Annotated in this window: 41 protein-coding genes, 1 tRNA gene and 1 pseudogene (1 of these 43 cut by a window edge); 15 read left to right on the forward strand and 28 right to left on the reverse strand. The window is 59.4% G+C overall.

What is annotated here, in order from left to right; genetic code table 11:
• The 9 genes from ACL0K2_RS22545 to ACL0K2_RS22585 all read right to left on the reverse strand — a co-directional run.
• Nucleotides 1-286: the start of a secretin N-terminal domain-containing protein gene (locus ACL0K2_RS22545; protein ID WP_413043441.1), read on the reverse strand. Its footprint begins 521 nt before the window's first position; only the first 286 of its 807 coding nucleotides appear in the window; it begins with the start codon at nucleotides 284-286; the stop codon falls past the left edge of the window.
• The gene (locus ACL0K2_RS22550) at nucleotides 283-912 is read right to left on the reverse strand and encodes a histone acetyltransferase HPA2 (protein ID WP_413043442.1); all 630 of its coding nucleotides are present in this window, start codon (nucleotides 910-912) and stop codon (nucleotides 283-285) included. Before ACL0K2_RS22550 ends, ACL0K2_RS22545 begins: the two co-directional genes overlap by 4 nt.
• 7 nt (nucleotides 913-919) lie before the next feature.
• A complete protein-coding gene (locus ACL0K2_RS22555; RefSeq protein WP_045161604.1) occupies nucleotides 920-1,345 on the reverse strand; it encodes a GNAT family N-acetyltransferase in 426 nt (141 codons plus the stop codon).
• Complete coding sequence (locus ACL0K2_RS22560) at nucleotides 1,338-2,504, reverse strand: JmjC domain-containing protein (protein ID WP_413043443.1); 1,167 nt, start codon at nucleotides 2,502-2,504, stop codon at nucleotides 1,338-1,340. The genes ACL0K2_RS22555 and ACL0K2_RS22560 overlap by 8 nt, the downstream gene beginning before the upstream one ends.
• Before the next feature lie 76 nt (nucleotides 2,505-2,580).
• Nucleotides 2,581-3,951, reverse strand: coding sequence for an adenylosuccinate lyase (gene purB / locus ACL0K2_RS22565; RefSeq protein WP_413043444.1), 1,371 nt, complete (start codon nucleotides 3,949-3,951; stop codon nucleotides 2,581-2,583).
• Nucleotides 3,952-4,063: 112 nt separating this feature from the next.
• Nucleotides 4,064-4,687, reverse strand: coding sequence for a high frequency lysogenization protein HflD (hflD, locus tag ACL0K2_RS22570; RefSeq protein WP_045161608.1), 624 nt, complete (start codon nucleotides 4,685-4,687; stop codon nucleotides 4,064-4,066).
• Complete coding sequence (mnmA, locus tag ACL0K2_RS22575) at nucleotides 4,684-5,814, reverse strand: tRNA 2-thiouridine(34) synthase MnmA (RefSeq protein ID WP_196298643.1); 1,131 nt, start codon at nucleotides 5,812-5,814, stop codon at nucleotides 4,684-4,686. The genes hflD and mnmA overlap by 4 nt, the downstream gene beginning before the upstream one ends.
• A gap of 66 nt (nucleotides 5,815-5,880) precedes the next feature.
• Nucleotides 5,881-6,321, reverse strand: coding sequence for an NUDIX hydrolase (locus ACL0K2_RS22580; RefSeq protein ID WP_239612092.1), 441 nt, complete (start codon nucleotides 6,319-6,321; stop codon nucleotides 5,881-5,883).
• A 120-nt stretch (nucleotides 6,322-6,441) separates the two neighbouring features.
• The gene (locus ACL0K2_RS22585) at nucleotides 6,442-8,667 is read right to left on the reverse strand and encodes an NADP-dependent isocitrate dehydrogenase (RefSeq protein ID WP_045161610.1); all 2,226 of its coding nucleotides are present in this window, start codon (nucleotides 8,665-8,667) and stop codon (nucleotides 6,442-6,444) included.
• Nucleotides 8,668-9,035: 368 nt separating this feature from the next.
• Here ACL0K2_RS22585 and icd point away from each other — a divergent pair, with 368 nt between their 5' ends.
• Nucleotides 9,036-10,292, forward strand: a complete 1,257-nt coding sequence (icd, locus tag ACL0K2_RS22590; protein ID WP_045161611.1) for an NADP-dependent isocitrate dehydrogenase — start codon at nucleotides 9,036-9,038, stop codon at nucleotides 10,290-10,292.
• 56 nt (nucleotides 10,293-10,348) lie between these two features.
• On the opposite strand, the gene cspD is transcribed toward icd, so the two are convergent.
• Nucleotides 10,349-10,606 carry a cold shock domain-containing protein CspD gene (gene cspD, locus ACL0K2_RS22595; protein WP_045161613.1) on the reverse strand — a complete coding sequence of 86 codons (258 nt, stop codon included), beginning with the start codon at nucleotides 10,604-10,606 and terminating at the stop codon, nucleotides 10,349-10,351.
• A gap of 213 nt (nucleotides 10,607-10,819) precedes the next feature.
• Here cspD and clpS point away from each other — a divergent pair, with 213 nt between their 5' ends.
• The gene (clpS, locus tag ACL0K2_RS22600) at nucleotides 10,820-11,182 is read left to right on the forward strand and encodes an ATP-dependent Clp protease adapter ClpS (RefSeq protein ID WP_045161614.1); all 363 of its coding nucleotides are present in this window, start codon (nucleotides 10,820-10,822) and stop codon (nucleotides 11,180-11,182) included.
• Between the two features lie 29 nt (nucleotides 11,183-11,211).
• The gene (clpA, locus tag ACL0K2_RS22605) at nucleotides 11,212-13,482 is read left to right on the forward strand and encodes an ATP-dependent Clp protease ATP-binding subunit ClpA (RefSeq protein ID WP_045161617.1); all 2,271 of its coding nucleotides are present in this window, start codon (nucleotides 11,212-11,214) and stop codon (nucleotides 13,480-13,482) included.
• Nucleotides 13,483-13,668: 186 nt separating this feature from the next.
• On the opposite strand, the gene infA is transcribed toward clpA, so the two are convergent.
• From infA to trxB, 4 genes are all read right to left on the reverse strand, one after another.
• Nucleotides 13,669-13,887, reverse strand: coding sequence for a translation initiation factor IF-1 (infA, locus tag ACL0K2_RS22610; RefSeq protein ID WP_002553999.1), 219 nt, complete (start codon nucleotides 13,885-13,887; stop codon nucleotides 13,669-13,671).
• A gap of 99 nt (nucleotides 13,888-13,986) precedes the next feature.
• Nucleotides 13,987-14,694: an arginyltransferase gene (locus ACL0K2_RS22615; protein WP_045161618.1), complete on the reverse strand. Its 708-nt coding sequence runs from the start codon at nucleotides 14,692-14,694 to the stop codon at nucleotides 13,987-13,989.
• 52 nt (nucleotides 14,695-14,746) lie between these two features.
• A complete protein-coding gene (aat, locus tag ACL0K2_RS22620) occupies nucleotides 14,747-15,427 on the reverse strand; it encodes a leucyl/phenylalanyl-tRNA--protein transferase (protein WP_239612094.1) in 681 nt (226 codons plus the stop codon).
• A 48-nt stretch (nucleotides 15,428-15,475) separates the two neighbouring features.
• Complete coding sequence (gene trxB / locus ACL0K2_RS22625; RefSeq protein ID WP_045161620.1) at nucleotides 15,476-16,423, reverse strand: thioredoxin-disulfide reductase; 948 nt, start codon at nucleotides 16,421-16,423, stop codon at nucleotides 15,476-15,478.
• A 214-nt stretch (nucleotides 16,424-16,637) separates the two neighbouring features.
• On the opposite strand from trxB, the gene ftsK reads away from it, so the two are divergent.
• From ftsK to cysG, 6 genes are all read left to right on the forward strand, one after another.
• On the forward strand, nucleotides 16,638-19,043 hold the full coding sequence (gene ftsK, locus ACL0K2_RS22630; protein WP_196298644.1) for a DNA translocase FtsK: 2,406 nt from the start codon (nucleotides 16,638-16,640) through the stop codon (nucleotides 19,041-19,043).
• 16 nt (nucleotides 19,044-19,059) lie between these two features.
• Nucleotides 19,060-19,686 (forward strand): outer membrane lipoprotein chaperone LolA, encoded by a 627-nt coding sequence (gene lolA, locus ACL0K2_RS22635; RefSeq protein ID WP_045161622.1) that lies wholly within the window; start codon nucleotides 19,060-19,062, stop codon nucleotides 19,684-19,686.
• Between the two features lie 76 nt (nucleotides 19,687-19,762).
• On the forward strand, nucleotides 19,763-21,088 hold the full coding sequence (locus ACL0K2_RS22640) for a replication-associated recombination protein A (protein WP_045161623.1): 1,326 nt from the start codon (nucleotides 19,763-19,765) through the stop codon (nucleotides 21,086-21,088).
• A complete protein-coding gene (gene crcB / locus ACL0K2_RS22645; protein ID WP_045161625.1) occupies nucleotides 21,085-21,459 on the forward strand; it encodes a fluoride efflux transporter CrcB in 375 nt (124 codons plus the stop codon). The genes ACL0K2_RS22640 and crcB overlap by 4 nt, the downstream gene beginning before the upstream one ends.
• 72 nt (nucleotides 21,460-21,531) lie before the next feature.
• Entirely contained in the window at nucleotides 21,532-22,812 is a 1,281-nt protein-coding gene (gene serS / locus ACL0K2_RS22650) for a serine--tRNA ligase (RefSeq protein ID WP_239612096.1), read from the forward strand.
• A gap of 157 nt (nucleotides 22,813-22,969) precedes the next feature.
• Nucleotides 22,970-24,367 (forward strand): siroheme synthase CysG, encoded by a 1,398-nt coding sequence (gene cysG, locus ACL0K2_RS22655; protein WP_045161628.1) that lies wholly within the window; start codon nucleotides 22,970-22,972, stop codon nucleotides 24,365-24,367.
• A 55-nt stretch (nucleotides 24,368-24,422) separates the two neighbouring features.
• On the opposite strand, the gene ACL0K2_RS22660 is transcribed toward cysG, so the two are convergent.
• From ACL0K2_RS22660 to ACL0K2_RS22690, 7 genes are all read right to left on the reverse strand, one after another.
• On the reverse strand, nucleotides 24,423-25,421 hold the full coding sequence (locus ACL0K2_RS22660) for a glutathione S-transferase family protein (protein ID WP_045161629.1): 999 nt from the start codon (nucleotides 25,419-25,421) through the stop codon (nucleotides 24,423-24,425).
• An 88-nt stretch (nucleotides 25,422-25,509) separates the two neighbouring features.
• Nucleotides 25,510-26,493: a glycosyl transferase family protein gene (locus ACL0K2_RS22665; RefSeq protein WP_413043445.1), complete on the reverse strand. Its 984-nt coding sequence runs from the start codon at nucleotides 26,491-26,493 to the stop codon at nucleotides 25,510-25,512.
• Nucleotides 26,490-26,825 (reverse strand): TusE/DsrC/DsvC family sulfur relay protein, encoded by a 336-nt coding sequence (locus tag ACL0K2_RS22670; protein ID WP_239612099.1) that lies wholly within the window; start codon nucleotides 26,823-26,825, stop codon nucleotides 26,490-26,492. Before ACL0K2_RS22670 ends, ACL0K2_RS22665 begins: the two co-directional genes overlap by 4 nt.
• Nucleotides 26,822-27,124 (reverse strand): sulfurtransferase complex subunit TusB, encoded by a 303-nt coding sequence (gene tusB, locus ACL0K2_RS22675; protein ID WP_413043446.1) that lies wholly within the window; start codon nucleotides 27,122-27,124, stop codon nucleotides 26,822-26,824. The genes ACL0K2_RS22670 and tusB overlap by 4 nt, the downstream gene beginning before the upstream one ends.
• Nucleotides 27,124-27,483, reverse strand: a complete 360-nt coding sequence (gene tusC, locus ACL0K2_RS22680) for a sulfurtransferase complex subunit TusC (protein ID WP_045161633.1) — start codon at nucleotides 27,481-27,483, stop codon at nucleotides 27,124-27,126. The genes tusB and tusC overlap by 1 nt, the downstream gene beginning before the upstream one ends.
• Nucleotides 27,483-27,875 carry a sulfurtransferase complex subunit TusD gene (tusD, locus tag ACL0K2_RS22685; protein ID WP_045161634.1) on the reverse strand — a complete coding sequence of 131 codons (393 nt, stop codon included), beginning with the start codon at nucleotides 27,873-27,875 and terminating at the stop codon, nucleotides 27,483-27,485. The genes tusC and tusD overlap by 1 nt, the downstream gene beginning before the upstream one ends.
• A gap of 88 nt (nucleotides 27,876-27,963) precedes the next feature.
• Nucleotides 27,964-28,632, reverse strand: coding sequence for a Bax inhibitor-1/YccA family protein (locus tag ACL0K2_RS22690; protein ID WP_045161636.1), 669 nt, complete (start codon nucleotides 28,630-28,632; stop codon nucleotides 27,964-27,966).
• A gap of 128 nt (nucleotides 28,633-28,760) precedes the next feature.
• Between ACL0K2_RS22690 and ACL0K2_RS22695 the strand changes: the two genes are divergently transcribed.
• Nucleotides 28,761-28,850 (forward strand) — tRNA-Ser (locus ACL0K2_RS22695).
• Nucleotides 28,851-29,196: 346 nt separating this feature from the next.
• Nucleotides 29,197-29,469 (forward strand): DUF1652 domain-containing protein, encoded by a 273-nt coding sequence (locus ACL0K2_RS22700; protein WP_045161684.1) that lies wholly within the window; start codon nucleotides 29,197-29,199, stop codon nucleotides 29,467-29,469.
• Between the two features lie 143 nt (nucleotides 29,470-29,612).
• Here ACL0K2_RS22700 and ACL0K2_RS22705 read toward each other — a convergent pair whose 3' ends face one another.
• The 6 genes and pseudogenes from ACL0K2_RS22705 to ACL0K2_RS22730 all read right to left on the reverse strand — a co-directional run bounded on the left by ACL0K2_RS22705 (nucleotide 29,613) and on the right by ACL0K2_RS22730 (nucleotide 36,216).
• Nucleotides 29,613-30,620, reverse strand: coding sequence for a peptide ABC transporter ATP-binding protein (locus ACL0K2_RS22705; protein ID WP_045161685.1), 1,008 nt, complete (start codon nucleotides 30,618-30,620; stop codon nucleotides 29,613-29,615).
• Nucleotides 30,613-31,638, reverse strand: coding sequence for an ABC transporter ATP-binding protein (locus ACL0K2_RS22710; protein ID WP_413043447.1), 1,026 nt, complete (start codon nucleotides 31,636-31,638; stop codon nucleotides 30,613-30,615). Before ACL0K2_RS22710 ends, ACL0K2_RS22705 begins: the two co-directional genes overlap by 8 nt.
• 52 nt (nucleotides 31,639-31,690) lie before the next feature.
• A complete protein-coding gene (locus tag ACL0K2_RS22715; protein ID WP_045161687.1) occupies nucleotides 31,691-32,602 on the reverse strand; it encodes an ABC transporter permease subunit in 912 nt (303 codons plus the stop codon).
• An 11-nt stretch (nucleotides 32,603-32,613) separates the two neighbouring features.
• Entirely contained in the window at nucleotides 32,614-33,624 is a 1,011-nt protein-coding gene (locus ACL0K2_RS22720) for an ABC transporter permease subunit (RefSeq protein WP_045161688.1), read from the reverse strand.
• A gap of 176 nt (nucleotides 33,625-33,800) precedes the next feature.
• Nucleotides 33,801-35,402 carry an ABC transporter substrate-binding protein gene (locus ACL0K2_RS22725; protein ID WP_413043448.1) on the reverse strand — a complete coding sequence of 534 codons (1,602 nt, stop codon included), beginning with the start codon at nucleotides 35,400-35,402 and terminating at the stop codon, nucleotides 33,801-33,803.
• 250 nt (nucleotides 35,403-35,652) lie between these two features.
• Nucleotides 35,653-36,216: pseudogene (locus ACL0K2_RS22730) on the reverse strand (cupin domain-containing protein).
• A 162-nt stretch (nucleotides 36,217-36,378) separates the two neighbouring features.
• Between ACL0K2_RS22730 and ACL0K2_RS22735 the strand changes: the two are divergent.
• The 3 genes from ACL0K2_RS22735 (at nucleotide 36,379) to ACL0K2_RS22745 (ending at nucleotide 39,994) form a co-directional block, all read left to right on the forward strand.
• Nucleotides 36,379-37,608 (forward strand): M24 family metallopeptidase, encoded by a 1,230-nt coding sequence (locus ACL0K2_RS22735; protein WP_413043449.1) that lies wholly within the window; start codon nucleotides 36,379-36,381, stop codon nucleotides 37,606-37,608.
• Between the two features lie 113 nt (nucleotides 37,609-37,721).
• The gene (gene yedA / locus ACL0K2_RS22740; protein ID WP_413043450.1) at nucleotides 37,722-38,621 is read left to right on the forward strand and encodes a drug/metabolite exporter YedA; all 900 of its coding nucleotides are present in this window, start codon (nucleotides 37,722-37,724) and stop codon (nucleotides 38,619-38,621) included.
• 185 nt (nucleotides 38,622-38,806) lie between these two features.
• Nucleotides 38,807-39,994 carry an MFS transporter gene (locus tag ACL0K2_RS22745; RefSeq protein ID WP_045161693.1) on the forward strand — a complete coding sequence of 396 codons (1,188 nt, stop codon included), beginning with the start codon at nucleotides 38,807-38,809 and terminating at the stop codon, nucleotides 39,992-39,994.
• 238 nt (nucleotides 39,995-40,232) lie between these two features.
• Here the strand turns inward: ACL0K2_RS22745 and ACL0K2_RS22750 are convergent, their stop codons facing one another.
• Entirely contained in the window at nucleotides 40,233-40,403 is a 171-nt protein-coding gene (locus ACL0K2_RS22750; RefSeq protein ID WP_155397612.1) for a hypothetical protein, read from the reverse strand.
• Nucleotides 40,404-40,853: 450 nt separating this feature from the next.
• Between ACL0K2_RS22750 and ACL0K2_RS22755 the strand changes: the two genes are divergently transcribed.
• Nucleotides 40,854-41,165 (forward strand): general stress protein, encoded by a 312-nt coding sequence (locus tag ACL0K2_RS22755; RefSeq protein ID WP_019339525.1) that lies wholly within the window; start codon nucleotides 40,854-40,856, stop codon nucleotides 41,163-41,165.
• Nucleotides 41,166-41,250 lie beyond the last annotated feature (85 nt).

Below are 41,250 nucleotides of genomic sequence, written 5' to 3' on the forward strand. Positions count from 1 at the left end.
TGTCATCCCCCGTCGCCGAGTTTTGCGTATCGATGCTGATGAGCAATCTTCGTGGCTCGCTGTCCAGCTTAGACAGCACATCACGCAGTTCGCTGATCACCGAGGCGGGCGCGTTGACGATCAGTTGATTGCCATAGGCGTTCACCTTGCCCTGATCGCCGACAACGGACTGAGCGATCGGCAATACATCCTCGGCCATGCGATAGCTCAGCGGGATCACTTCGGTCGCAGCCTGGAGTGTCATGCTGGCCAGTAGCAAGAGCGCGACGAGAAGGCGGCGAGTCATAGCAGAAAGCTCCGTAGGTCGGGATCGGACAGACTATGGTCCCAGGCGGTGTCGAACTCTCGCTGTAGCTGGCGAGTGCGGCCGGGATCGTTATAAAGCGCATAGCCGATCATCTGATCCGGCTCAGGGCGAACCATTGCTCCGCAATCATCCGCGACGAGGAAGGCGCATGTGTGCGCAGGATACTCGGGGTGGCGCTTGCGGATCTGCATGTTACTGCTCAATCGACGTGACAAACCGAGCAGGCGGTGCCCCTGTTTGACGGCGCGCGAGGTGTCCTCGAGCAGCACACGCAGACGATTGCGCGGATGCGCCAGGAGAAAACGTACGCAAGCCTGTTGAATACTGCTGTGGTTGTACAGCGGCGGCTCTAGATCGGGGCTGTAAAGACTCAGGCTGCGGTGTGCCTGCCCGAGCAGTGCGAGCGCGTGCCGGCGGGCATCGTCGAGACATTCGAAGCGCTGAATCGCCATCGTCTCTCTTAGAACGAAAGGCGCGGGCTGCCATTGGTCGGGCGGGTTCTGCGTGGTTGGTGGATTGTCAACCAAGAAGCGACCCGGAGATAGGAACTCGATAGCTGGCAATTCAGGTGCAGCGTCCGAGTGATCCGGGTCATCCGCGCTCATGGCAAGCTCAGCTGCTCTTTCGAAGCATGTCGACGTGGGGTAGTCCCGCTTCAAGGAACTCGTCACTGATGACCTTGAATCCGAGTCGTTCGTAGAACGCTGTGGCATGCACCTGGGCGGTGAGTCGCTGTTCACTGAGTCCGCGGCGCTCGGCTTCTTCGATGACCGCTTTCATCAGCGCGCCTCCGACGTTCATTCCGCGCCAGTCGCGAAGGACTGAGACGCGCCCGATGTGCCCGTCGTTGAGCAATCGTGCGGTACCGATGGGGTAGCCGCTTTCCAGCGCGAGAAAGTGCACCGCCTCGGAATCGTCCGCGTCCCATTCCAGCTCGGGTGGTACCGACTGCTCAGCAATGAATACAGTTTCACGAATCCGCCGCAGATCGGCATTGTCCTGCTGCCAGTCGGCGATGCGAACTTCTATATCACTCATCAGCAAACTCCAGACTTCCCTGTTTGACCAATTGCCATACCAGATTACGCCCGTCCTCGTCGTTCAGCCATTCAGAGAGGTTTTCCGTATGCAGAGCATCCGCTGAGCAGATCAGCTTCAGCAGGTCCTTCAGATGACCGGGCAGCAGGCGGCTTTGGCCGCTGGCGAATAATAGCAAGCCGATGTCGACTTCGCTCCAGGCCAGGCGCGCGCTTAGGTTTCGCACCAGCAGGGCGCCGTCCTCCAGCGCCGAAAATAGCGCCTGCTCTTCGATCTCAGGACCCTGCACGCGTTCCGGATAGCGGGGCTCGGTCATGAACTGACCGAACCAGGTGAGCAGCAGCCGCTCATCACCCATATGCTCGGCAAGCATGGCCCGCAGACGGTCCAGCGCATCGCTCTGGATCTGGTGCGGATCTTCTATCGGGGCCAGATCGGCGTCACTGTAACGCTCTTCATCAGGTAGGAACTGCACAAGAAAGTCGGTGAAATGGGTCAGAACTTCCGCCGCGCTAGGCGCTCGGAAGCCCAGCGAGTAGGTCATGCAGGCATTTTCGGCTATGCCGAAATGCGCCAGCCTCGGTGGCAGATAGAGTATGTCGCCGGGCTCGAGGACCCACTCGTCCGTGCCCTGGAAGTCGGCGAGGATGCGAAGATCCGCGTGTTGCAGCAGAGGGCTGTCACCATCGCACATCTGCCCCAGCCGCCAGCGGCGTTGGCCATGAGCCTGCAGCAAGAACACGTCATAGTTATCGAAATGCGGCCCGACGCCGCCACCCGGCGCCGCAAAGCTGACCATCACATCGTCGATCCGCCAGTTGGGCAAGAAGCGAAAATGCTCGATGAGTTCGGCTACTTCGGGTACCAGCTGATCCACCGCCTGGACCAGAAGCGTCCAATCGCGCTCTGGGAGGTTCTGGTAGGTCTCTTCGTTGAACGGACCGCGACGCAGCTCCCATGGATTCGCGCCGTGCTCGATGACGAGGCGCGACTCGACTTCTTCTTCCAGCGAAAGGCCGGCCAGTTCGTCCGGGGAAACCGGGCTTTCGAACGAAGGAATCGCCTGACGGATCAGGAGCGGTTTTTTTTGCCAGTAATCACGCAGGAACTCGCGGGCGCTGATGCCACCGAGAATTTGCAAAGGGATATCGGATGTCATGCCAGGTACCTTGCTCTGCTACAGAGCTGCAAATAAAAACGCCCGGCACAGCCGGGCGTGCAAATAGGGGATTCGCTCAGATCCGCTTGGCTTGAGCTGCGGCGTTGCCGATGTAGCTCGCAGGGGTCAACTTGCGCAATTCTTCCTTGGCGTCGGCCGGCATATCCAGGCCATCGATGAAAGCTTGCAGCGCCTCGGGACTGATGCCTTTGCCTCGGGTCAGTTCCTTGAGCTTCTCGTAGGGGTTCTCGATGGCGTAGCGGCGCATGACGGTCTGGATCGGTTCGGCCAGTACTTCCCAGCAGGCATCGAGATCTTCGGCGATGCGCGCTTCGTTGAGCTCCAGCTTGCCAATGCCCTTGAGGCTTGCCTCGTAGGCGATGACGCTGTGCGCGAAACCGACGCCCAAGTTGCGGAGCACGGTGGAGTCGGTCAGGTCACGTTGCCAGCGGGAGATCGGCAGCTTGCTCGCCAAGTGCTGCAGCAGCGCGTTGGCGATGCCCAGATTGCCTTCGGAGTTTTCGAAATCGATCGGGTTGACCTTGTGCGGCATGGTCGAAGAGCCGATTTCGCCAGCAATGGTACGCTGCTTGAAATAGCCCAGCGAAATGTAGCCCCAGATGTCGCGGTCGAAATCGATGAGAATGGTGTTGAAGCGCGCAATCGCATCAAACAGCTCAGCGATGTAATCGTGAGGCTCGATCTGGGTGGTATAGGGATTAAATGTCAGGCCCAAATCGCCTTCGATGAATTCGCGGGCGTTAGCCTCCCAGTCGATATCGGGATAGGCCGATAGATGCGCGTTGTAGTTGCCGACGGCGCCGTTGATCTTGCCAAGCAGCGGGACGGCGGCGACCTGCGCGATCTGTCGCTCCAGGCGGTAAACCACGTTGGCCAGCTCTTTGCCGAGGGTTGTTGGCGAGGCGGGTTGGCCGTGCGTACGCGACAGCATGGGGACATCGGCATGGGTGACCGCCAGGGTGCGGATGGCGTCCGCGAGTTGGCGCATCAGCGGCAGCAGAACATCATCGCGGCCTTCACGCAGCATCAGCGCGTGGGAAAGGTTGTTGATGTCTTCACTAGTGCAGGCGAAGTGGATGAATTCGTTGACCTTGGCCAACTCCGGCAGCTGTTTGGCCTGCTCCTTGAGGAGATACTCCACTGCTTTCACGTCGTGATTGGTGGTGCGCTCGAATTCTTTGACCCGCTCGGCATGCTCGAGCTGAAAGCTCTCGGCCAACTGGTCGAGGAGGGCGTTGGCCTCGTCGGAAAAGGGCGCGACCTCCGGTATCCCGGCATGTGAGGCCAGACGCTGCAACCAGCGGACTTCAACCTGAACGCGGCAGCGAATAAGACCGAACTCGCTGAAAATGGGGCGCAGGGCGCTGGTTTTGCCGGCGTAGCGGCCATCGACAGGGGAAACCGCGGTGAGCGAGGAAAGCTGCATAGAAGGCATTCTCGGACAGTCGAGCAACGAAAAGAGGGCGCAGATTATACATGAATGCGGAGGAATGACTGCCGCCGTGGCTAGAACGGTTGTCGCGTCGGGCGGCCGCCGCTTATTCCGGTCGGAGCATCGGATACAGCGTGTCGAGCAACTTGCGCCGGCTGAAAACCATTTGCCAACGGTGCCCGCCGAGCTGCCGCCAGAGACGCGCGGAGCGAATCCCGGCTAACAGCAGGGCGCGGATCTTGGCGGCATTATCGCTTTGTTGAAGGTGGCGCATATCACCTTGCACCTGGATGCGTTGGCGGAAGGTACTGAGCGTGTCCTGATACAGACCACCAAAGGAGGCGATCACGTTTTCGTGGGTCAGCCCGAAATGGTCGACTTGCTGCTGTATCTGATCCAGGCGGTTGCCGATCACTTGTAACAGGTCCTTGCGCTTGTCCAGTTGACGCTCCAGGCCGATCATCGCCAAGGCGTAGCGCAATGGCTCGCGTTGCAGGCTGCTGGTGTCGCGCTCCAGGGCTCCGACAAGGGCTCGATAGCCGTCGCGCAGATTAAGGTCGTCGCCGCCGTAGATCTCCAGCGCAGGTTTATCCTCGCGAACCAGAAGGCTCCCCAGCATGCTGCCCAGCGCGGCGTTTGGTATTTGCCCTGTGCGGGCAATCCGGTCGACCAGCGCGGCTGCTTCGAAGACTGCGCTGAGCGCTATCAGCTGTTCTTGCAACGGCGTCATGGACGAACTCCTGCGAACCAGGGCTCGGCCTTTTCGATCACTCCGCCGCCGAGACAGACGTCGCCGTCGTAGAACACTACGGACTGCCCAGGGGTGACGGCGCGTTGGGGTTCGTCGAACACGGCCCGATAGCCGTTGGCGGTCTGCTCCAGTGTGCAGGCTTGATCAGCTTGCCGATAACGAACCTTGGCGGTGAGCCGCAAGGGAGCCGACAGTTCGATCGGATTGACCCAGTAAATCTCCGAGCAAAGCAGGGCGCGCGAGAACAGCCAGGGATGGTCGTTGCCCTGTCCGACCACCAGCACGTTGCGCTCGAGATCCTTGCTCAATACGTACCAGGGCTCGTCGCCCGCATCCTTGAGGCCACCAATGCCCAGGCCCTGACGCTGGCCGATAGTGTGGTACATGAGGCCGTAGTGACGGCCGATCACTTCGCCGTCGATCGTCTCGATGTCGCCTGGCTGAGCCGGTAGATATTGCTTGAGGAAATCGCTGAAACGCCGTTCACCAATGAAGCAAATACCGGTTGAGTCTTTCTTTTTTGCGGTCGCCAGGCCGTGCTTTTCGGCAAGGGCCCGGACGGCTGGCTTTTCCAGTTCACCCACTGGAAACAGCGTCTTACTCAGTTGGTCGCCGCCGACGGCATGCAGGAAGTAGCTTTGGTCCTTGTTCGGATCGAGCCCCTTGAGCAGCTCGCTGCGCCCAGCAATGTCACGGCGACGCACGTAATGCCCGGTCGCAATCATGTCGGCACCGAGCGCCAGGGCATAGTCGAGGAACGCCTTGAACTTGATTTCGCGATTGCAAAGGATGTCCGGGTTCGGAGTTCGTCCCGCTTTATATTCGGCCAGGAAGTGCTCGAACACGTTGTCCCAGTATTCAGCTGCAAAATTCGCGGTATGTAGCTTGATGCCGATCCGGTCGCAGACGGCCTGAGCGTCAGCCAGATCTTCCCGTGCGGTGCAGTATTCGGTGCCGTCATCTTCTTCCCAGTTCTTCATGAACAGGCCTTCGACCTGATATCCCTGCTCGAGGAGAAGCAGGGCGGAAACCGAGGAGTCGACGCCACCGGACATACCGACTATGACGCGTAGGTGTTCAGGAGCAACGGACGTTGAATCAGACATAAAGACTCAGGGCTGACTGCAAAGGAGCAATTCTAACAGGCTGGCCCAGCCAGCGGTTAAGGCGGATCAGTCGCGGATTACGGCAAGGTCGTAAACCAGTCCCGCTAGATAGTCGTCGATGCAGCGCAGGATCAACTCGCTGCGCCAACGCTCCGGTTGCGCTGCCAATTCGTCACGTGTCATCCAGGGCGCGCCGACGATACCGCTGTCGAGCGGGCGCTGTGGATGATGTCGAACCGGGTTGGCCGAGAAGCAGACGCGCTGATAGGTCACGCCATTGCTTGGCGCGGTATAGAGATAGATGCCAACGACACCGCTCAGCTCGACGTCCCATCCCGTTTCCTCGAGCGTTTCGCGCACAGCGGCCTGGCGCAGTGTCTCGTTGGGTTCGAGATGACCCGCCGGTTGATTCAGTACCAACCGGCCGCCTTTGGATTCTTCGACCATGAGGAAGCGGCCGTCTGTTTCCACTATCGTTGCCACGGTGATATGGGGGTGCCAGGTCATGTCCGGTGAGTCCTTCGCGTAAAAAAGCTGATGGTAGCGACCCGTGCGCAGCATAAAAACGAAAAACCCCGGCACCAGGCCGGGGTTCCGATACAGCGGCGCCATCTAGCGCCAGGCGACTCAGGCCAGCGCGGCGAGCGCGGCGTTGAAGGTCGCGCTAGGACGCATGACCTGGCTGGTCAGCTCCGGGTTGGATCGGTAGTAGCCACCGATGTCCACCGGCTTGCCCTGGACGGCGGCCAACTCGGCGATAATCGCTTCTTCGTTTTCGCTCAGCTGCTTGGCCAGCGGTGCGAAGTGCGCTTGCAGTTCCAGATCTTCGGTCTGTGCGGCCAGCTCCTGAGCCCAATACAGCGCCAGATAGAAATGGCTGCCGCGATTGTCCAGCTCGCCAGTGCGGCGCGATGGGGACTTGTTGTTATCGAGCAGCTTGCCGGTGGCGGCGTCCAGTGTCTTGCCGAGTAGCTTGGCTTTGACGTTGTCGGTCTTGATTCCGGTTTCTTCCAGCGATACCGCCAGCGCCAGGAACTCACCGAGTGAATCCCAGCGCAGGTGGTTTTCTTCGATCAGCTGCTGCACGTGCTTAGGTGCCGAGCCGCCGGCGCCCGTTTCGTACATGCCGCCGCCGGCCATCAGCGGGACGATCGAGAGCATCTTCGCCGAGGTGCCCAGCTCCATGATCGGGAACAGGTCAGTGAGGTAGTCGCGTAATACGTTGCCGGTCACCGAGATGGTGTCCTGGCCGCGGATCAGGCGCTCCATGCTCACGCGAATGGCTTCGTTGTAGCCCATCATGCGGATATCAAGACCCGTCAGATCGTGCTCCTGGAGATAGACTTCGACCTTCTTCTGGAGCTCGCGGTCATGGGCGCGTTCCGGATCCAACCAAAATATTGCTGGGGTGTTCGACTGGCGGGCGCGGGTCACGGCCAGTTTGACCCAGTCACGAATAGGCGCGTCCTTGGTCTGGCAAGCGCGCCAGATATCACCTTTTTCCACCTCGTGTTGCATCAGGACTGTACCGTCCGCCAGCACGACGCGCATGGTGCCGTCGGCCGTCATCTCGAATGTCTTGTCGTGCGAGCCGTACTCTTCAGCTTTCTGCGCCATCAGGCCGACGTTCGGGACGCTACCCATCGTGGTCGGGTCGAACGCGCCGTTGGTTTTGCAGAAATTGATCATCTCCTGGTAGATGCGGGCGTAGGTGCTTTCCGGCATCACGGCTTTGGTGTCCTTGAGCTTGCCGTCCTTGCCCCACATTTGTCCGGAGCTGCGAATCATCGCCGGCATGGACGCATCGACGATTACGTCGCTCGGGATGTGCAGGTTGGTGATGCCTTTGACGGAGTCGACCATCGCCATTTCCGGGCGTCCTGCATAGCACGCGTGGATGTCATGCAGGATCTCTTCCTGCTGGGAATCAGGGAGAGACTTGATCTTGTCGTAGACGCTGCTCAAACCATTGTTCGGATTGACCCCCAGTTCCTTGAACAGCTCGCCGTACTTGTCGAACACGTCCTTGTAATAGACGCTCACGGCATGGCCGAACACGATTGGGTGGGAGATCTTCATCATCGTGGCCTTGACATGCAGCGACCACATCACGCCGGTTTCCTTGCAGTCCTGCAAGGTGTCTTCGAAGAATGCACGCAGTTTCTGGCAGCTCATGAACATGCCATCGAGAACTTCGCCTTGCTGCAGAGTGAGTTGCTTCTTGAGCTCCACTCCGCCGTCTTTGCCAACAAATTCGATGCGCACATCACCAGCGCTAGCCATGGTGATGGATTGCTCGCTGGAGAAGAAATCGCCGCCACGCATGTAGTCGGCATGCGACTGCGAAGCCTTGCTCCACTTGCCCATCGAGTGTGGATGCTTGCGGGCGAACGCCTTTACTGCTGCGGGCGCGCGGCGGTCGGAGTTGCCTTCGCGCAGTACCGGGTTCACCGCGCTACCGAGAACCTTGCTGTAACGTGAACGAGCGTCTTTCTCCGCTTCGGTCTGTGGATCTTCCGGGAAGTTGGGGATGTTGTAGCCGAGCGCCTGAAGTTCGGTAATGGCTGCCTTGAGCTGAGGAACGGAAGCGCTGATGTTCGGAAGCTTGACGATATTGGCGTCGGGCTGGTTGGTCAGCTCTGCGAGCTCGGCCAGGTCGTCAGCGACCGCCTTGTCTGCGTCCAACTGGTCGGCAAAGCTTGCAAGAATGCGCCCTGCAAGAGAGATGTCACGTGTTTCGACGGAGATGCCGGCGGAGGCGGCGAAGGCTTCTACAATAGGCAGAAGCGAGTAGGTGGCTAGCGCCGGGGCTTCGTCGGTGAAGGTATAGATAATCTTCGAGCGGGTGGACATGTAGAGTTGACTCTCTCTTGCTGAGCGTGCACAGAATCCAGAAATGCGCAGGTAAGCGCTCTGGCTACAGTTTGTCGAGCCAGTTTCGAGATTCGCCGCGATGATGTTGGATGCAGCACCACTAGAGTGTTGAGCGTTTGATCCGTCCGGCTGCGGTTGGCAGCTGGCGGTTTCAGGAGCAAGGATCTCGTTGGAGATCGGTTGGCCCCTCATGACTCGTTAGTCACCTAAGCAGTATATCACCGCGACCCGTTGTCAAAGAATGCCCAAGCCATAAGACGAATGAACATCTAGTTTCGGCCGATTCAGCTGGGTTACTCTTCGGAGATGACCACTGTTTAATGTTTAACCACAAAACGGAGTCCAGCATGGGATACCAAAAGATCCAGGTGCCTGCCAGCGGTGACAAAATCACCGTCAATGCCGATAACACCCTGAACGTTCCCAACAACCCCATCATTCCTTATATCGAGGGTGACGGGATCGGGGTCGATATCAGTCCGGTGATGATCAAGGTTGTCGACGCGGCCGTTGAAAAGGCCTACGGAGGCGAGCGCAAGATCGCCTGGATGGAAATCTATGCGGGCGAGAAGGCGACCCAGGTCTACGATCAGGACACATGGCTGCCGAAAGAAACCCTGGACGTCGTTCGTGATTACGTGGTGTCAATCAAGGGGCCGCTGACTACACCGGTCGGTGGTGGGATCCGCTCGTTGAACGTTGCTCTGCGTCAGGAGCTGGATCTCTACGTCTGCCAGCGCCCAGTTCGCTGGTTCACCGGTGTGCCTAGTCCAGTGAAAAAGCCTGCCGATGTGGACATGGTCATATTCCGGGAGAACTCGGAAGACATTTACGCGGGTGTCGAGTGGAAGGCCGGTTCACCGGAAGCGGAAAAAGTCATCAAATTCCTTACCGAGGAAATGGGTGTCAAGAAGATCCGTTTCACTGAGAACTGCGGCATTGGCATCAAGCCGGTTTCGCTTGAGGGCACCAAGCGTCTGGTTCGCAAGGCCCTGCAATATGCAGTGGATAACGATCGCAGCTCTGTGACGTTGGTGCACAAAGGCAACATCATGAAGTTCACCGAGGGTGCCTTCAAGGAGTGGGGCTACGAGGTGGCTCGCGATGAGTTCGGCGCCGAGTTGCTGGACGGCGGCCCTTGGATGCAGTTCAAGAACCCGAACACCGGTAAGAATATCGTCGTCAAGGACGCCATTGCTGATGCCATGTTGCAGCAGATCCTGCTGCGTCCGGCTGAGTATGACGTCATCGCTACGCTGAATCTGAATGGTGATTACCTGTCCGATGCGCTCGCGGCAGAAGTCGGTGGTATCGGTATTGCTCCGGGCGCCAATCTATCCGACACCGTGGCCATGTTCGAAGCCACCCACGGCACTGCCCCGAAATACGCCGGGCAGGACAAGGTCAATCCGGGCTCTCTCATCCTCTCCGCCGAGATGATGCTGCGCCACATGGGTTGGTTGGAAGCAGCGGATCTGATCATCAAATCGACCGAAAGCGCAATCGCTGCCAAGACAGTGACCTATGATTTCGAGCGTCTGATGGACGGCGCGAAGCTGATGTCCTGCTCGGAATTTGGCGACGCAATGATTTCCCACATGTAATTCGTGGGAGCAACACAAAAAGGCCGATCATCGATCGGCCTTTTTGCTGCCTGGAATCAGGCGTCTACGGTAGCGCTCTGTGAGACAGGCGCCACTGTTTCCACAGCGCTTTGCAGCGATTGAATATTGGTTGCGTGCAGGCCCTTGGGACCTTGCAGAATATCAAACATGACCGCTTGCCCAGCTTTCAGAGTTCTGTACCCTTCCATCTGAATGGCAGAGTAGTGGGCGAACAGGTCCTCATCGCCGCCGTCTGCTACGATAAATCCATAGCCCTTGGCGTTGTTGAACCACTTGACCTTACCGCTTAGCATGCTGTTATCCCTCTGCAAAGGAGTCCATCACTGGAGTAACATCCATTTCATTCCGCGCTGATGCAGCTCATGGCCCACACGCGCAGCCCGTTGCCGTTGTGGCACATACTGTTTGTATCATCGTTTTGCCGATAGTCAAGGCGACTCGTCAGGTGGCTGTGAAGCCCTTCCAATTACCCGGCCTCGGCGCCCCGATCTAGAACTGTTATACGCATGCGTGCATCTCCAAAGATTCGACTAATATTCAATCAGGATCGCCCCAAGCCCTTGGACGACGACTCTTCCGGCTTGGCAGTCGAAGAAGCCAAGCCGCAACTGAAGGCACCACCGATGTTCAAAGTTGTCATGTTTAATGATGACTACACGCCGATGGATTTCGTCGTGGAGGTGCTTGAGGGAATTTTCAATCACAATCGGGAGCTCGCCACCAAGATTATGCTGGCGGTTCATACCGAAGGGCGGGCCGTCTGTGGCGTCTATACACGGGACGTTGCGGAAACCAAAGCGATGCAGGTCAATCAATATGCAAGGGAATGCCAGCACCCGTTGCTTTGTGAGATCGAGAAGGACGGTTAAACCCGACTGCTGGGTAAGAGGTGAAAGCTATGTTGAACCGTGAGCTCGAAGTCACTCTGAATTTGGCGTTCAAGGAGGCTCGTACCAAGCGTCATGAATTCATGACGGTTGAGCATCTCCTGTTAGCCCTGCTGGACAATGAAGCCGCCGCAACGGTCTTGCGGGCCTGCGGCGCCGGCCTCGATAAATTGCGGCACGACCTGCAGGAATTCATCGACTCCACTACGCCGCTGATTCCCCAGCATGACGAAGAGCGTGAGACCCAGCCAACCTTGGGCTTCCAGCGCGTGCTTCAGCGTGCTGTGTTTCATGTGCAAAGCTCCGGCAAGCGTGAAGTGACTGGCGCGAATGTCTTGGTTGCGATCTTCAGCGAGCAGGAAAGCCAGGCGGTATTTCTGCTCAAACAGCAGAACATCGCCCGCATCGATGTCGTCAATTACATCGCTCATGGAATCTCAAAGGTTCCTGGGAATAGCGGTAATCCAGAAAGCGATTCGGAGATGCAAGACGAGGAGGGGGGGGACTCTGCTGCCTCGGGTAATCCGCTCGATGCCTATGCAAGCAATCTCAACGACTTGGCTCGTCAGGGGCGTATCGATCCGCTGGTCGGGCGTGAACACGAGGTCGAGCGAGTCGCTCAGATTCTGGCTCGTCGGCGCAAGAATAATCCGTTATTGGTGGGTGAGGCTGGGGTCGGCAAGACCGCTATTGCCGAGGGGCTGGCAAAGCGCATCGTCGATAATCAAGTCCCTGACCTGCTCGCCAGCAGTGTCGTCTATTCCCTCGATCTTGGCGCTTTGCTGGCCGGCACAAAATATCGTGGCGATTTCGAAAAGCGCTTCAAGGCGCTATTGAACGAGCTGCGCAAGCGGCCCCAGGCGGTCCTGTTCATTGACGAGATCCACACGATTATCGGCGCTGGCGCTGCGTCTGGCGGCGTGATGGATGCGTCCAATCTACTTAAGCCGCTCCTGTCCTCAGGAGAGATTCGCTGCATTGGATCGACCACGTTCCAGGAGTTTCGCGGGATCTTCGAAAAGGATCGGGCGCTGGCTCGACGCTTCCAGAAGGTTGACGTCTCCGAGCCGTCCGTTGAGGACACCATTGGTATTCTGCGTGGCCTAAAGGGGCGCTTCGAGCAGCATCATGGCATCGAGTACAGTGATGAGTCGCTTCGTGCAGCTGCTGAGCTGGCCTCGCGCTATATCAATGATCGGCATATGCCGGACAAGGCGATAGATGTCATTGACGAGGCGGGGGCGTTCCAGCGTCTGCAGCCGGAGGACAAGCGCGCCGCTCGGATCGATGTCGAACAGGTTGAAGACATCGTTGCCAAAATCGCGCGGATTCCGCCTAAGCATGTCAGCACGTCGGACAAGGAGTTGCTGCGCAATCTGCAGCGCGACTTGAAATTGACTGTGTTCGGTCAGGACGATGCGATTGATTCGCTGGCTACTGCCATCAAACTGTCCCGGGCAGGGCTCAAAGCGCCTGACAAGCCTGTGGGCTCGTTCCTTTTTGCAGGCCCTACCGGTGTCGGCAAAACGGAGGCGGCTCGTCAGTTGGCTCGGGCGCTGGGCGTCGAGCTGGTGCGCTTCGACATGTCCGAGTACATGGAGCGTCATACCGTGTCGCGTTTGATCGGTGCACCGCCAGGCTATGTTGGCTTCGATCAGGGTGGATTGTTAACCGAGGCGATCACCAAACAACCGCATTGCGTGCTCTTGCTCGACGAAATCGAAAAGGCGCATCCAGAGGTGTTCAATCTGTTGTTGCAGGTGATGGATCACGGGACGTTGACGGACAATAACGGCCGCAAGGCGGATTTCCGTAACGTCATTTTGATCATGACCACCAATGCAGGGGCAGAGACCGCGGCGCGCGCTTCGATTGGTTTCACCCATCAGGACCATGCATCGGACGCGATGGAAGTTATCAAGAAGAGCTTCACGCCCGAGTTTCGTAACCGCCTGGATACCATCATCCAGTTCGGTCGTCTGAGTCACGAGGTCATCAAGAGCATCGTCGATAAGTTTCTCATTGAGCTACAGGCACAGCTCGAGGATAAACATGTCACGCTCGAGGTGTCGGATGCGGCGCGTGGCTGGCTGGCTGAGCGTGGTTATGATCCCCAGATGGGGGCACGGCCGATGGCTCGTTTGATTCAGGATAAAATCAAGCGTCCATTGGCTGAGGAAATACTCTTTGGTGAATTGGCCGAACATGGAGGCGTGGTGCACATCGATATTCGTGATGGCGAACCGTTCTTCGACTTCGAAACCTCGGCCGAGTTGGCTTAGAACCTGTCACTGCGCTGTAACAGAAACGCCCGGCGATGCCGGGCGTTTTCTTGTGATCATCTGGTTTGAGCGATGGCAAAGTCTTTAGCCCGTCGGTGAATATGACAAGCGTCTGACTAGGCCTGAATACTAAATCCGCAGAAACAAAAAGCCCGGTCATTACCGGGCATTCATTCTCGCGACCTGTTAGCGGGCGCGGTAAGTGATGCGACCTTTGCTCAAGTCATACGGCGTCAGTTCTACGCGAACCTTGTCGCCGGTAAGAATCCGGATGTAGTTCTTGCGCATCTTTCCAGAGATGTGCGCAGTAACGACGTGCCCATTTTCCAACTCCACACGAAACATGGTGTTGGGCAGGGTGTCGACGACAGTACCTTCCATTTCGAAGCTGTCTTCTTTCGACATTCAGTAGAGCCCTCGGTGTTCAATGATTGACCCGGTGCGAAGAATGCCCGGGTAAAAGCGGCAAGTATTGTGCCTGAAAGGGCTCCGAGAGCCAAGGGCTCAACTCAGAGTTATCCAGCGCTGGTTAACCAGCAGTTCGATAGGGCGATATTCGGTCTTGTAGCTCATCTTGCGGCAGTTCTTGATCCAATAGCCTAGATAGACTGCCTTCAGGCCGAGCCGTGCCGCCTCGCCGACCTGCCAGAGAATTGCGAAGCGACCAAGGCTGCGGCGCTCCTCGCTTGGGTCGTAGAAGGTGTAAACCGCAGACAGGCCGTTGGGCAGCACATCGGTCACTGCGAGGGCGAGCAGGCGACCGTCCAGGCGGAACTCGTAAAAGCGAGAGAAGGGTAGATCACGAACCAGAAAGGTATGGAACTGATCTCGGCTCGGCGGATACATGTCGCCGTCAGCGTGACGTCGCTCGATGTAGCTGGCGTAGAGCGAGTAGTACTCTTCGGTGAATGAAGGCCGAACATTGGTAACGATCAGGTCCGCGTTGCGCTTGAGAATACGCCTCTGCTGGCGATTGAGCTGTAGTCCTTCGGCAGATATGCGAGCAGGAATGCAGGCGGTGCAGCGCTGGCAATGGGGGCGGTAAAGATGATCGCCGCTGCGGCGGAACCCCATTTCCGAGAGTTCTGCATACACCTGCACGTCCATCGGCTGACTGGGGTCGAGGAAGAGCGTAGTAGCCTGCTCGTCGGGCAGATAACTGCACGCGTGGGGCTGGGTAGCATAGAACTTGAGACGAGCCAGTGAAGTCATGGTCAGCTCTCGAAAATCTTAAAGTCAGTGTAGGTCAGCTTGGCTTCGTGGACTAGGTCTCCCATCGGGCGGAACTGGGGTCGTCCAGGTATCTGGCGAGCATCTCGGCGAAGGTTTGGCGGGCGATGGTTCGCGCACCGAAACTGGCCAAGTGCTGTGTCGGCATCTGGCAGTCAATCAATTTGAAGCCCCAGCCTCGGAGACGTTCCACTAATGTCACGAACCCCACCTTGGATGCATCAGTCGTGCGGCTGAACATTGATTCGCCGAAGAATAGTCGACCCATGGCCAGGCCATAGAGGCCTCCGACCAGCCGTTCGTCTTGCCAGACTTCGACCGAGTGCGCGATGCCGAGCTGATGCAGTTTTTCGTAGGCTTCCTGCATCGGTGTCGTGATCCAGGTCCCGTCAGCGTAACTGCGCGGGCCGGCGCAGCCCTCGATCACGTCTCGGAAGGCGCGATCGAAAGTGATGTCGAACGCCCCTTGGCGTAGTTTCTTGCGCAAGCTGCGTGAGACGTGCAGCTCCTCTGGAAACAGCACCGTGCGAGGGTCGGGCGACCACCAGAGCAACGGTTGTCCGTCCTGATACCAGGGGAAGCACCCATGCCGGTAGGCTGCCAGTAAACGCTCTGGCGATAAGTCGCCTCCCGCGGCGAGTAGCCCGTTGGGGTCACGCATGGCCTTTTCTAGCGGGGGGAACGACAGGTCGTCGCGCTGCAACCAGGTCAGCATATCGATACGTCACGAGGGGCGGATGTGGACATCCGCCCTGAGGGCTGGTTATTGATCCAGATACTTTTCGGCATCGAGTGCGGCCATGCAGCCGGCGCCGGCGGAGGTAATCGCCTGACGATACACATGATCGGCCACGTCGCCCGCTGCGAATACGCCTGGAATAGTTGTGCAGGTAGCATCGCCTTCGCTGCCCCCTTTGATCTTGAGGTAGCCGTCTTTCATTTCAAGCTGGCCTTCGAACAGATCGGTGTTGGGCTTGTGACCGATAGCAATGAATACGCCCGACAGGTCAAGTTTCTGTTCTTCTCCCGACAGGGTACTCTTCAGTCGCACGCCGGTGACGCCGCTGGCATCGCCCAGTACTTCTTCCAGTGTGTGGTTCCAATGGAGGTGAATGTTGCCATTAGCGGCTTTCTCCATGATCTTGTCCTGCAGAATCTTTTCAGAGCGCAGCTTGTCGCGACGATGGATCAGATGTACTTCTTTGGCGATGTTGGATAGATAAAGCGCTTCCTCGACGGCCGTGTTGCCGCCACCGATCACTGCAACCACCTGGTTGCGGTAGAAGAATCCATCACAGGTAGCGCAGGCTGACACGCCGCGCCCCGCGAATGCTTCTTCCGATGGCAGTCCAAGATACTGAGCCGAAGCGCCTGTCGCGATAATCAGCGCATCGCAGCTGTATGTAGCGCTATCGCCTTTGAGAACGAAAGGACGCTGTTGCAGTTCGGCGGTATGGATGTGGTCGAACACTACTTCGGTGTCGAAGCGCTCTGCGTGTTTTTGCATCCGTTCCATGAGCGCCGGGCCAGTGAGTCCTTCGACGTCACCGGGCCAGTTGTCCACTTCGGTGGTGGTCGTGAGCTGGCCGCCGGGCTGGATGCCGGTGATCATGACAGGCTTCAGATTGGCACGGGCGGCATATACCGCGGCGGTATAACCGGCCGGGCCCGAGCCGAGGATGATCAGACGTGAATGCTTGACTTCATTCATAAAAAGCCCTCATAAGCCTTTGTTGCGAATAGAGAAGCGTGCTCCAGTCGAGCCGCGCTGAAAAAACTGGCGTTTATGCTACACCGAAGCATCGAGAAAAGCCCAAGCCGGCGCGGAACCGGCATGCCATCGAATCGACAAACCCGTACAATGTCCAATTATCTGGCTGAATACGGTTCATAGAGCGCGCCGCAGGCGCAGGAAATAAAGCGTTTTGAAGAATACCTCCTCTACCGCGCCGGCTTCCGTCTGGCGGCAACAGTTGCATTACCGTCTCAAAGAGGGCGCTTTGATTGCGCTTGGCGCTCTGTGCGCGTACCTCTGGATGGCATTGCTCACCTACGATCCGGCCGATCCCGGCTGGACTCACACCAGCAACGTCCAGCAAGTCCAGAACGCCGCTGGTCGCGCCGGGGCCTGGTTCGCCGATGTCCTGTTCATGGCGCTCGGCTATTTTGCGTTCCTGTTTCCGTTGCTGCTGGGGATCAAGACCTGGCAGGTGTTTCGTGCGCGTCATCAACCCTGGGCCTGGAACGGCTGGCTGTTTTCCTGGCGGCTGATCGGGCTCGTGTTCCTGATCCTTTCGGGCTCTGCGCTGGCCTATATCCATTTCCAGTTCGCCAATAATCTGCCTGCTTCGGCAGGAGGAGCATTGGGCGAAAGTCTCGGTCAGCTCGCCGAGGCGGCGCTCAATGTTCAGGGCAGCACCTTGTTGCTGCTGGCTTTCTTCCTGTTCGGCCTGACGGTTTTCACCGACCTGTCCTGGTTCAAAGTAATGGACCTGACTGGCAAGATCACGCTCGACCTGATCGAACTGATCCAGAGCCTCTTCAGCCGTTGGTGGTCCGCTCGAAACGAGCGCAAGCAGCTCGTCGCGCAACTGCGTGAGGCTGATGATGTAGTCAACGAAGTGGCCGGTTCGCTCTCCGATCAGCGTGAGCGCGCCAGGGTGAAGGAGCGCCTGCTCGAGCGTGAGGAGTCGCTGAGCAAGCACATGAGCGAGCGGGAAAAACGCCCAGCGCCGGTTATCCCGCCCGTCGCACCGCCGAAGCCTGTTGAGCAAAGTAAGCGCGTCTTGAAGGAAAAACAGGCCAACCTCTTTGTCGACCCGCTTATCGAGGGCAGTGTCCCGCCGCTATCGCTGCTGGATGTCGCTGAAAAGCAGCAGAAGCAGTACTCGCCTGAGTCGCTGGAAGCCATGTCGCGGTTGCTGGAAATCAAGCTGAAGGAGTTCGGTGTCGAGGTCATTGTCGAGTCGGTCCACCCGGGTCCGGTCATCACTCGCTTCGAAATCCAGCCGGCGGCTGGCGTCAAGGTCAGCCGGATCTCCAACCTGGCCAAGGATCTGGCGCGCTCTCTGGCTGTGATCAGCGTGCGCGTGGTCGAAGTGATTCCCGGCAAGACCACCGTGGGCATCGAGATCCCCAACGAAGATCGTCAAATCGTGCGGTTCTCAGAAGTGCTGTCGTCCGCGCCATACGACGACGCCAAGTCGCCGGTCACCATTGCGCTCGGCCACGACATCGGAGGCAAGCCGGTGATCGCCGATCTAGCGAAAATGCCTCACCTGCTGGTTGCTGGTACCACCGGTTCGGGTAAATCGGTCGGGGTGAATGCGATGATCCTGTCGATTCTGTTCAAATCCACGCCTGAAGATGCGCGGTTGATCATGATCGACCCGAAGATGCTCGAATTGTCGATCTACGAAGGCATCCCGCATCTGCTGTGCCCGGTGGTGACCGACATGAAGGAGGCGGCTAACGCGCTGCGTTGGAGCGTCGCCGAGATGGAACGTCGCTACAAACTGATGGCAGCCATGGGCGTACGTAACCTGGCGGGCTTCAATCGCAAGGTGAAAGAAGCGGAGGAGGCCGGTACGCCGCTCACCGATCCGCTGTATCGCCGCGAGAGCATGGAAGATGAAGCGCCGTTGTTGAAGAAGCTGCCGACCATCGTCGTGGTGGTGGATGAATTCGCCGACATGATGATGATCGTCGGCAAGAAGGTCGAAGAACTGATCGCGCGTATCGCACAGAAGGCCCGGGCCGCGGGTATTCATTTGATCCTCGCGACCCAGCGCCCCTCGGTGGATGTGATCACCGGTCTGATCAAGGCCAACATCCCGACGCGCATGGCATTCCAGGTGTCGAGCAAGATCGACTCACGCACCATCCTTGACCAGGGCGGCGCCGAACAACTGCTGGGCCATGGCGACATGCTTTATCTGCCGCCGGGTACCGGTCTGCCGATTCGGGTGCACGGCGCCTTTGTTTCCGACGACGAGGTGCATCGCGTCGTCGAGGCCTGGAAAGCGCGTGGCGCGCCCGACTACATCGAAGAAATTCTGGTGGGCGTCGAGGAGTCGGGCAGCGGTTTCGATAGCTCAGGCGGTGACGGTGGAAGCGGCGAGGGTAGCGAGGAAGATCCGCTCTACGACGAGGCCGTGCGCTTCGTTACCGAAAGCCGTCGCGCATCGATTTCGGCCGTGCAGCGCAAGCTCAAGATCGGCTACAACCGCGCCGCTCGTATGATCGAAGCCATGGAAATGGCGGGCGTCGTCACCTCTATGAATACCAATGGCTCGCGCGAAGTGCTCGCGCCGCCTCCCACCCGCGACTAGTCGCACCGAGGGCCTCATGCAATTGATTCGCGTGTTGTTTGCATCCGCTCTGCTGTTTACCCTGGTCCCGGCTCAGGCTGACCAATCCGCCTCCGTGCAGCGCCTGACCGGCTTGCTGCAGCAGGCTGAAACCCTGACCGGGCGCTTTTCCCAACTGTCTCTCGACGGCACCGGTACCCAGCTTCAGGAAACGTCCGGCGAGATGGCCCTGAAGCGGCCTGGTCAGTTCCGCTGGCACACCGACGAGCCGATGGAGCAGTTGCTCATCTCCAATGGCAAGAAGGTCTGGTTGTACGATCCGGACCTCGAGCAGGTGACCATCCAGACACTGGATCAGCGTCTGACTCACACGCCGGCCTTGCTGCTTTCTGGCGATGTGTCGGCCATCAGCGAGAATTTCGACGTTTCGCATCAGGAAGCGGGCGAGGTGGTGGATTTCACGCTCAAACCCAAGGCCAAGGATACTCTGTTCGATACCCTGCGCCTGTCATTCCGCGGCAACGTGATCAATGACATGCAAATGGTCGATGGTGTCGGCCAGCGCACCAATATCCTGTTTCAAGGCGTCAAGCTGAATCAGCCGCTCAAGGCAGATCTGTTCACCTTCGACATTCCCAAGGGAACCGACGTCATCTCCGAGTGACCCGCGTCCGTACGTCCGCCAACCGATACGGCCTGCGCTCCCCGCGGGCCGTTTGCATGAGAGGTACCCGCCCGCGATGGACCTGTTCAGTCGCGATCCTATCGCCCAACCGCTAGCTGCACGTCTGCGCGCTGCCAGCCTCGACGAGTATGTCGGGCAGGAACATCTGCTGGCGCGTGGCAAGCCGTTGCGTGAGGCGCTGGAGCAGGGTGCGCTGCATTCAATGGTGTTCTGGGGGCCGCCCGGGGTCGGCAAGACGACCTTGGCACGTTTGCTGGCCAAGGTCTCCGATGCCCACTTCGAGACCGTCTCGGCGGTGCTGGCAGGCGTCAAGGAAATCCGCCAGGCGGTGGAGATCGCCAAACAGCAGGCGGCGCAGTCCGGCCGGCGCACCATCCTCTTCGTCGACGAGGTGCACCGCTTCAACAAATCGCAGCAGGATGCCTTTCTTCCATATGTGGAAGACGGCACGCTGATTTTCATCGGTGCCACCACCGAGAACCCTTCGTTCGAACTGAACAACGCCCTGCTATCCAGGGCTCGCGTGTACGTGCTCAAGAGCCTCGATGAGGCTGCTCTGCGAAGATTGGTTACGCGCGCCTTGACCGAGCCGAAAGGCCTGGGGGATATGCACCTCAGCTTGCCCGAGGACAGTTTTCAGGTGCTCATGGCCGCGGCTGACGGCGATGGCCGCCGACTGTTGAACCTGTTGGAAAACGCCTCGGATTTGGCTGAAGAGGGCGGCGAGATCAGCGTCGAGTTGCTGCAGGATCTCTTGGGCGATAGCCGCAGGCGCTTCGACAAGGGCGGCGAGGCCTTCTACGACCAGATCTCGGCGCTGCACAAATCCGTTCGCGGTTCCAACCCGGACGCCGCACTGTACTGGTTCGCGCGAATGATCGATGGTGGTTGCGACCCGCTCTATATCGCGCGTCGGGTGGTGCGAATGGCCAGCGAGGAGGTCGGCAATGCCGATCCGCGCGCGATGGGGCTGTGCTTGTCCGCCTGGGATGTTCAGGAGCGCCTGGGCAGTCCGGAAGGCGAGCTGGCGGTTGCGCAGGCGATTGTCTATCTGGCCTGCGCGCCGAAGAGCAACGCTGTTTACATGGCCTACAAGGCGGCGATGCGCGATGTCGCTGAAAACGGCTCGCAGGACGTTCCTCTGCATTTGCGTAATGCGCCGACCCGGCTGATGAAGGAGTTGGGTTACGGCAATGAATACCGCTACGCCCATGACGAGCCCGATGCCTACGCTGCGGGCGAAGACTATTTTCCGGACGCGATGGTGCCGCGTCAGTACTATCAGCCGGTGCCACGCGGGCTGGAGAGCAAGATTCGCGACAAGCTCGAGCATCTGGCACGGCTCGATCGGGAAAGCCCGCGACAACGGAGAAAAACATGATTCGGATGGTGCTGGCAGTGGTAACCGGTGGCGTGGTCGGTACGCTGATCCGTTTCGGCTTCGCGACTTGGGTATCGGCCCATTGGCCCCGGCATTTCTATTTGGCAACGCTGGCAGTCAACCTGCTCGGCTGTCTGCTGATTGGTTACCTGTATGCGTTTTTTCTGGCGCGCCCGGACATTTCCCCGGAGCTGCGGGGCGGCCTCATCATCGGTTTTCTCGGTGCCCTGACGACGTTTTCCAGCTTTTCCCTCGACGGGTTGCGCCTGCTCGAGAGCGGCCAGCTTGCGACGGCTTTCGGCTATATCGGCGCCAGCGTGCTCGGGGGGCTGCTGGCCGCCTGGGCTGGCCTGGCGCTCGCCAGGTTATGAACCTTGCCGCGATGACAGTAAACTCCGTTTCCTCTCCGCCTTTCCTCAAAGCTTTCACAGACGAGACTCACCATGCTTGATTCGAAACTGGTACGCACACAGCTGCAGGACGTCGCCGATCGCTTGGCTACCCGCGGCTACCAGCTGGATGTGGCGCGTATCGAGGCGCTGGAAGCACAGCGCAAGACCGTACAGACCCGCACCGAGCAACTGCAAGCCGAGCGCAACGCCCGTTCCAAGTCGATTGGCCAGGCCAAACAGCGCGGTGAAGACATCGCGCCGCTGCTCGCCGACGTGGATCGCATGGGATCTGAACTGGAAGCCGGCAAGGTCGAGCTGGATGGCATTCAGTCCGACCTGGATCAGCTGATGCTGAGCCTGCCGAACTTGCCCCACGAATCGGTCCCGGTGGGCAAGGACGAAGACGACAACGTCGAAGTGCGCCGCTGGGGCACGCCGAAGGCATTCGAGTTCGAGGTCAAGGATCACGTGGCCCTGGGCGAGCAGCATGGCTGGCTGGATTTCGAAACCGCCGCCAAGCTGTCAGGTGCCCGTTTCGCCCTGATGCGCGGCCCAATTGCCCGTCTGCATCGGGCGTTGGCGCAGTTCATGCTCGACTTGCACACCCGTGAGCATGGCTATGAAGAGGCCTATACACCCTATCTGGTTCAGGCGCCCGCGTTGCAAGGTACTGGCCAGTTGCCAAAATTCGAGGAGGATCTGTTCAAGATCAGCCGTGAGAACGAGGCTGACCTTTATTTGATCCCGACTGCCGAGGTGTCGCTGACTAACATCGTCGCCGGTGAGATTCTCGATGCAAAGCAGTTGCCGTTGAAGTTCGTCGCGCATACGCCATGCTTCCGTAGCGAAGCTGGTGCATCCGGTCGCGATACCCGTGGCATGATCCGTCAACATCAGTTCGACAAGGTCGAGATGGTGCAGATCGTCGAACCGAGCGAGTCATTCGAGGCGCTCGAGAGCCTCACGGCCAATGCCGAAAAAGTCTTGCAACTATTGGGCTTGCCGTATCGAGTGCTTGCGTTGTGCACAGGCGATATGGGCTTCGGTGCGACCAAGACCTACGATCTGGAGGTCTGGGTTCCGAGCCAGGACAAGTACCGCGAGATCTCCTCCTGCTCCAATTGTGGCGATTTCCAGGCCCGTCGTATGCAAGCGCGCTTCCGTAATCCAGAAACCGGTAAGCCCGAGCTGGTGCATACGCTCAATGGCTCCGGCCTGGCGGTAGGACGCACACTGGTCGCGGTGCTGGAAAACTACCAACAGGCGGACGGTAGCATTCAGGTACCCGATGTGCTGAAGCCCTACATGAACGGTATCGAGGTCATCGGCTGATAGCGTCCGATGGGTACTTGGTGATGGTGGAGCCGGCGCGGTGAGTTGCCGCTCCACGGGCTGGTACTTGGCACGATCCTGACTTCTTGATAGCCGACAAGGGCCGTCTCCCGCGCAATGGTTGAGATGGACCAACTTTTCTCACCAGGACTCGCTGATGGATTTTCTGCCGCTGTTCCACAATCTCAAAGGTCGCGCGGTGCTGGTCATCGGTGGCGGTGAAATCGCCCTGCGCAAGGCCCGCCTGTTATCCGAAGCCGGTGCGGTGCTGCGTGTCGTGGCGCCAGAGATTGAGCCGCAGTTGACTGACTTGGTCGACCGGAGCGGTGGGCAGTCGTGTCTGCGCGGTTATGACCGCGACGACCTTGCTGGATGCGTGCTGGCGATCGCTGCCACCGATGACGAGCCGCTGAATGCACAGGTGTCGCACGACGCCAAGGCGCTCGGTATACCGGTGAATGTGGTGGATTCTCCTGAGCTGTGCACGGTCATCTTTCCCGCGATCGTCGACCGCTCGCCGCTGATGATTGCCGTATCCAGCGGCGGTGATGCCCCGGTTCTGGCGCGTCTGATGCGGGCGCGAATCGAAACCTGGGTGCCTGCGGTGTACGGTCAATTGGCTGGCCTGGCGAAGAAGTTTCGCAGTCAGGTTAAGGCTGCATTACCGAATGTGCAGCAACGGCGGGTGTTCTGGGAAGAGGTCTTCCAAGGCACCATTGCCGAGCGGGCAATGGCGGGACAGCCGCACGAGGCCGAGCGATTGCTGGAGGAAAAGCTCTCCGGCGCAGCGCCCAAAAGCCTCGGCGAGGTGTATCTGGTCGGCGCGGGTCCTGGCGACCCGGATCTACTGACATTTCGTGCGCTGCGGTTGATGCAGCAAGCCGACGTTGTGCTCTATGACCGGCTTGTAGCGCCTGCCATCCTCGATCTGTGTCGTCGCGATGCTGATCGGATCTACGTCGGTAAACAGCGTGCCGAGCACGCCGTCCCTCAAGAGCAGATCAACCAATTGCTGGTGACGCTGGCCCGGCAGGGCAAGCGAGTGTTGCGCCTGAAGGGTGGCGATCCGTTCATTTTCGGTCGGGGTGGCGAGGAGATCGAAGAGCTGGCGGCTCACGATATCCCGTTTCAGGTCGTTCCCGGTATCACGGCCGCCAGTGGCTGTGCTGCCTACGCCGGTATCCCACTGACCCACCGTGACCATGCGCAGTCAGTGCGTTTCGTCACCGGTCATCTGAAGGACGGCAGCTGCGATCTGCCCTGGCCGGAACTGGTGGCGCCCAGCCAGACCTTGGTGTTCTACATGGGCTTGGTCGGACTGCCGGTGATCTGCCAGCAACTGATCGCTCATGGGCGCGCCGCCGCTACCCCCGTCGCGTTGATCCAGCAAGGCACCACCAGCCACCAGCGTGTATTAACCGGCACGCTCGCCAATCTGCCCGCGCGCGTCGCAAGCGAGCAGGTTCAAGCCCCGACGCTGATTATTGTCGGCGAGGTGGTGCAGCTCCGGGAAAAGCTCGCCTGGTTCGAAGGGGCCGGCACCGCATCCGAATAGACGCGGCGCTCGTGCGCTACGAATCCAGAGCAGATGCTGCGGCCGCGCGCTGTGCTCAGCGCGACCAGATGCCTTTACCCGGCAACCGGTCGCGATCATGCGCACGGCCCAATGCCAGCTGCGGTCCCTTGGGGATGATGCCGTTAGCATTGATATGACGGTGGCTCGCGTAGTAATGGCTCTTGATATGGGTGAAGTCGACGGTTTCGGCGATCCCAGGCCATTGGTACAGCTCCCGCAGCCAGTTCGACAGGTTTGGGTAGTCCTCGATCCGCCGTAGATTGCATTTGAAATGGCCATGGTAGACAGCGTCGAAGCGGACCATTGTGGTGAATAGGCGCCAGTCCGCCTCGGTCAGGTATTCGCCGGTCAGGTAGCGCTGTTCGCCGAGGCGTTGCTCGAGCCAGTCGAGCTCGTTGAACAGCTCATCGAATGCGGTTTCGTAGGCCTTCTGCGTGGAGGCGAATCCGGCGCGATAAACGCCATTGTTGACTCGCGGATAGATCCGCTCGTTGAGCATGTCGATCTCGGCGCGTAGCGGTTCGGGGCAGAGGTCCAGCGTCGATCCGGTCAACTCGTCGAAAGCACTATTGAAGATGCGGATCAGCTCGGCGGACTCGTTGTTGACGATGCGTTGCTGCTGGCGGTCCCAGAGCACCGGTACGGTGACGCGGCCGGTGTAGTTATCGTCATCGCGCGTGTAGCGCTGATGCAGGTACTGAAAGCCATCCAACGTGTCACCGGTCGAGCCGGTGTGTCTGTCGAAGGTCCAGCCATGCTCGGCCATCAGCCAGCTGACGACAGAAACATCGATCAACTGATCGAGCTGCTTGAGTTTGCGATAGATCAGGGTGCGATGTGCCCAGGGGCAGGCGAGAGAAACATAGAGGTGATAGCGCCCGGCTTCAGCCTTTACTGCAGGCTGACCCGTTGGGCCGGGCGAGCCGTCCGCAGTCACCCAGTCGCGTCGTTGCGCCTGTTCTCGCTGGAATTCGCCATCACGGCTGTTTTCGTACCAACGGTCCTGCCACTGCCCATCGACCAAGAGCCCCATGTTCTGCCTCCTCAGACTTTCAGATTAGGGGTCAGTCTATGGAGGATAGTTCGATGGATGGGTCACAATCCCCGGCCATACGCATCGTTCAAACCGATAGGTTGCGTTGCTCCCAGTACTGTCGCGCCTGGATAAATGCGCTCTCGCGCGATTGGCCGAGCCCGCGCAACGCCAGGGCCATCGTCGCCACCACCGCCAGTTCGCCATAGGCATCTTCGGCGGCGCCCCGCCAGACGGCGAGCAAATGCTGCGGATCGAGTTGCGCCGGTTTGACGTGACGTTGTGGCGAAAGCGCCGGCCAATCCTCGTCCCAGGACTTTCCTGCCTGAGTGCCGTACAGGTGCGCCACGCCGTCCGGGTTGATCTCGATCTCGCCGCCTTCACCCTTGATAACGATAGCCGTGTCACCCAGTAAACGGCTGGCTTCGCGGTGATTGCCCTGGTAACCGGGGTGGAAAATACTCTGCAGGCCGCAACGGGCGCCGAGCGGATTGAGGATGCGCGCCAGCGAATGGATGGGCGAGCGCAGGCCTAGGATATTGCGTTGATCGATCATCCGCTGCAGGCCCGGCATCCAGGCCCCGAGCGGCGCGAACGCGAGGTTGGCACGGCCCAGAGCGACGGCGACGCTGTTCCAGTCTTCGCAGCGGGTGATTCCGAGCAGATCGAGTTGCTGCTCGCTATACAGTCGGCCAGCCGTATGAGCGCCACCACCGTGCATGAGGATGCGAATGCCGTTGTGCGCCAGGCACTTGGCTGCGAGCAGGTACCAAGGCAAATGACGTTTCTTGCCGGCATAGGTCGGCCAGTCGAGATCGACGGCGATGGCAGGTGCGTGCAGCTGGTCGCGCACGGCCTCGGTGAAGCCGGCAAGCTCTTCGGCGCTTTCTTCCTTGTGCCGCAGCAGCATCAGGAAAGCACCGAGCTGCGTGTCCTCGACCTTGCCATCGAGCAGCATGCCCATGGCTTCGCGCGCTTCTTCTCGGGTGAGATCGCGGGCGCCGCGCTTGCCTTTGCCCAGGATCCGGACGAAGACGGCAAAGGGGTGTTCAGGCGGGGTGACGAGGCTCATATGCAATTGCTCGGTTTCGGCAATCCCGCCAGCTTTGCGGCGAGTTTGGCGGGGGTGCCTTTGAATAGACGGTTCAGGTGCATGCTGTTGCCCTTTTCAGGGCCGAGCTTCAGCGCGGTGTACTTGATCAATGGGCGCGTTGCCGGGGCTAGCTGAAACTCGCGGTAGAACTCGCGGAGCAGGTGCAGAATTTCCCAGTGTTCGGTTTCAAGACTGAGGCCTTCAGCCTCGGCCAGCGCCGTGGCGACCGGTTCGCTCCAGTCCTCGAGATTGACCAGGAAGCCCTCCTGATCCACGGCAATGCCCACGCCGTTGACATTCAACCCACTCATAGCCAGGCGTTCGTCCGTGCGTATCGACAGCACAGCTCGACGAAGCCCGTATAGTCGACTTGCTGCAAGCGTTCGGGCAGATCTTCGAGGCCGCGTGCGGCTACATCTTCGTCCAGCGCGAACAGACCAATGCCGTCCGGCATCAATTCCAGCGCCTGGCGTTGTGCAGTCGCCGTTTGCAGTGCATAGACCGCATCGCCGCTCAGCAGCAAGGCGTCGCCGGCCCCCAGAAGGTGCAGACAGCTGACCAGACGGCCATCGGCGAAGGGGGAGTGGGAAAGCAGATGCAAAGTGCTCATCAAAGGGTGATCACGTGGTCGTAGCGGTTGATAAGAATATTGAGGCCGGCATCGTCGAGCACCTCGATCGGCAGCGGCACGGCGGTTTCGTCAAGCCCTCGCTCGTCCAGGCTGCGTTTGGCTACGAACAGCGAATCGACACCAAACATCGGGAGGGCCTGCAGATTGGCCGTCAGGTCCTTTTGCTGCAGATGCGCCGGTTGCTGCGCGGGGGCTAACTGGAACACGCCGTCATCGAGAAAAAGCAACCCAAGCGGAAGCTCGAAGGCGCCACCGGCCAGCACGATGTCCAATGCCTCGCGAGCCGTTGGGCCGGACCATGGAGATTGACGGGTAATGATCAGCATCGAGCGGGCCATCAATGCCCTCCGAAGCAGACGAGGCGGTCGGCATGCTGACTGGCTTCATGGAGTTGCCCCAAACCGGACAGCTCCCAGCCAGACCCAAGATTCGCTGCAGGACGCTGATGCCGCTTGGCTTCCTGCTCATCCAGCACGCCACGGCGTAGACCGGCGGCAATGCACACCACCCCATCCAACTGATGGCGATCGACGAACTGGCTCCATTGCGCAGCGATATCCAGTTCGTCCTGTGCGCTCACGGTATTGGCCGACGCGCTATGTACACCGTCTTGGTAAAGAAACAGTCGGACGATTTCGTGCCCACCCGCCAGCACGGCCTCAGCGAAGCGTAAGGCGCGCCGCGAAGCGGGGGAATGGGAAGGGGAGAACAGGGCGATGACGAATTTCATGGGGCACCGTTGAGTTGCTGGGTGACATGATACGCCAGCTTCAGAAACGAAAAAGCCCGCCAAGGCGGGCTTATTCAACGAGCGGCTATCAGTCGTCTCCACCCATGATGCCCATCAGCTGTAGCAGGCTGATGAACAGGTTGTAGATCGATACATACAGGCCAATGGTGGCCATGATGTAGTTGCGTTCGCCACCGTGGATGATCGCGCTGGTCTGGAAAAGAATGCAGACCGACGAGAACAGCACGAAGCCGGCGCTGATTGCCAGTTGCAGACCGCTGATCTGGAAGAAGAAGCTTGCGACCATCGCGCCCAGCAGGACGAAGAATCCGGCGGTGATGAAGCCGCTGAGGAAGCTCATGTCCTTGCGCGTGATCAGCACGAAGGCCGACAGACCAAAGAACACCAGAGCCGTCATGGAGAGCGCGGAGGCGATCAGCTCACCACCGTTGGCGGTGCCTAGGTACATATTGAGGATCGGGCCAAGCGTATAGCCCATGAACCCGGTCAACGCGAAGGTGGATAGCAGACCCCACGCGGAATTGCGCAGCTTGACGGTCAGGAAGAACAAGCCGTAGAAGCCGATCAGCACCACGAAGATGTTCGGGTAAGCCGCGTTGGCCTGCATGGCCATGTAGGCGACCAGAGCACTGAAGCCCAGGGTGATGGCCAGCAGGCCGTAGGTGTTGCGCAGAACACGGCTGACTTCCTGTTGTTCAACCTGCGTGTGCGTAGATGCGTACTGTTGCTTGAGCATGGCGACACTCCTGTAAATGTATTCAGCCCGAGGTGAATTGCCTCGGATCATAGCAGAGCTTTTGTTTCAGCCTAACAACAGAGTTTGACAGTGTGTTTCGTTCCGGTACTATTGCGCCCGCTCTCTGCGGAGGAGTGGCAGAGCGGTTGAATGCAACGGTCTTGAAAACCGTCGAAGGGGAAACTCTTCCGTGAGTTCGAATCTCACCTCCTCCGCCATATCTCAAAACTGAAGGCCCCCTAATTCGGGGCCTTCAGCGTTTCTGCAGGGGCGAATGCGTACGTACGCGTTTCCCGTGTCCGTCTGAGAGAAGTAAAAAACGCCGCTGCCAGGGCTGCCGCGGTTTCGCCTGAATTCCGGATAATTCCACGGGCGTGGAGACAATGGTGCGCTGGATGCACCCCGCCGACGGCGTCGGCTGATCGGCGCGGGCTTGGTCTTGTCCCGTCTAAACAGAGCAAATGATCTGACTCACCGCTGAAACGTGAAGCAGTTTGCGTTTCTTTGCTGAGTGGTTTGTGTGCTTGGCTATTAAACTCTCCGCTCAGACAAAGGAATTGTCAGATGATCCGGATTAGACAGCCCGAGGCTTTGGCGCTCGTGCGGGAACACTTCAGACCGTTGTTGTTCACCGCCACGATGGACTCACCTCAAACCATCCAGGCAATGTTGCTTGACGAGCTGACAGGAGAATCGCTGGTCTTGACCGGGCTCCCTTGTGGCGTATCGGTTACGCGAGCGCAGCTGGCGGGGTTGATCAGCTTGATAGAGCTCGACGTCGCCGCGCTAAGTCCTGCACTGCTCAAGCGCTCGAGAGAACGACAGATCGCGATTTAGCTGCGCGCCGGCTTAGCCTCATCCAGCGGAATTGATGACGAGTCGAATCTCAGCTGTTGCTCCATATTGCCGCCAAAAGGCCCCCGAAATCCGGGGCCTTTTTTGTTTGGGCATTCAAGACGCAACGAGCTGGGCTGGTCAGGCTAGCGAAGCGGTTGTGGGGACGAGCCAACCTCCTCGGCGTAGTGGCAGGCCACCAAGCGCTCATCCAATGGCCGGAACGCGGGGATTTCCGTGCTACACCGTTCAGTGGCATACGGACAGCGCGTGTGAAAGACACAACCGCTTGGTGGGTCGAGCGGGTTGGGCAGTTCACCACGGACGCGGATCTTCGTCCTCACCGCGTCGGGTCGGATACTGGGTGTCGCCGATAGCAGCACCTGCGTGTAGGGGTGCAGGGGACGCGTGTAGATCAGCTCGGCAGGGCCCATTTCCATCGGACTGCCGAAATACATCACCAGCACCTTGTCCGCCACGTGGCGGACCACGGCCAGGTCGTGCGAGATGAACACATAGCCAGCGTTGAACTGCTCCTGCAGATCCATGAACAGGTTAAGAACCTGCGCCTGAATCGACACGTCCAGAGCCGAGGTGGGTTCGTCGGCGATCAGTACCTTGGGATTGAGCATCATCGCACGCGCCAAGGCGATACGTTGACGCTGACCGCCAGAGAACATATGCGGGTAGCGCTGGTAGTGTTCGGGCCGCAACCCCACCTGCTGCATCATCGCCTGCACCCGCTCACGGCGTTCGCTACGTGATAGCTGCGTGTTGATCACAAGCGGTTCGGCCAACTGATCACCGATTTTCTGCCTTGGGTTCAACGACGCGTAGGGATTCTGAAACACCATCTGCACATCTCGGCGAAGCTGCTTGCGCTGCGCCTTGTCGGCACCGGCCACTTCCTGACCGGCAATCTGCAGCGAACCGGAGGTTGGCTCCTCGATAAGGACCAGGGCGCGGGCAAGCGTGGATTTGCCGCAGCCGGATTCGCCCACAACGGCAAGCGTTTCGCCGGCCGCCAGTTCGAAAGACACGCCGTTCAGCGCACGTACGGTGGCGTGTGGTTTGAACAGCCCGCGAGAGATCTCGTAGTGGCGGGTCAGCTCACGTGCGGATAGCACGCTATCTGTCGACGTCTCATTAGACATGCTGATCTCCGGGAGGCTGGCTCGGACGTTGCGCCTCTGGTAGCACTTCGGGTGCTTCGCCTGGCGACATGTGGCGAGGGAAAAAGCAGCGCACTTCGCCGCGCTCATAAGGTTGCAGAGCGGGACGCTCCGAGCAGCGCGGCTGGGCATAGGGGCAGCGTGGCGAGAGCAGGCAACCGGCCGGGCGGTCGTAACGGCCCGGTACGATGCCCGGCAAGGTCGCCAGCCGCCGGCCATTAGAGTGCTCCGGGATGGAGGCCAGCAGCGCCTCGGTATAGGGATGAGCCGGGACGTCGAAGAGCTGCGGTACCCGGCCCGTCTCCACCGCTTGGCCGGCGTACATCACACATACGCGTTGAGCGGTTTCGGCGACCACCGCGAGGTCATGGGTGATCAGGATCAGTGCCATGTTCTGATCGCGCTGCAAGCTCAGCAGCAGTTCCATGATCTGTGCCTGGATGGTCACGTCGAGTGCGGTGGTGGGCTCGTCGGCTATCAGCAGCTGCGGTTCGCCGGCGATGGCCATGGCGATCGCCACGCGCTGGCTCATGCCGCCGGAGAGTTGGTGCGGGTAGGCATCGAGGCGATTGGCTGCGCCGGGAATCTCCACCCGCTCAAGCAGTTCGAGCGCACGCTGGCGGGCTGCCTTGCCCTTGAGGCCAAGGTGTTGGCGCAGAACTTCCTCGATCTGGAAGCCCACCGTGTAGCTGGGGTTGAGTGCAGTCATCGGATCCTGAAAGACCATCGCCAGGTCTTTGCCGATCAAGCGGCGGCGCTGGCGGCCTTTGAGGGTCAGCAGGTCCTGCTCGGCAAATCGCAGGCGGTCGGCTGAGACCTTGCCCGGCGCATCGATCAGCCCCATCAACGCCATCATGGTGACCGATTTGCCGGAGCCGGATTCACCGACGATGGCCAGCACTTCGCCCCGGTCGACACGAAGGTCTAGCCCATCGACTACTGGCGGTGCGCCGTCATCACCAAAGCGAACCGATAGGTTTTGAATTTCGAGAAGGCTCATGGACGGACTTCTCCCGGTTGAGTGGGCATTGGATCAGACATCGATGAGTTCCTCATGCGGCGTTTTTCAGCTTCGGATCCAGCGCGTCGCGCAGGCCGTCACCGAGCAGATTGATCGCCAGCACGCTGAGCAGGATCGCCAGGCCGGGTAAGGAAACCACCCACCAGGCACGCTCGATGTAGTCGCGGGCCGAGGCCAGCATGGTGCCCCATTCGGGGGTCGGCGGCTGAACGCCAAGGCCTAGAAAACCCAGCGCCGCGGCGTCCAGAATCGCCGAGGAAAAGCTCAGCGTGGCCTGGACGATCAATGGCGCCATGCAATTGGGCAGCACGCTGATGAACATCAGTCGAAGGGTGCCGGCGCCGGCCAGCCGAGAAGCCGTGACGTAGTCGCGATTGAGTTCGGTCATCACCGCTGCGCGAGTTAGTCGCACGTAGGAGGGCAGCGACACGATGGCGATGGCGAAGATGGTGTTGATCAGGCCCGGGCCGAGAATCGCCACGATCGCCACCGCCAGAAGCAGGGAAGGCAGGGCCAGCATGATGTCCATCAGCCGCATGATGAACGGGCCCATTCCGGTAGGGGAAAAACCGGCCAATAGCCCCAGCAGGATGCCGGGGATCAGCGAGAAGATGACCGAGGCCAGGCCGATCAGCAATGACAGCCGCGCGCCATGGATCAGACGCGACAGCATGTCCCTCCCTAGTTCGTCGGTGCCTAGCAGGAACTGTGAGGTGCCGGCTTCTTGCCAGGCGGGAGGCGTGAGCAGGAAATCGCGGAACTGCTCGGCGGGGCTGTAGGGAGCCAACGCTGGTGCGAACAGGGCGCAAATCACCAGCAGTGACATGAACATCAATCCGCCCAACGCGCCCTTGTTACGACGAAAGGCGCTCCAGAACTCTCGCAGCGGAGAGGGGTAGTAGTCGGTTGGCTCGGCGGCCGGCAGGGTATCGAAGTTGTTCATCGTCCGGCCTCTTAACGCTGATGACGAATGCGGGGGTTGGCCAGACCGTAGAGGATGTCCACGATGAAATTGACCAGGATGACCAGACAGGCGACCAACAGAATGCCGTTCTGCACTACCGGGTAATCGCGGGCGCCGATGGATTCGATCAGCCATTTGCCGATACCCGGCCAGGAGAAGATGGTCTCGGTCAGTACGGCTCCCGCCAGCAACGTGCCGATCTGCAGGCCAAAGACGGTCAACACGGGAATCAGTGCGTTGCGCAATCCATGGATGAACACCACCCGGTTAGGCGACAGCCCTTTTGCCCGGGCGGTGCGTACATAGTCTTCGCGCAATACTTCGAGCATCGCCGAACGGGTCATACGAGCGATCACCGCCAATGGAATTGTCGCCAGCACGATGGACGGCAGGATCATATGGTGCAGGGCGTCCATGAAGGCGCCTTCCTCATCACTGAGCAGGGTATCGATGAGCATGAAACCGGTGATTGGCTGCACGTCATAGAGCAGATCGATGCGCCCCGACACAGGCGTCCAGCCAAGGCCCACGGAGAAGAACATGATCAGAATCAGCCCCCACCAGAAGATCGGCATCGAGTAACCCACCAGCGATACGCCCATCACCCCGTGGTCGAACAAGGAACCGCGTTTCAGGGCGGCTACCACGCCAGCCAACACACCGAGAGTGCCGGCAATGATCAGTGCGGCAAGTGCCAGCTCGAGTGTGGCGGGGAACAAGGTGGTGAATTCTTTCCAGACACTGGTGCGGGTGCGCAATGACTCGCCCAGGTTTCCCTCGGCCAGCTGGCCAATGTAGTCGGCATATTGGAGATACAGCGGTTTGTTCAGGCCGAGGCGCTCCATGGCCTGGGCGTGCATTTCCGGGTCGACCCGGCGCTCGCCCATCATTACTTCCACCGGGTCGCCGGGAATCATGCGAATCAGGGCGAAGGTGAGCAGTGTGATCCCGAAAAAGGTCGGGATCAGCAAAGCCACTCGGCGGGCTATGAAGCTGAACATCGTTGCAAAACTCCTGGTCGGGCCCCGCCGGCGGCGAGTGCGTTGGCGAGGCGATTCCGTAGTGGCTGATCAACCGCAACCGAAGCGGCTACCACCGAAACTCGGGTCGTGGTTGAAAAAACAATGGCGCGGACGCAACCGGACTAACCCCACAGGCTAGCCCGGTGTCGCCATCACTAGCGCTTGTTTTCCACGCCGTAAAAGGAGTTGAGTGAGAAGGGACTGATTTTGAAGCCTTCCACGCTGTTGCGCATCGGCTGGTAAACGGTGGAATGCGCGATCGGCGTGATCGGCACTTCTTGCTGGAGGATCTGCTGCGCCTGTTCATACAGTTTGGTGCGTTCAGCCTGATCCGTCATACGCTTGGCCTGCTTGACCACCTCGTCGTAGTTGGCATCGCACCAGCGCGACCAGTTGTTGCCGCCTATCGCATCACAGCCATAGAGGGTGTTGAGCCAGTTGTCCGGGTCGCCGTTGTCGCCAGTCCAGCCGATCAGCATGGCGTCGTGCTCGCCTGCATGGCCGCGCTTGATGTACTCGCCCCATTCGTAGCTGACGATGCGGGCCTTGATGCCGATTTTGGCCCAGTCGGACTGGATCATCTGAGCCATCAGTTTGGCGTTCGGGTTGTACGGCCGCTGGACTGGCATCGCCCAAAGAGTGATCTCGGTGCCTTCCTTCACGCCGGCCTGCTTGAGCAGCTCGCGTGCTTTGTCCGGGTTGTATTCGGTGCTCTTGATACTCTCATCGTAGGACCACTGCGTCGGCGGCATGCCGTTGACGGCCAGCTGGCCGGCCCCCTGGTAGACCGCTTCGATGATCGACTTCTTGTCCACCGCCATGTCCAGCGCTTTGCGTACCTCGAGCTTGCCGAGTGGCTCGTGCTCAACGTTGTAAGCGATGTAACCCAGGTTGAACCCGGGTTGGTTGGGCACTTTCACGTTGGGGTCTTTCCGCAATGCCTCGAGGTCGGCAGGGCGCGGGTTGAGCGTGATCTGACATTCCCCGGCGCGAAGTTTCTGTGCGCGGACCGAGGCATCGGTGGTGATGGCAAAGATCAGGTTGTCGATCTTCACGTCCTCTGGGACCCAATAATCCTTGTTTCCTTTGAAACGAACCTGCGCATCTTTCTGATAGCGGCTGAATACGAACGGACCAGTGCCGATCGGCTTCTGGTTGATCTGCTCACCCTTGCCGGCCTTAAGCAGTTGATCGGCATATTCGGCTGAGTGGATCGAGGCGAAATGCATCGCCATATTCTGAATAAAGGCTGCATCCACTTTGTCGAGGGTGAAACGCACCGTCATGTCGTCGAGTTTTTCGACGTTGGTGATGTTCTTGTCCATGCCCATATCAGTGAAATACGGGAACTCACTGGGGTACGCCTTTCGGAACGGATGGTCCTTGTCGAGCATGCGCTGGAAGGTGAAGACGACGTCGTCGGCGTTGAATTCGCGGCTTGGTGTGAAGTAATCAGTGGTATGGAACTTCACCCCCGGGCGCAGATGAAAGGTATAGGTGAGACCGTCATCGCTGACGTCCCACTTCGTTGCCAGGCCGGGCTGGGCGAGAGTGCCGCCTCGCTCGAACTGGGCCAGGCGATTGAAGACGGTTTCAGCCGAGGCATCGAAGTCGGTGCCGGTGGTGTACTGACCGGGATCGAAACCCGCGGGGCTGCCTTCGGAGCAAAACACCAGGTTGCTGGCGGCGAAGCTGAGCGGCGAGCCGAGGATCAGTCCTGCGGCGAGCAACGTGCGGATCGAGATAGTGTTTCGCATGCAAACCTCATTCTTTTTTATGTTCATCGAGGGTTGGTCTCGTGGACCGAACAGTGGCTCACTGCACGCCGGTGTCGCCGTTGGGGGTTGCCCGCTCGGCGCAGAACACTGTTGGTAGCTGGGTCCTGGAGACACAGCCTAGCCTGCCTCGAAATTAAGTCATGCTGAAAACAGGGTCAACCGAAATTAAGCACTGCTAAATTTCTTTGACCTGGCTTTCGGTTACGAGGCCTAGCAATAGCGATGCCAGTTAGCGGGTGGTCAGATCGTCAAACAAACCCATGGTCGTTACCGTCAGCACTTCGGCCGCCTGGTCGCCCACATTCGCCAGATGATGCGGCTTACCCGCGTCGAAGTGAATCGAGTCTCCGCTGCCCAGCGGATAGTCGCGACCGTCTACCGTGTAGACGATTCTTCCCGACAGGACATAGGCGAATTCAGCGCCCTCGTGGGCGATGAGTTCTGATTGATAGCCCACCGGCATGCTGACCTTGACGGCGTTCAGCAGATTACCGGGGAAATTCGTAGAGAGGCGTTCGTAGGCCAGCGGCTGCCCCTCGATGGTGTAGCGCACGCGCTCGCCCTGGTGCTAGTCGGGCTGCGCCTGGCTGGGTTGATCGAACAGTGAATTGAGCGGTACACCGAGCGATTTGGCGATGTTCGCCAGCGATGAAATCGAGATGCCCGTGAGGTTGCGCTCGGCTTGGGAAAGGAAGCTCGCCGTCAGGCCGGACTCCCTGGCTACCTGATTCAAGGTCTTGTTCGCGGCACGCCTGTGCCGGCGCAAACGCTCACCGATGCGATCGACTGTCATGGGGGTTCGCCTTGTCAAAGTGGCCAGTATACGGCCAGCCCAACGAGCGTGCGCCAGCCTTAGTTCTGGCTATTTCGCGGTTTGGTTGAAAAAAGCTTTGCTTGAAAATTTAAGCTGTACTTAAATTCGGCGAACTTTCTTGGGTTCGTTTTGGAGAGCAGGATGACCATCGGCGTCGGCGGCAGCACGCAAGAAGAGGCGCTCGGGCGCTTGGGCAACATGCTGGATGGCGTCGAGCCGATCGGGCTGGCGGAGTACCGGGCACGCATCGAAAAGGCGCAGCGGCGAATGAGGCAGCTCGGATTCGAGGCGATCTTTCTCAGCGCCGGCCCCAATCTCGAATACTTCACCGGGGTGCGATGGAGTCCGAGCGAGCGCATGGTGGGTGCGATTCTGCCCGCGAATGGTGCGCTCGAATATCTGGCGCCGGCGTTCGAGGAAGGCACGGTTCGTGACTTCATGGTGGTCGATGGTCTGGTCAATGGCTGGCAGGAGCACGAAAACCCCTATCGTTTGCTGTTCGCCTGCCTGCTGCGCCTGGGCATCGAGCCAAACCCAAGAGTCAGGCCGCGTATCGGGCTCTGTTCATCACTGCCGTTCTTCATGTTCGACGGTCTTCGGATGCTTGATCCCGGTTATGCATTCGTCGATGCAGGCGCGGTAACCGCTCATTGCCGCCAGTGCAAATCCACTGCGGAAATCGCTCTTATGCAGCGGGCAAAGGACATGACGCTGGCGGTGCACAAGGCCACCGCGAGTATTCTTCGCGAGGGGATCAGCACCGCGGAGGTGGTTGAATTCATTCACCAGGCGCATCGTGCCGTGGGTGCGTCAGGCTCGGTCTTCTGCATTGTTCTGTTCGGCGAGGCGAGCGCATTTCCCCACGGCGTGAAATACGAACAACGGCTAAAACCTGGCGATATGGTGCTGATCGATACCGGCTGTCGCGTGCACAGCTACCTTTCCGATATCACCCGGAGCTACGTCTTCGGCGAGCCGAACGAGCATCAGCGGGCGCTGTGGGGCTTCGAGAAGGACGCGCAACTGGCGGCATTCGCGGCCGCGCGACTGGGCGCTCGTTGCGAACAGGTGGATGAGGCCGCACGCAGTTCACTCGAAGCGTGCGGCCTGGGCCCCGGCTATCAATTGCCCGGCTTGCCGCATCGCACCGGGCACGGTATCGGGCTGGAAATCCACGAGAGCCCATACCTGGTGCATGGCGACCAGACACCTATCGACGTGGGGATGTGCTTCAGCAATGAACCGATGATCTGTGTACCAGGCGAGTTCGGCATCCGTCTGGAGGATCACTTCTACATGACCGAGAGTGGACCGCGCTGGTTTACCGAGCCGAGTCACAGCATCGATGACCCGTTCGCTCTGGGCCGCTGAAGAGCAGGGTGATGCGACGAACTGCACCGGTAAACAAATAACTGACTGTGCTTGTCCTCGGGTGGGGCAGCCTACTTAGAATGATCGGTCCCACTGCCGCTCGGGCTTTTACCATGCGCCGCTATCCTTTGCTGCTCGTGGGCGCTTTTATGGCGCTCTACTTGATCTGGGGCTCGACCTACTTCGTGATCAAGCTGGGCGTACAGGCCTGGCCACCGATGCTGCTGGCCGGGTTGCGGTTCGTCATCGCCGGTAGCCTGATGTTCGCCTGGCTGCGTTGGCGCGGTGTGCCGATACCGACCGTGAAGGAATGGCGATCATGCGCAATTGTTGGCGTGCTGCTGCTGAGTTGCGGCAACGGCGGCGTCACGATCGCAGAACATCTCGGCGTGGCCTCGGCGGTAGCGGCACTGGCGATTGCCACCGTACCGCTGTTCGCTTTGCTGTTCGGGCTGATCTGGGGGCAGCGAACCACGACGCTGGAATGGTGCGGCATCCTGCTGGGGCTGATCGGTATCGGCCTGCTCAATCTCGGCCACAACCTGCAGGCGAGTCCGCTAGGTGCGGTGCTGGTATTGCTCGCGGCAGCCAGTTGGGCGTTCGGTTCGATGTGGAGCCGACATCTCAGCCTACCGGCCGGCGCGATGGCCAGCGCGGCACAGATGCTGGTTGGCGGCGCGGTATTGCTGGTTGGCAGCGTCGCCAGCGGCGAGCGTCTGCAGGAGATGCCCGATCTCGCCGGCTGGCTCGCGCTTGCCTATCTGACCCTACTCGGTTCCATCGTCGCGTTTAGCGCCTATCTCTACCTGCTCAAGCATGTACGACCCGCCGCAGCCACCAGCTACGCGTATGTCAATCCGGTGGTCGCCGTGCTACTCGGAGTGACGTTCGCTGGGGAACGGATCGGTACCGAAGAGTGGTTGGCAATGACGGTCATCGTATCTGCTGTGGTACTGATCGGCTTGCCGCAGTGGCGTAAATCAGCCATTCCGGCCGGTATCAAACCGGTCTGAGTCGCGGATCCCGCTCCGATCCGCTAGGGTTGTATGATGAGTTCCGCCTTGCCGAAATCAAAACCCATCGGTTAGAGCTCACATTCCATTGCATGGCGCAGTGCTTGCTCTTCGTGTTCTAAAGAGTGCCGTCGAGCGGCCCGCCATCGTTCAATTCGCGTTTCATCACATCGACAGGCGAACCGATGCCCGCTGCGAAAACACCTGCTACAAACGACACTCTGTTCATCCTGTCGCTGGTGGTGTTCAACTTCATTTCGTTCATTTCCATCGGTATTCCCCTGGCATCGCTGCCGGGGTACGTCCACGAAAACCTCGGCTTCAGCACCGCCGTCGCGGGCATCGTTATTGGTGCGCAATATCTGACTACCTTGCTTTGTCGACCGCTCGCCGGACGGTTGGCCGATGAGCGCGGCGCGAAGAAGACCGTACTGATCGGCATGGCGTCCGGTCTGGCCAGCGGTGTGTTGCTGCTGATCTCGGCGCTGCTGGAATCCTGGCCGATAGCGGGCATCAGCGTAATGCTCATGAGTCGGTTGATTCTAGGCTTTGCGCAGAGCCTTATCGGTATTTCGGCAATCACTTGGGGCATCAGCCGGTTGGGGCCGGAAAGCACCGCGCGGATGATTTCCTGGAACGGTGTCGCCGCTTATGGCGGCGTGGGCATCGGTGCGCCGCTGGGTGTGTTTCTGGAACAATCGCTGGGGTTGTGGAGCCTGGGCGTGGTGACCATGTTGCTGGCGGCGACCGGATTGGCGCTGGCCTGGCGCCGAGGAGATGCACCGCTCAACCCAGGCGAGCGCTTACCGTTCGGCAAGGTGTTGTGGAAAGTCGCTCCGCCTGGCCTCAGCCTCTCACTGGCCACCATCGGCTACGGCACGCTGACCGCTTTTATTGCCCTGTACTACGGCTCGCGCGGCTGGGAAGGCGCCGCCTGGTGCCTGACGGCGTTCGCTTTTGCGTTTATCGGGACCCGCTTGCTGTTTCCCAACCTGATCAACCGTGTCGGCGGCTATTCGGTTGCGGTGGTCTGTCTGGTGGTGGAGATCTTCGGGCTGGCGATGCTCTGGCTCGCCGAGGCGCCGAGCATGGCCTTGGCCGGCTCGGCGCTGACCGGATGCGGTCTGTCCTTGCTCTACCCGGCGCTAGGTGTGGGTGTGGTCTCCCGCGTCGGGGCCGTCAACCGCAGCTCGGGACTCAGCGTTTTTGCCATGTTCTTCGATCTGGCGTTGGGCCTGTCCGGCGCGATCATGGGTGCCCTGGCGGTCTATATCGGCATGCAGAATATTTTCCTAGGCGCAGCGGCAATGGCCGTGGCTGGCCTTGCAATCGTCTGGGGATTGCTCAAGCAGGAACGCAAGGCCGAAGGATGATCGCCGCAATACCGGCTACAGGGGAGCAGAGCCTGCCCGCTGAGATAGCCACTTCCCGAGCCGGAGGAGCAGCACCTAGGCGCAACGTCTGTCGCAAGCGAGCCCACCATCACGAATCAGAACGGGACGCAGGGGCGTTACGTGATGACACCTGGGCGGGCCGAAAGCACCGCTGAACCGGCGCCCGCTACCGCGTAGCGTCTAGAGCGATTCGGTAACGCGGTGGCTATCCCGCTGGTTACCGTCCTGCCGCACACATGCCGAGGTCCAGGGAGGCGCGTCGAGCCAGGGCTGCAGCACTCGGCCGATAGCTGCCCTTGCCTCGCTGGAGCTGCTTCCAGAACTCCAGCGGCTGCTTGGCACTGAGATCCGATTGCTTCACCAGGTTTTCCAGGGTCTTGCTGCTCATGTGGCCTCCAATAGCTCGATCGAGTGGTTGGTGGTCTTGAAAAAAGTCGCGTCCTTGCGCCAGCCGTCGCGGCTTTCCATGGATCTGAGATTGCCTGGCGCGAGTTACAGCTTGTTGACAGATTGCTCAGAACTCACCCGGGAGACGAACGGTAAGCCGCAGCCGAGGTTGTCGCCTGCGCTTGATCAATCAGAGCCGGGGAAATGCGTTATATCGATGTAAGCATCGCCGCTTCTGGAGTCGCCGTCTCGTTGCTATTGAAGTGCGATCATTTTGATTGATGGAATATATAAGGCGTGCCTGCTTCGCTCGATTTTTCGATTTAACCGTTCATCGTCAAGCTGGGATATTTGGCGAACTAATGTCCGCATCTTGTTTTCGGACATAGTGAGGCGGTTGTACTGCAGTCGCCATGTTCATTAGTACCATCCATGTAACTGGAGAAATCTCATGTCGAATGATAAGAGCGGAAATCCGGGTAACTTTGCAAATGATCGCGAGAAGGCGTCCGAAGCTGGGCAAAAGGGCGGCCACAACAGCGGCGGCAATTTTGCCAACGATCCGCAGCGCGCCTCTGAGGCTGGCCAGAAAGGCGGTCAGAACAGCGGCGGCAACTTCGCCAATGACCGCGAGAAGGCTTCCGAAGCTGGCCAGAAAGGTGGCCAGAACAGTGGAGGGAACTTTGCCAATGATCGTGAGAAAGCCTCCGAAGCTGGCAAGAAAGGCGGCCAAAACAGCCACGGCGGTGGCCGCAATTCGTAAGCCGTTATCGCTACAGCAGTAGCGGTTACGAGTACAAGCGGAGCCTGTATTGCAGGTTCCGCTTTTTTGTGCGTACTAATTAACT

Source organism: Pseudomonas sp. YJ42, from assembly GCF_047225135.1.
GTDB lineage: Bacteria > Pseudomonadota > Gammaproteobacteria > Pseudomonadales > Pseudomonadaceae > Stutzerimonas > Stutzerimonas stutzeri_E.

What these genes read in the sequence shown, in the direction of transcription:
- clpA (WP_045161617.1), top strand. Translation starts at nt 11,212, where the DNA reads ATGTTGAACCGTGAGCTCGAAGTCACTCTGAATTTGGCGTTCAAGGAG.
- ACL0K2_RS22660 (WP_045161629.1), bottom strand. Translation starts at nt 25,421, where the DNA reads ATGGGGCTCTTGGTCGATGGGCAGTGGCAGGACCGTTGGTACGAAAAC.
- mnmA (WP_196298643.1), bottom strand. Translation starts at nt 5,814, where the DNA reads ATGTCTGATTCAACGTCCGTTGCTCCTGAACACCTACGCGTCATAGTC.
- ACL0K2_RS22750 (WP_155397612.1), bottom strand. Translation starts at nt 40,403, where the DNA reads ATGAGCAGCAAGACCCTGGAAAACCTGGTGAAGCAATCGGATCTCAGT.
- ACL0K2_RS22580 (WP_239612092.1), bottom strand. Translation starts at nt 6,321, where the DNA reads ATGACCTGGCACCCCCATATCACCGTGGCAACGATAGTGGAAACAGAC.
- crcB (WP_045161625.1), top strand. Translation starts at nt 21,085, where the DNA reads ATGATTCGGATGGTGCTGGCAGTGGTAACCGGTGGCGTGGTCGGTACG.
- ACL0K2_RS22700 (WP_045161684.1), top strand. Translation starts at nt 29,197, where the DNA reads ATGATCCGGATTAGACAGCCCGAGGCTTTGGCGCTCGTGCGGGAACAC.
- ACL0K2_RS22720 (WP_045161688.1), bottom strand. Translation starts at nt 33,624, where the DNA reads ATGTTCAGCTTCATAGCCCGCCGAGTGGCTTTGCTGATCCCGACCTTT.
- ACL0K2_RS22755 (WP_019339525.1), top strand. Translation starts at nt 40,854, where the DNA reads ATGTCGAATGATAAGAGCGGAAATCCGGGTAACTTTGCAAATGATCGC.
- purB (WP_413043444.1), bottom strand. Translation starts at nt 3,951, where the DNA reads ATGCAGCTTTCCTCGCTCACCGCGGTTTCCCCTGTCGATGGCCGCTAC.
- lolA (WP_045161622.1), top strand. Translation starts at nt 19,060, where the DNA reads ATGCAATTGATTCGCGTGTTGTTTGCATCCGCTCTGCTGTTTACCCTG.
- ACL0K2_RS22710 (WP_413043447.1), bottom strand. Translation starts at nt 31,638, where the DNA reads ATGAGCCTTCTCGAAATTCAAAACCTATCGGTTCGCTTTGGTGATGAC.
- tusB (WP_413043446.1), bottom strand. Translation starts at nt 27,124, where the DNA reads ATGAGCACTTTGCATCTGCTTTCCCACTCCCCCTTCGCCGATGGCCGT.
- trxB (WP_045161620.1), bottom strand. Translation starts at nt 16,423, where the DNA reads ATGAATGAAGTCAAGCATTCACGTCTGATCATCCTCGGCTCGGGCCCG.
- ACL0K2_RS22615 (WP_045161618.1), bottom strand. Translation starts at nt 14,694, where the DNA reads ATGACTTCACTGGCTCGTCTCAAGTTCTATGCTACCCAGCCCCACGCG.
- hflD (WP_045161608.1), bottom strand. Translation starts at nt 4,687, where the DNA reads ATGACGCCGTTGCAAGAACAGCTGATAGCGCTCAGCGCAGTCTTCGAA.
- yedA (WP_413043450.1), top strand. Translation starts at nt 37,722, where the DNA reads ATGCGCCGCTATCCTTTGCTGCTCGTGGGCGCTTTTATGGCGCTCTAC.
- infA (WP_002553999.1), bottom strand. Translation starts at nt 13,887, where the DNA reads ATGTCGAAAGAAGACAGCTTCGAAATGGAAGGTACTGTCGTCGACACC.
- ACL0K2_RS22560 (WP_413043443.1), bottom strand. Translation starts at nt 2,504, where the DNA reads ATGACATCCGATATCCCTTTGCAAATTCTCGGTGGCATCAGCGCCCGC.
- clpS (WP_045161614.1), top strand. Translation starts at nt 10,820, where the DNA reads ATGCGTGCATCTCCAAAGATTCGACTAATATTCAATCAGGATCGCCCC.
- serS (WP_239612096.1), top strand. Translation starts at nt 21,532, where the DNA reads ATGCTTGATTCGAAACTGGTACGCACACAGCTGCAGGACGTCGCCGAT.
- tusD (WP_045161634.1), bottom strand. Translation starts at nt 27,875, where the DNA reads ATGAAATTCGTCATCGCCCTGTTCTCCCCTTCCCATTCCCCCGCTTCG.
- ACL0K2_RS22670 (WP_239612099.1), bottom strand. Translation starts at nt 26,825, where the DNA reads ATGAGTGGGTTGAATGTCAACGGCGTGGGCATTGCCGTGGATCAGGAG.
- cspD (WP_045161613.1), bottom strand. Translation starts at nt 10,606, where the DNA reads ATGCTAAGCGGTAAGGTCAAGTGGTTCAACAACGCCAAGGGCTATGGA.
- cysG (WP_045161628.1), top strand. Translation starts at nt 22,970, where the DNA reads ATGGATTTTCTGCCGCTGTTCCACAATCTCAAAGGTCGCGCGGTGCTG.
- ACL0K2_RS22725 (WP_413043448.1), bottom strand. Translation starts at nt 35,402, where the DNA reads ATGCGAAACACTATCTCGATCCGCACGTTGCTCGCCGCAGGACTGATC.
- ACL0K2_RS22705 (WP_045161685.1), bottom strand. Translation starts at nt 30,620, where the DNA reads ATGTCTAATGAGACGTCGACAGATAGCGTGCTATCCGCACGTGAGCTG.
- ACL0K2_RS22640 (WP_045161623.1), top strand. Translation starts at nt 19,763, where the DNA reads ATGGACCTGTTCAGTCGCGATCCTATCGCCCAACCGCTAGCTGCACGT.
- ACL0K2_RS22735 (WP_413043449.1), top strand. Translation starts at nt 36,379, where the DNA reads ATGACCATCGGCGTCGGCGGCAGCACGCAAGAAGAGGCGCTCGGGCGC.
- ACL0K2_RS22555 (WP_045161604.1), bottom strand. Translation starts at nt 1,345, where the DNA reads ATGAGTGATATAGAAGTTCGCATCGCCGACTGGCAGCAGGACAATGCC.
- ACL0K2_RS22715 (WP_045161687.1), bottom strand. Translation starts at nt 32,602, where the DNA reads ATGAACAACTTCGATACCCTGCCGGCCGCCGAGCCAACCGACTACTAC.
- ACL0K2_RS22550 (WP_413043442.1), bottom strand. Translation starts at nt 912, where the DNA reads ATGAGCGCGGATGACCCGGATCACTCGGACGCTGCACCTGAATTGCCA.
- tusC (WP_045161633.1), bottom strand. Translation starts at nt 27,483, where the DNA reads ATGGCCCGCTCGATGCTGATCATTACCCGTCAATCTCCATGGTCCGGC.
- ACL0K2_RS22665 (WP_413043445.1), bottom strand. Translation starts at nt 26,493, where the DNA reads ATGAGCCTCGTCACCCCGCCTGAACACCCCTTTGCCGTCTTCGTCCGG.
- ACL0K2_RS22745 (WP_045161693.1), top strand. Translation starts at nt 38,807, where the DNA reads ATGCCCGCTGCGAAAACACCTGCTACAAACGACACTCTGTTCATCCTG.
- ACL0K2_RS22690 (WP_045161636.1), bottom strand. Translation starts at nt 28,632, where the DNA reads ATGCTCAAGCAACAGTACGCATCTACGCACACGCAGGTTGAACAACAG.
- icd (WP_045161611.1), top strand. Translation starts at nt 9,036, where the DNA reads ATGGGATACCAAAAGATCCAGGTGCCTGCCAGCGGTGACAAAATCACC.
- aat (WP_239612094.1), bottom strand. Translation starts at nt 15,427, where the DNA reads ATGCTGACCTGGTTGCAGCGCGACGACCTGTCGTTCCCCCCGCTAGAA.
- ACL0K2_RS22585 (WP_045161610.1), bottom strand. Translation starts at nt 8,667, where the DNA reads ATGTCCACCCGCTCGAAGATTATCTATACCTTCACCGACGAAGCCCCG.